Below are 55,905 nucleotides of genomic sequence, written 5' to 3'. Positions count from 1 at the left end.
TCACGCCGCTGGCCTCCGGCGAGGCGATGGCCGCGTGGGCGCTCACCGAACCCGGTTCGGGCAGCGACGCCAGCGACATGGATACGATGGCCGTGAAGGACGGTGACGAGTACGTCCTCAACGGCACGAAGCAGTTCATCACGAACGCCTCCGTCGCCGGCAGCGTCCTCGTGAAAGCCGTCACCGCCCCCGGCGAAGGCTACGACGGCATCTCGACGTTCATCGTCGACCCCGAGGCGGACGACGGGTTCGAGGTCACGACCGTCTGGGACAAGATGGGGCTGAACTGCTCGCCGACCTGCGAGATATCGCTCGACGACGTGCGAATCCCCGAGGACCGCCTGCTCGGCGAGGAGGGCGAAGGCTGGAAGCAGACGATGAAGACGCTCGACGGCGGGCGCATCTCCATCGCCGCGCTGTCGACGGGGCTCGCGCAGGGCGCGTACGAAGCCGCAAAACAGTACTCGGGCGAGCGCGAGCAGTTCGGCCAGCCCATCTCGAAGTTCGACGCCATCCGCGACAAAGTCGTCGACATGTACCGCAAAACCGAGCGCGCGCGGCTCCTGACGCACAAAGCCGCCGTCCGCTACGACGCGGGCGAGTCGGTGACGACGGAGTCGGCGCTGGCGAAACTCGACGCCAGCGAGGCCGCTCGCGAGGTCGCCGAGGACGCCGTGCAGGTGCTCGGCGGCTACGGTTACACCGAGGATTTCGCCCCCCAGCGGTTCTACCGCGACGCGAAACTGATGGAGATCGGCGAGGGAACGAGCGAGATTCAGCACCTCGTACTCGGCCGGCAACTCGGCCTCTGAAATCGGCGCTTTTCGTATCAGTACATTTTATACTCCGGTTCTTCGTCACGTAGCAGAGAGCGGGCTTCTCGACTCGCCGGACACAGATGGTCATCCACATCGTATCAATCACACTTCTGCTGTTCTCGGGGGTCGTGTGCGCCGCCGTCGCCGCCTCCGTTCTGAGCGGGACGGCCGCGTACTCGCGGTGGACGCGGTACCCCTTCGCGGCGCTGTCGCTCTCGGGTGCGGTCTGGGCCGTCGCGTACGCGGCGTTGCTGCTGGCACCGACGCGAGTCGAGATGCTCCCGTGGTTTCGGCTGATACTCGTCTCTGCGACGCTGTCGCCGGTGTTCTGGTTCGTGTTCGTAATCGCCTACAGCGGGTACAAACGACTGCTGTCGCGCGGCGCGTTCGCCGTCCTCGCGGCCGAACCGCTCGTCATGGTCGGCTTCGCGCTCACCGACAGCGTGCTTTTCATCGACGCGACGGCGGTCGATACGACGCTCGGATACACGACGCTCGTCGTCGCCCCGGGGCCGCTGTACGCCACGCACCTCGTCTACTCGTTCGGACTGAGCGTCGCCGCACTCGCGGTGCTCGTCCACCTCCTCCGCCAGTCGGAGCAGTTCTACCGCAAGCAGGTCGCCGTACTGATTCTGTCGGGTGTGGTGCCGCTCGTGGGCGCGCTCCCGCTCGCCCTCGGCGTCACCTCCCTCGACTTCGCGCCGATGACGTTCTGGGTGAACAACAGCCTCATTCTGTTAGCACTGCGCCGGTACCGGCTCTTGGACGTGGTTCCCGGTGCGCGCGCACACCTGTTCGAACGACTCGAGGACGGTATCGTCGTTCTCGACCCGAACCGGTGCGTCGCCGCGATGAACCCCGCCGCCTGCGAGACGTTCGGATTCGAACGGGCGCCCGTCGGTCGACCGGCAGCGACCGTAGTTCCGGACTCCGCGGAAATCCGGTCGCTGCTCGACGGAGACGACGACCACCTCGAGGTCACGGTATCCGACGACGGCGACAGTTCCATTCTCGACGTGACCGCGACCACCGACGGCCCGCGCGGGAGCGCGATACTCGTCTTTCGGGACATCACCGAGCGTAGACAGGTCGAACGACAGTTCCGCGCGCTCATCGAGAACTCGCACGACATCATCGTCGTCCTCGACGCGGCGGCGACGTACGCGTACGTCAGTCCGTCGATGGAGACGGTGATGGGCTACGACCCCGACGGACACGTCGGCGAGAGCCCGTTCGACTACATCCATCCCGACGACCGCGAGCAAGCGACGGCCGTGCTGCAAGACGCTATCGAATCCGGAACGCCCGAACGCGCCGAGTACCGATACCGCCACGCCGACGGCTCTTGGCGAACGTTCGAGGCCGTCGGCGTCAGCCTCCTCGACGACCCGGCGGTGGAAGGAATCGTCATCAGTGCGCGCGACGTGACGGAGCGTCGCCGGTACGAACAGCGGTTGCAGGTACTGAACCGCGTCCTCCGCCACGACCTGCGAAACGACATGAACGTCGTCCTCGGCTACGCGGACCTCGTGTACGACGACCCGCACTCTCCGGAGGTGCGAGAGTACGCGCGGATGATTCGGAACCGCGCCACCTCGCTGGTCGACGTGGCCGACCGAACCCGCTTCGTCGACCGGACGCTCGAACGGACGTCCGAGGAACTCGGCACCGTCGACCTGACGGCGCTCGTCGACGACGCGCTCACCGACGCTCGCCGGGGGTTCCCGGAAGCGACGTTCACCGCGTCCGTCTCGGGTCGGTATCAGGTCTACGGTGGCGAACGGATTCTCGTCGCCGTGGAGAACCTCCTCGAGAACGCCGTCGAACACCACGACCGGGAGTCGCCTACCGTTCGCGTCGCCGTCGACACCGCCACCGACGACGGCGGAACGTTCGTCGAACTGTCCGTCGCCGACGACGGGCCGGGTATCCCGGCCGAAGAGCAGCGCGTGGTCGAGTCGGGCGTCGAAACCCCGCTCGAACACGGCAGCGGTATCGGACTGTGGCTCGTCAACTGGATTCTCACCGAGGCCGACGGCGAACTCCGCTTCGACGAGAACGACCCCCGAGGGAGCGTCGTCACACTCCGTTTCCGCGAGGCTCCGTCGGCGTGTGACGAGAGCGACCGGAACGACATGCGCGACGAAGTCCACGGACACGACGAGCGCGACGAAGTTCACGGATACGACGAGCGCGACGAAGTTCTGGACGAAGCGCCGGAGTCGGGGCTCTAACCGCTCGATAGCGAATCGGATTCGCACTCACGCCGAGAGCGTGCCGTGGTCGCCTTCACGCGAACTCGCCTTCGAGCAGGCCGTAGTGAAGCAGGTCGCGGTACTCGCCGCCGACGTACGCCTCTTCTCTGTGGGTCCCTTCCAGCGTGAACCCCACCTTCTCCAGCACGCGCTGTGAACCGACGTTGTGGTCGTACGCCTCGGCGACGACTTTGTGCATCCGGCGCTCCTCGAACGCGTAGCGCGAGACGGTTCGAACGGCGTCGGTGCAGTAGCCGTTGCCCCACGCTTCCGGGGAGATCATGTAGCCGAGTTCGGCTGTACCCCACGTCTCGTTCGGAGTCACTCCGACGAGACCGACCGGGTCGCCGTCGTCGCAGACGAGAAACTGGTCGTCGGTGTCGTCGCCGATCGATTCGATCCACTCCATCTCCTGGGTGCGGTTCTTCGGTCGGTAGGAGCCCAGCGTCGGCCACACCGCCGGGTCGTCGACGAGTCGTTGGACGAACTCGACGTCGGCCTTCTCGACGGGTCTGAGTTCGACGCGCTCCCCTCGGAGGAACACCGGTCCGGGCATAGCTGACGCTCTCGGCGCGCGCTACTGAATCGTTCGGTGGTGTGCGAATCGTTCCCGTCGTCAGGGACGGACGAGAACCATCGGGTCGTCGTTCTCGTCGTTTTCGCCGCTTTCGCCGCTTTCGTCGCCGAGCGCCCCCGTCTCGGCACTGTCGCCGACGTCGGCGTCGACCCGGAGAGAGAGTCGCGCGTCATCGTTCGAACGGGAGGGAGAGGGGCGCGAAGAGCTTCGGATTCGGGGAACCACCTAACACGTTCGCGCACGGAGGGCCTGCTATGGACGCCCGCACCGGGTACGTCACCCAGATGAACATGGACCTCGACGCGGCTATCGAGGCGGCCGCCGAGTACGAGTTCGACTACGTGGAGGCGATGATGGACGGCGACACCGAGCGCCGTCGACTCGACGAGCGGGCCGACGAGGTTCGGCGGGCGCTCGACGACCGAGAGCTGGACCTGCTAGTCCACCTCCCCTTCGGCGGTATCGACCTGGGGTCGCCGTTCGAGCACGTCAGAGCGGGGTCGGTTGCCGAGCAGAAAGCCGCAATCGATACCGCCGCCGCGCTCGGCGCGGAGAAGGGCGTCCTCCACCCGACGACGGGCGCGTGGTCGCCCGCGTGGGACTCCTCGTCGCTGCGAGACAACGCGCTCAACTCGATACGCGAACTCGTCGCGCACGCGGACGAACACGAGTTCGAGGTCTGCGTCGAGAACATCCCCCGGAGCCTCTTCCGGACCCACGAGTTCTCCCAGTTGCTCGCCGAGACCGAGGCGTCGATGACGCTCGACACCGGCCACGCGCGGATGGACGGCCGCGACTCCGGCGGCATCGCCTCGTTCGTCGAGGAACACGGCGACCGTATCAGCCACGTCCACCTCAACGACACGCGGCAGGCCTCGGACGAACACCTGCCGTTCGGCGCGGGCAACCTCGACTTCGAGCGCATCCTGGGCGCGTTCCCCGACGACTGGACGGGGACGCTCTCGCTCGAAGTGTTCACGTTCGGCTTCGACTACATCGAGACGAGCAAGGTACATCTCGACGCGCTCCTCGACGAGCGCTGAGTACTGCCCGTCGACGACGTAGCCGACCTCTAGTCGAATCCTGACGGAATCGCCCGGATTGATGGTAGCCGCTCGCTTACCGTCGCGTATGACACGGATTCTCGTCGCCGGCGAGGCGCTCATCGACTTCATCCCCGACGCGTCGGGGAGCCTCGCGTCGGTCGAGTCGTTCTCCCGACGCGCGGGGGGCGCTCCGGCGAACGTCGCCGTCGCGCTCTCGCATCTCGACGCCTCCGTCTCCTTCTGGACGCGTCTCGGCACCGACCCCTTCGGCGACTACCTCGCCGAGTTTCTGGCCGACCACGGTCTCTCCGGCGAGTACGTCGAACGCGACCCGAACGGGAAGACGACGCTCGCGTTCGTCAGCCTCGGCGAGGACGCCGACCGGGAGTTCAGCTTCTACCGCGACGCGGCCGCCGACGCCCGACTCGAACCCGGCACCGTCGACGACGACGCCCTCGCCGAGTTCGGGTGGCTCCACGCCGACGTGCTCTCGCTCGATACCGAACCGTCCCGAACCGCCGTGCTCGACCTGCTCGAACGCGCCACCGAGACGGACGTGACGGTCTCGTTCGACCCGAACGCCCGACCCGAACGCTGGACGGAGTTCTCCTACCGCGAGTCGGTTCGTGAGGGGTTCGCGCTCGCCGACGTGGTGAAAGCCACGCCAGAGGACCTCCGCGAGGCTGGACTCACCGGCGACGCGGCGGAGTTGGCCCGCGAAATCTGTACGTTCGGGCCGCACACCGCGGTCATCACGCTCGGCGACGCGGGGGCGTACGCCTACGCGACGCCGGAGGCACCGTGGAGCGACGGCGGGGAGGTCGAGGCGACGCACGACGGCTACCGCGTCGACCCGGTCGATACGACCGGCGCGGGCGACGCGTTCACCGCGGGCGTCGTCGCGGCGTTGTCTGCGGGCGAGTCGCTCGCCGAAGCGCTCGCGTTCGCCAACGCCGTCGCCGCGGTGACGACGACCGAACCCGGCGCGATGACGGCGCTCCCCGACCGGAACGCCGTCGAGACGTTCAGAGCCGACGAGTAGCCGCCGGGTTTCCGTCGGCACGGGCGCGACGAAAGCGGACCGCATAAGTACCGAACGGCGATTTGTTTGCGCCAATGGTCGGGGCACCATGACGGGCAAACGGACGGAATCGGAGTTCGTAGAGTACGGTATCGAAGACAAGCCGCCATTGGGCGAGTCGCTGCTGCTCGGCCTGCAGCACTACCTGACGATGGTCGGCGCGAACATCGCCGTGCCGCTCATACTCGCGGCCGCACTCGGGATTCCGGACTCGCTCGTTCCGCGCTTCGTCGGGACGTTCTTCGTCGTCTCCGGCGTCGCCACGCTGGCGCAGACGACGTTCGGTAACCGCTACCCCATCGTGCAGGGCGCACCGTTCTCGATGCTCGCGCCCGCGCTGGCGGTCATCGCCGTCGCACAGACGGGGAACCCGCCGGGAGCGGACTGGCAGTACGCGCTGCTGCAGTTACAGGGAGCGATTATCGCCGCCTCGCTGGCCGAGATCGTCGTCGGCTATCTCGGCTTGTTCGGCCGTCTTCGGAGATTTGTCTCGCCGGTGGTCATCGCGCCCACCATCGCGCTCATCGGCCTCTCGCTGTTCGACACCCCGCAGATCACTGCAGTCACGAACGACTGGTGGCTGTTGGGACTGACGCTCGGTCTCATCGTCCTCTTCTCGCAGTATCTCGACACGTCCGCTCGCATCTTCAAGCTCTTCCCCGTCCTCCTCGGCGTCGTCACGGCGTACGCGCTCGCCGCCGCGTTGAGCGTCGTCGGCGTCTATCAGGCCGGGATGCCCGGTTACGTCCCGCTGGGCGAGGTGCTCGCCGCCCCCGCGTTCATGCCGATTCACCCCTTCCAGTGGGGGATGGCCGGCGGCGCGAACACCGTGGCGGTGACGGTTCCGGTCGTCGGGTGGCCGCTCGCGTTCGGCGTCCCGCAACTGACGCTCTCGTTCGTCGTCGGGATGCTCGCGGGCGTCGCCGCGTCGATGGTCGAGAGCTTCGGCGACTACCACGCCGTCGCCCGTCTCTCGGGTCTCGGCGCACCGAGCGAGAAGCGCATCAACCACGGCATCGGGATGGAGGGTATCATGAACGTGTTCGCGGGCGCGATGGGTGCCGGCGGGTCGACCTCCTACTCGGAGAACATCGGCGCTATCGGCATCACGGGGGTCGCCTCCCGTTACGTCGTTCAAGTCGGCGCGGCGCTGATGCTCGTCGTGGGCTTCGTCGGCTACTTCGGCCAACTCGTCGCGACGATTCCGGACCCCATCGTCGGCGGCCTCTTTCTGGCGATGTTCGGCCAAATCGTCGCCGTCGGCCTCTCGAACCTCGAATGCGTCGACCTCGACTCCTCTCGCAACGTGTTCATCGTCGGCTTCGCGCTCTTCGCCGGACTGGCGATTCCTGCCTACATGGGCAACGTCGCCGCCGCGAACCCGGACCTCAGCGGCGCGGAAGCGTTCCGTCAGGGCCTGCAGAACGTCGCGCTCGTCGGGCCAGTCCTTGGAACGAAGCTCGTCGGCGACGTGCTCTACGTCGTCGGTAGCACCGGGATGGCCGTCGGCGGTCTCGTCGCGTTCTTCCTCGACAACACCATCGAGGGGACGCGGGCCGAACGCGGTTTGGAGACGTGGGAGGAAGCGGCCGAATCCGACGAGGAGTTCGCCTCCGCCTACGACCGATTCGTCCGCGGCGACGAGACGAAAGCCGACTGAGGGCCGTCCGAACATCGGCCAACATCGTCCGAGACGCGCGTCTTCGACGCCCGCCCTCGACGCCCGCCTGCCGCCTCCCCTACCTCTTTTTGTACCGAACCCCTCGAATCGAGCATGACGCTCGACCTGCCGTCGATGGGCCTCGGAACCTCCGGTAACAAAGACCCCGAAGAGTGCGCGAGCACCGTCGCCGCGGCGCTCGATATCGGTTACCGCCACGTCGACACCGCGCAGATGTACGACAACGAAGAACCCGTCGGAGCGGGTCTCCGACAGAGCGACGTCGACCCGGATGACGTGATTCTCGCGACGAAAGTCCACCCGAAGAACCTCGCACCCGAGGACGTTCGGCGCACGACGGAGGAGAGTCTCGACCGACTCGGCGTCGACTCGGTCGACCTGCTGTACGTCCACTGGCCGACCCACGCTTACGACGCTGAGACGACGCTGCCGGTCTTCGACGAACTGCGCGAAGCGGGGCTGACCGACCACGTCGGCGTCAGCAACTTCACGCCGGAACTGTTGGACGAAGCGCGAGAGACTCTCGACTCGCCCATCGCAGCCCACCAGGTCGAGTGCCACCCGCTGCTCCCTCAGGAGGAACTGCGCGCCGACGCCCGCGAGCACGGCTACTCGCTTGTCGCGTACACCCCACTCGGGCGGGGCGAAATCTTCGACGAACCCGAACTCGTCGAGGTGGCCGAGAAACACGACGCGAGCGTCGCGCAGGTCTGCCTCGCGTGGTCGATGGCGCAGGACGTCATCGTCCCGATTCCGAAGTCGACGGGCGAACACGTCGCCGAGAACTTCGCCGCCCGAGAACTGGAGTTGGACGACGAGGACCTGGCGAAGATAGACGGCATCGACCGCGAGAAGCGCGTCATCGACCCCGACCACAGGCCGTGGAACTGAGTCGAGTCGAGCGGGACGCCTCTCGACCGTGAGTTAGCGAACAGGCGGCGCAAATCCGTGTCGCGGAGGAGCGCGCCGCACACCCGCCTCGACTCCCCCCGCGACCGCACGTTAGAGCACGGAGATGGGTGGTTCCATCCCCGTATTTGAAGTTTCGCGCCGCGTCCGGTCGCGGGTGACTACCGTTCGTCCCCGCTCACCAACCCCGCCCGTCCAAGCGCGACGAGAATCAGGTATCCGACGGTACCGACGGCGAAGATCAGAACCGGGACGACGAACGGGCCGAACGTCGAAATCAGCGCATCTACCGGACCGAGTTGGAGCGCGAACTCGGCGGGCGTTCGCCACTCGAAGGATGCGACGACGGGAGCCACGGTACCCGCGATACGTCGGCCACCGGGTTAACTCTCCGGTCAGTCGCCGAATCGTTGGAATTGCTAAATCGACGGAATCGCCGAATCAACGGAACCGCCGAAGCCGCTTCGTCGACCGAAAACGGACCGATTTTACGCCCGCGGTGAGATGCCGCGGTATGTTCCGAACGGGCCACTACGGCGTCTCGCTGCTCGTCTTCGCGCCCATCGGCTACACGCTCGTCAGCGCGGGGGCCGTCACCCCCGCGTTCGCCCTCGGCGCGACGATGCTCTGGCTGTCGATGCTGCCGGACGTGGACCACAAGCTACCCGGAGTTCGCCACCGCGGGCCGACGCACACGCTGTTGTTCGCGGGACTCGTCGGTGGTCTGTTCTGGGGCGTCGCCGCCGTCGTAACCGACGCGCTGGGGGCGTTTTCCGTCTCGCTCGGCGGCGCGAGCGTCGGCCTCGCCGTCTTCGCGTTCGTCGTCGGTTTCCTGACCGTCGTCGGTCACCTCGTCGGCGACGCGCTCACGCCGATGGGCGTCAACTTCCTCTGGCCGCTGTCGGGGAGAGGATACTCGCTGTCGCTGACGACGGCGGACAGCGCGGTCTGGAACTACGGACTGTTCGTCCTCGGCGTCTTCGTGACGGCGGCGTGGGTCAGCGCCGCCCTCGGCGTCATCTGAACGAGGTCTCGATTCGGACGTACGATTAAGTACGGTCTCACCGAATCCGCGGGTATGACGGACGACTCGACCCCCGCGCTGGACGACGACGCGATGCGCCGATTTCCCGTTCCCGACTTCAACGAACTGCCCGAGGACCTGCAGGAACGAATCACCGAGGAGACAGAACGCGCCGGGTTCACCCCGAACGTCTTCTCGGGTTTCGCGTACAAACCCTCGCACTTCCGAGCGTTCTTCGAGTACCACGACGCGCTCGTCGACGACGCGGCGCTCGACCGCGAGGAGATAGAGCTGATAATCGTCGCCGTCTCCGGCGTCAACCACTGCTACTACTGCAACGTCGCCCACGGCGCGCTCGTCCGCATCTACGCGAAAGACCCCCTGCTCGCGGACCAACTCGTCGCCAACTACCGAACGGCCGACGTGAGCGACGAGCGGATGGCGATGCTGGACGTGGCGGTGAAACTCACCGAAGCGCCCGCGAAAGTCGGCGAGGAGGACTTCGAGAAGTTACGCGACGCGGGCTACTCCGAGGAGGCCATCTGGGACATCGGCGCGGTCACGTCGATGTTCAACCTCTCGAACCGGATGGCGATGTTCGCGGACATGCGCCCGAACGATGAGTTCCACACGCTGGGGCGGCAGCCGAGAGAAGAGTAACAGGGAACGGTAGTCCGGGCTCTCTGTTCGGAGTTCGCTGCGAAACTGATGCGCTTCGGTCGGGGTGTCCAGATGCGAACGACGCAACCGAGATAAGGAGCAATCCGCTTTCGTTACGACTCGTCAGCGCCTAGTTGGAAAGAGCTGAAGCACCGGTAGCACCGATACACGGGCTGATAATCGGTTGCCTGCGGTGCGAAGGTACCTTCGGTCCGCATCTTTAGAACCAGTCTACTCTGGCAGTTCGTGCAGACCGGGCGGTTCAACACCATTCTGGTCACGGATACGACATTCCCGCATATAATTACATCGAGGCTACTGTTCGCAGCGAGACGGGCGGTACGTCACGTCTCGGTTCACAGGAGAAATCGCACAACTAGGGGCCTCTAGCTCGAGTTACGCCTTCGCCTCGTAGCCCGCGTCGTCGACGGCGACCACGAGGTCCAGTGGGTCGGCGTCGCCCTCGACGCTCGCGGTGTCCGACTCGTGGTCCGCGCTCGCGCTCTCGACGCCGTCGACGCCTTCGAGCGCCTCTACGACGCTTTTCTCGCAGCCATCACAGCTCATGCCTTCGACGATGAGTGTCGTCGTCATGTCCCGTCGTACTCGCTGTCGACTCTTTCACCTTTCCCTTTCGAACCGAGGCCGAAACCGCGATTTCACCTTTGGAATCGAAACCGGTCACCGAACTCACTTACCTCTTCACGTCGAAGTGCTTCCCATGCGAACCCTCGACGACACCGACCGACAGATTCTGCGTCTCCTCTTGGACGACGCCCGGCGACCGTACAGCGATCTCGCCGACCACGTCGGCCTCTCCGCGCCCGCCGTCTCCGACCGCGTGGACCGACTGCGCGAGATCGGCGTCATCAGACGGTTCACCGTCGACGTGGACCGGTCGTTGCTTCGGGAGGGAATGCCGATGCTCGTCGAACTCGACGTTCGGCCCGCCTCCGCGGAGGACATCGCCGAGGCGCTGACCGCGCACGAACGAACCGACCACGTCTTCCGGACCGCCGACGCCCGCGTCGTCTTCCGCGCGCCGATACGCGAGGGAGACGTGACGGCGTTCCTCGACAGCGTCGTCGACCTCGACGACGTCCGCGACATCGACGCGAACCTCGTCGTCGACGACGAGTGGACGCCCGGACTCGGCGACGCCGACCTGGCGCTCTCCTGCGTCGAGTGCGGCAACACCGTCACCAGCGAGGGCGAGTCCGCGCGCTTCGACGACGAACTGTACCACTTCTGTTGCGACTCCTGTCTGGCGAACTTCGGGGAACGGTACGACAGACTCCAAAGCGGCGTCTGAACTCAGTCCATTTTTCGAATCTCTATTTCGAAATTACCTTCGAATCGAAGGCACAAGTCGCATGAGTGCGGGGCACGTATATCGAATCAATGAGTGAACTGCAACGCGTCCGAATCGAAGTCAGGGGGATGAGCTGTGCGAACTGCTCGTCTACCGTCACGTCAGCCGTCGAGGAGCTCGACGGCGTCGGGGAGGTGAACGTCAACTACGCCACCGACGAGGGGACCGTCGAGTACGACCCCGACCGCGTGAGCCTCGCGGAGGTGTACGACGCCATCGAACGCTCGGGCTACGACCCGGTCGCCGAGGAGGTCAACGTCGGCATCACGGACATGACCTGCTCGAACTGCGTGCAGACGGTCGAGCGCGCCGTCGGCGACCTGCCGGGCGTCATCTCCGTCGACGCCAACTACGCCACCGACGAGGCGACCGTCCGGTACAACCCGGAAGCGGTGTCGCGCTCGGACGTCTACGACGCCATCGAAGACGCGGGCTACTCGCCGGTGCGTGAAGATACGGGCGACGGCGAGGAAGGCGAGAGCGAAGGTGACCGCCGCGAGAACGCCCGAAAAGCCGAACTCCGTCACCAGCGCAACCTGACGCTGTTCGGCGCATCGTTGGCGATTCCGCTCTCGGTCTTGATGATGGGTCACCTCGTCGGGATTCCGGTCCCGGAGTCCATCCTCGGCGTCGAGATGGGCTGGATCGCGCTCGTGCTCGCGACGCCCGTCCAGTACTTCCTCGGCAAGGAGTTCTACGTCAACTCCTACAAGGCGCTCGTCAAGAACCGCACGGCGAACATGGACGTGCTCATCGCGCTCGGGTCGACGACGGCGTACGTTTACAGCGTCGTCGTCCTCCTCGGCCTCTTGGACGTGGGTCAACTGTACTTCGAGAGCGCGGCGCTCATCTTGGTGTTCATCACGCTCGGTAACTATCTCGAAGCCCGCTCGAAGGGTCAGGCCGGCGAGGCGATTCGCCAGTTGCTCGAACTCGAAGCCGACGACGCCACCGTCGTCGACGAGGTGGAGTCGGAGACGAGCGACGACCCCGAGTTCGAGAACGAGCGCGAGGTCCCCCTCGACGAGGTCGAGGAGGGCGACGTGATGAAGGTCCGACCGGGCGAGAAAGTGCCAACCGACGGCGTCGTCGTCGAGGGCGAGAGCGCCGTCGACGAGTCGAACGTCACCGGCGAGTCCGTCCCCGTCGAGAAATCGCCCGGCGACGAAGTCGTCGGCTCGACTATCAACGAGAACGGCCTGCTGTACGTCCGCGCGACGAAAGTCGGCTCCGAGACGGCGCTCCAGCAGATCGTCCAGATGGTGCGCGACGCCCAGAGCCGCCAACCGGAGATTCAGAACCTCGCCGACCGCATCAGCGCGTACTTCGTCCCGGCGGTCATCGCCAACGCCGTCTTCTGGTCGGTCGTCTGGTATCTGTTCCCCGAGGCGCTCTCCGGGTTCGTCACGTCGCTGCCGCTGTGGGGTCTCGTCGGCGGCGGTCCCGCCGCGCTCTCCGCGTTCGAGTTCGCCGTCGTCGTCTTCGCGTCGGCCGTCCTCATCGCCTGCCCCTGCGCGCTCGGTCTGGCGACGCCCGCGGCGACGATGGTCGGGACGACCATCGGCGCGAAGCACGGCATCCTGTTCAAGGGCGGCGACGTGCTCGAACGCGTCCGCGACGTCGACACCGTCGTCTTCGACAAGACGGGGACGCTCACGAAGGGCGAGATGCATCTGACCGACGCCGTCGTCGTCTCGCCGACCGCAGACGGGAGCGGCGACTCGAACGGTCCCGGCGGCGACGTCCGCGCGACCGACGGTGACGTTCGCGCCGACGGTGCAGGAGCGAGCGCGGGGACGGCCGTCGAGTCCGAGACCGACGAGCGACTCCTCCTCGAAGTCGCCGCCGCCGCCGAAGCGGGCAGCGAACACCCCATCGCCGAGGCCGTCGTCGACGGCGCGAAGGAGCGAGGTGTCGAGGTCTCCGACCCCGCTGCGTTCCAGAACGTCGCCGGGAAGGGCGTCCGCGCCCGCATCGACCGCGGTACCGCCGTCGTCGGCAAACCCGACCTGCTGCGCGAGTACGACGTCGACCCCGAACCCGCGGCCGACGTCATGAGCGACCTCGAATCCGAGGGGAAGACGGCGATTCTCGTCGCCCTCGACGGGGAACTGCTCGGCGTGCTCGCCGTCGCCGACGAGGTGAAGCAGTCGGCGCAGGAAGCCGTCTCGACGCTCCGCGAGCGCGGCGTCTCGGTGTTCATGCTCACCGGCGACAACGAGCGCACCGCCCGCGCCGTCGCCGAGCGCGTCGGCATCGACCCCGAGAACGTCCGCGCGGGGGTGCTGCCCGACGAGAAGGCCGACGAGGTCGAGTCGATTCAGGCCGACGGCCGTCGCGTGATGATGGTCGGCGACGGCGTCAACGACGCGCCCGCGCTCGCGGCGGCGTTCGTCGGCACGGCGCTCGGCAGCGGCACCGACGTGGCCATCGAAGCCGCCGACGTGACGCTGATGCGCGACGACCCGGTGGACGTCGTTCGCGCGATGCGCGTCTCGGAGGGGACGCTCTCGAAGATAAAGCAGAACCTCTTCTGGGCGCTCGGCTACAACACGGCGATGATTCCGCTGGCCTCGCTCGGCCTGCTCCAGCCCGTCCTCGCGGCGGCGGCGATGGCCGTCTCCAGCGTCTCCGTGCTCACGAACAGCCTCCTGTTCCGGCGCTACGACCCCGACAGCGAGTACCGCCTCCTCGGCTTCCTGCGGTAACCGCCGTCGGGTTCGGCTCCGCCACCTCGGTTTCGACGCGCGTCGCAGCGACCACCTCTCACTCGCCGTGACCGACCGCGTCGAGTGACGCACGTAATCCTTATTGAGACCCTACGCGTCCATCAGTTTACGATGGCGACTGGAACGGTTGTGTTCTTCAACGACACCGGCGGCTACGGCTTCATAGAGACCGACGACTCCGAGGAGGACGTGTTCTTCCACATGGAGGACGTCGACGGTCCCGACCTCGAAGAGGGGCAGGAAGTGGAGTTCGAGATCGAGGCGGCGGAGAAAGGTCCGCGTGCGGTGAACCTCGAACGGCTGTAAGGAGCGAACCACCGCGTCGACCCCGTCGACAGCGATCGGACAGCCGCGGCTGTCGGAGAAGTACCGTTTTAAACCCCCGACCCGTGCTACCACCTGCCGCGTTCGACTGCGGCACATCACTCGACGAAATCAGTCGACGCCGACCGGCGTCTAGCACGCTGTTTCGAACTCGACTACCGGCCGTCGCGCCGCCTCCTAAAGCGGCGCGACCTGTCCCCGCGGTTCGACGAGTCACCGAGAGTGCTCCGATTCGGAACCGTTTCTCAGTACCGTACGTTCAGTTTCGTCGCCGCGATACGCGTCGGAACAGTTTTGGGAAGTCTCCGAGTCGACGCGAATATGTCGGAGACCCTCCAGACTGCACTCTTGGTTTACATCGCCGCGCTCCTGACCGTCGAGGCGCTCGAACTGAGCGTTCTACTTCCGGCTTTCGTGATCGCGGCACTCATCGGTTCACCCGTCGCTATCTTCAGGTATTTCGCAAACAGAGAACGAGCGACGCTGTCCAACGACTGAGTCGACTACTCCCCGAACAACTGTTCCTCGCGCTCTCTGAGTTCGATACGACGAATCTTCCCGCTCGACGTCTTCGGCAACTCGTCGACGAACTCCACCCGCCGTGGGTACTTGTAGGGGGCCGTCTCCTCCTTCATGAACTCCTGAATCTCCCCGACGAGTTCGTCGTCGCCGTCGTATCCCTCGGCGAGGATGACGTACGCCTTCACGACGTTTCCGCGCTCGGCGTGCGGACTGCCGACGGCGGCGGCCTCCGCGACCGCCGGGTGCGACACCAGCGCGTCCTCGACCTCGAAGGGACCGATGCGGTAGCCCGCCGAGAGGATGATGTCGTCGGCGCGGCCCTCGAAGAAGAAGTAGCCGTCCTCGTCGCGGGAGGCCAGGTCGCCGGTGCGGTAGTACTCGCCCGCGAAGGTCTTCTCGTCGAGGTGCGGTTTCTCGTAGTAGCCGTCGAAGATGCCCGGACAGTCGACGGGGACGGCGATCTCGCCGATTTCGTCGACGCCGAGTTCCTCGTCGTTCTCGTCGATGATGGTGGTGCCGAGGCCGGGCGTCGGTTTGCCCATCGCGCCGGGCTTCACCTCGATTCCCGGATAGTTCGTGACGAGCGCGACGGTTTCGGTCTGGCCGTAGCCGTCTCGCGGGGTGACGCCGAAGGCCTCCGTTATCATCTCGATGGGTTCGCGGTTCAGCGGTTCTCCCGCCGAGAGCGCCGCCTTCAGTTCCACGTCGTACTCGTCGAGGTCCGTCTGGGTGAACATCCGGTACTGCGTCGGGACGGCGCAGAGGCGGGTGACGCCCTCGTCGGCCATCAGTTCGAGGAACGTGTCGGGGTCGAACTCGCCGTCGTACAGCAGTTGCGTCGCGCCCGTCGTCACGCCGACGCCGACGGGACTCCAGAACCACTTCGCCCAGCCGGTGCCCGTGGTCGCCCACAGCAGTTCGTCGCTCATGTCCGAATCGGCGGTGACGCCCCACCAGTAGGGCGCGTTGACGAGTTCGAAGCAGCGCATCCACCGGTGTCTGTGGAGCACGGGCTTCGGCTGGCCCGTCGTCCCGGAGGTGTAGTTGATGGACATCGGGTCCTCGGCGGCGAGTTCGGGCCCGTCGTGCTCCGTCGACTCCTCGGAGACGAGCTCCGAGTAGGAGTGCCAGCCCTCGCGCTCCCCGCCGACGCAGACGAGGTTCGAGAGCGGCGAGTCGTCGACGACGGGGTCGACCATCTCGGCGAGGTCGGCGTGGGCGACGACGGTCGTCGCCTCGCAGTCGTTCGCGCGGAACTGGAGGTCTTTCGGCTTGAGCATCGACGAGCAGGGAACCAGGAGCGCGCCGCGTTTGAGCGCGCCCAACTGGACGGCGAACACGTCCGGGTGTCGCGGGAGGAGGTGCATCACCCGGTCGCCCTCGCCGACGCCGAGCGATTCGAGCGCGTTCGCGAAGCGGTTCATGTCGTCGCGGAGGTCGGCGTACGTCCGCTCCTCGCGCTCACTCTCGTTCAGAAAGTGGAGGGCGACTCGGTCGCCGAACTCGTCGGCGTGCGACTCGACGACCGCCGGGAGGTTGTAGTCGGCGGGGATATCCCACTCGAACGACGCGAGCTCGTCATCGTACGTGAGTGCCATGCACGCCACGTCGGAACCGTACCGGATAATCATTCGGGTCGTCGCAGTCGGCGGGTCGGGCGGTGCAGAGCCGGCGGCGGTCGGCACAGTACGACGAATCTGTGCGTCGACGGTCGAATCGATGGCCGACGCCGCGCTCCGACCGGTCGGCGCGATACGCTCCGAGAGACGCGGGAAAATCGCTGACGGACTGGACGAGTTCGTCGACGGTCGATACGATGTTCGTGGAGAGCGGCCGGGCACGTGGTTCGACTCGCGCCCGAAGGAGGAGTAGGATTCAGTACGGATAGCTCTTCAGGCAGACCGCACCCGTTCGCGTGGGTTTTTGTCCCCTCCGAGAGAGTGACTCGCATGGAGTACACCACCCTCGGCGACACGGGGATGACCGTCTCGCGAATCTGCCTCGGCTGTATGAGCTTCGGGACGAGCGACTGGCGCGAGTGGGTGTTGGACGAGGGGGCCGGACTGGAACTCGTCGACCGCGCCATCGACCTCGGTATCAACTTCTTCGACACCGCGAACATGTACTCGAACGGCGAGTCCGAGCGCATCCTCGGGAAGGCGCTGGAGGGCCGCCGCGACGAGGCCGTCGTCGCCACGAAGGGGTACTTCCGGATGGACGACGACGACCCGAACTCGGGCGGGCTGTCGCGCAAAGCCATCGAACAGCAGCTCGACGCCTCGCTCGACCGGTTGGGGATGGACACCATCGACCTCTACCAGACGCACCGATACGACTACGACACGCCCATCGACCAGACGCTCGCGGTGCTCGACGACGCGGTCAGACGAGGAAAAATTCGCTACTTCGGCGCGAGTTCGATGTGGGCCCACCAGTTCTCCGAGGCGCTGTACGCCAGCGACCTGCTCGGCTACGACCGCTTCGTGACGATGCAGAACCACTACAATCTGCTCTACAGGGAAGAAGAGCGCGAGATGCTCCCGCTCTGCAAGAAGGAGAACGTCGGCGTCATCCCATGGTCGCCGCTCGCCCGCGGATGGCTCGCCCGTCCGCACGAGGAGGCCCGCTCGACGAAGCGCGGCGAGACCGACAGCCTCGCGCACGGTCACCCGTATCTGGAGGGCGGCGGCCGAGAAGTCAACGAGCGCGTGCAGGAACTCGCCGACGAGAAGGGCGTGAAGATGGCCCAGATCGGCCTCGCGTGGCTGTTCCACAAGGACTGGGTCGACGCGCCCATCGTCGGGACGACGAGCATCGAACACCTCGAAGACGCCGTCGAGGCGCTCGACATCGACCTGAGTTCGAGCGAGATGGAGTATCTCGAAGAACCGTACCAGCCGGTACGCGTCTCGGGTCACGAGTAGCGACGGCCGTCCTCAGTCGTCGGCTTCGCTGACCCCCGGCACGGCCACGGACTCGCCCGTCGCCAACCGACGCACCGCCCGCGAGGCGACCAGCGCGATACCGATTTCGGTGAAGCCGACGACGACGAACGCCTCGAAGTAACCGAGCAGTTCGGCCGACGACCCGCCGAGGAGAAACCCGGTCAGGAAGCCGAGGCTGCCGAAGATGTTGAACCCGCCCATCGCCGCGCCTCGCTCGTCGGCGTCGGCGATGTCGGTGACGAGCGCCATCGTCGCCGGCGAGACCAGAGCACCGAAGACGCCGACGAGCACCATCGCTCCCGCCGCGAGCGCCAGCGACGGCGACGCGCCGACGACGACGATGGAGACGCCGTACAGTATCGACCCGACGACGACCGGGAGGAAGCGTCCGATTCGGTCCGAGAGCACCCCCATCGGATACTGCAGGAGCGCGAACGGGCCGAAGAACATCGCGAGCACGAGTCCCGCCCCGAACGCGTCGAGGCCGAACACGTCGCGGAAGTAGTAGATGCCGACGAGCGAGAAAAAGCCGGCCGTGAGGCGGTCGATGAAGCCGAAGGCGTACGGCACCCGCAGCGCCGGTCTGTCGACGACTTTCCGGAGAACCTCCCGCGCCCCGGCGCGTTCGTCGGTGCCGTCGGGGCCGTTGGTGCCGAGGTCGCCGCGGCTGTTGGTGCCGGCGGCGGGGCCGTCGCTCGCGCCGCTCCCGCTCCGTTCCGCGCCCGGCGAGCGGTCAGTCACCGTCGCCGTGAGGACCGCGACGAGGCCGAGTAACACCGCCGCGCCGTACACGGGCGCGAGCGGGTCGGCGGTCGAGAGTCGACCGCCGACGACCGACCCGACGGCCGCGCCGAGACCGATGGCGATGCCCGCCGCGCCCATGTTGCGGCCGTTGCCGCCGCCGAGGTCCATCAGCATCGTCATCGACAGCGAGAACGCGCCGATGGTGAACGCGCCCCCGACGACGCGAATCAGGAGGACGCCGCCGAAGCCGACGCCGAGCGAGGGGACGGCGCTCAAGAGGAGGTAGCAGGCGACGCCGCCGACTGCGCCGACGACGATGAGCGGGACGCGACGGCCGGTCGCGTCGCTGAGCGCGCCCCAGAGGCCGGCGAAGACGACGAACGCCGCGTACTCGGAGACGAGAAACCACATCCCCGCGTCGAGATCGCCGGCGCCGCCGAGCGCTCGCACGAGGTCGGAGACGCCCGGGTAGAGGAGCACCTGCGAGACCAACACCGCCCACACCGAGAGCGCGAGCGTGAGTCGTTCGCGTCGCGCCGAGTCGTTCATATCGGTCATTCGAATCGATGTCGGAAAGCGCTGTCTCTGTGCGTCCGCGAGTTCGAGTTCAGAACGTCATCGGCGGCATGTCGAGGAACGCCGTCTCGAAGCCCTCGTGACGCGCCGACTGCGGCGGCGTGTCGACGACGAGTTCGAGGTCGTCGTCCGTCGACAGCCCCTCGACGTTCGCGCCGTAGTGGAATCCGACTTCGGGGTCCAGCGCCGCTTCGAGCGCGACGTCCGTCCCGCCGACGGTCGCCGACAGCCCCATGCTCGGAATCACGAGCCCGTTTTGCGGCGTCCGCGGCGAGACGAGGAGGTAGGGACGGTCGCCGAAGCGACCGCCGGAGACGGCGCTGGCGGCGAAGACGGCGTCGCCGCTCGTCTGGGTACCGAACGACTCGCCCGGCAGCGCGTCGGGGGCGGGCGCTCTCCCGACGGGCATCGTCGCCCCGTTCGGCATCTCCATCTCCATCGCTTCGAGCGCGCCGGGGTTCCCCTGGCGGTCTTCGAGTATCGTGTACGGGATGTCGTTTCGCTCGCGTTCGCTGTACTCGAACTCCAGTTCGACGCTGGCGGGTTCGCCGAACTTCCCCTCGAACTCGCCGAACCGGCGGATGTTCGTCCCGCCGACGTCGACGCGGACGGTGTAGCTGCCGTCGCCCGGCAGCGGCCAGTTGTCGCCGTAGTGAAAGCCCATCCGCTGTGAGAGCATCTCGTAGACGACCTCCTCCTCGCGGTTCCCGTCGCCGTCGGTCGTCTCGACGGTGACGCCGCTGCTGGGGATGGTGACGCCCGACTCGGCGTCCCAGACGCTCACCATCAGGTGAATCGCGTCGTTGCGCCCGACGTCGACGCGTTCGGTCTGTCGGCCCTGAACGGTCCAGAAGCGGTGCGGCCAACTGTACATCACGCCGACGGTGAGATCTCCTGCGTTCGCCATCCCGACCATCTCCATCCCCTCCTGGTGAGTGGGGATGTAGGAGGCGGACGGGCGGTTCTCGACGACCGGCGGTTCGCGGCTCGCCGTCGTCTCGAACAGGTCCGTACAACCCGCCAGCGAGCCCGCGAAGCCGACACCGACCGCGCCGAGGAGGGTCCGTCGTCTCATGCGCGTGGCTAGGCGGGTGCGACGGTTACGGGTTCTGGTCCGCTTCTCGAAGCGGGTCCCCGAGTCGGCGGTCCCGCCTCAGGGTTCGAGTAGCCCGTCGACGAGTCGCGTGAATCGGTCGACGAACCGTTCGGGGAGCGACGGCGACACCGACGCGAGCAGGCGGGCGGTAGCTTCGGGCCGCGCCAGCGCGAGCGTCACCCGGCCGCGACTGTCGTAACGTTTCTCGACGACCGACTGCTCTTCGAGCCGTTTCGTGTGCCACGCGAGCGTGCTCCTGGCGATGCCGACTTCGTCGGCGACCTCGGCCGGGGTGGCTTCGTCGCGTTCGAGCAGCACGCCGAGCACGTCGCGGGCCGTCTCGCGTCGCACCAGCGCCAGCACGCCGCGTTCCCACTCGTCGAACGTCGACGGGTAGTAGTGGGTCTTGCCGTACAGGTGCGTCTCCGCGACCCGTTCGTCGCGGCCGAGTCGTCGAAGGTGGTACTGCACCTGACCGGGCGCGAGGTCGAGCGCCCGGACGAGTTCGTTGAAGTGGACGCCGGGGTTGTGGTGGACGTGCGCCGCGATACGGCTGCGCGTCGCGCTCACTATCGCTCACCCGTCGGTGACGCCCGCTCGATACTGCGTGCGTAGTACACCGCCGCGATGACGAGCGCGACCATCACGAAGTCCAGTGCGTGTTCGATGGCGTGGTGGGAGGGAAACGGGATGACGCCGCCGATAGTGAGGACGGCGACGCCGCTTCGGGCCAGAAGCGCCGCGAGTGCTAACACGACGAGCGTGTGCGACCGCGACTGCCGACGTAACAGCGCGATGAGTCCGACGGCGACGATGAGCGTCGAACTGAACCCCGCCAGCACGACGGCGGCCACCTCCGGGGCGCTCATCGTCGGCGCGGCGTGTGCTGAGAACGTGTGCATCTCTATCTGGTCGGGGTTACGCCTCGACGGTTATGGCTTGATTGGTGTGGTTCTCGAAAGCGAACGCTCTCGCTTCGGTGCTGTGGACGGTTCGACGGCCACACCAGAACCCCTATCCGCGAAACGGGCATAGAAACGACGATGAGTCCGGGGACCGACGAGTGGAGTCGAAGAGACGTGCTGAAAGCCGCCGTCGCCGTCGGCGGCGCGGGCGCGCTCTCGGCCTGTCTCGACCTGGCCGACGAACCCGTCCCGGAGGGCACCTCCGACCTTTCGACGCTGCCGGAGCGGCAGCACGCCTGGAACGACTTGCTCGCGCGCGACGGCGCGGAGAACGTCGAACTCCCGCGTCACCAGACGTTTCTGTATCTGACGCTCGACCGCGACGGGACGCCGACGACCGCCGACCGCCGCGCGGTCGAGAACGCGTTGACGACGCTGGACCGCGCCTACGAGCGGAGCAACGAGGGACTGATTCACTCGCTGGCGTTCTCCCCGGCGTACTTCTCGCGCTTCGACGACCCGCTTCCGGAGAACGTCGACCTGCCGGAGCCACGGGCGCTATCGCCGTTCGAAACCCCCGCGTTCGACCGACAGGACGCCCTCTTACATCTGGTCAGCGACCGCGCCGACGCGCTGCTGGAAGCCGAGGAGGCGCTGACCGGCGAGCGAGACACCGCCAACGGGGTGACGATGGAGACGCCGCTGTCGGCCGCGTTCTCCGTCGACTCCCGGCGGACGGGGTTCATCGGGAAGGGCATGCCCGCCGAGCGACAGGACGTGGGCGGCGTCCCCGACGGCAAACCGGTGCCCGAGGAGTCGCCGCTGTTCATGGGGTTCAAGGCCGGATTCGCCGGGAACCAGGCGACCGAGGAGTACGTCACCATCCCCGACGGCCCGTTCGCGGGCGCGACGACGAAACACGTCTCGAAGCTCCGTCAGCGCCTCGACGACTGGTACGTCGAGCAGGAGTTCGACGACCGAGTGGCCGAGATGTTCAGCCCCGAGCACGCCGCCGAGGGACTCGTCGAGGGCGTCGGCGACAACCTCGGCGACAGCAGCGGCGTCACGCCCGAGATAGTCGACCGCATCCGCGAGCACGCCCAGCAGTACGGCCGGGTCGGCCACGCCCAAAAGGCCGCCCGCGCCAACCGCGACGAGGAGGGGAACGTCCGCCTCCTCCGGCGGCACGTCGAGTCGACCGACGACGACGAGGCGAGCCTCCACTTCCCGGTGCTGCAGCGGCGCATCACCGACTTCGAGGAGGTGAGACGGGCGATGAACGGGACCGACCTCACCGACGAACCGGCCATCCGACAGCGGGTGAACAACGGGATTTTGGAGTACATCTTCGTGGAGAATCGCGGGAACTTCCTCGTCCCGCCGCGTCGCCTGCGCGCGCTGCCGACGCCGACCGGCGAGGTTCCGGGGCTGTAACGGGACACCTCAGACCGCGACCGGCCGCGAGATAATCTACAGCGATAACACCGCGTACCCGACCATCAGCGTCGAAAGCGGCGTGTGGGAGACGACCGCCGCGCTGCGTCGAGCGCGGAACACACAATCCAGTGGTAGATATCCGGTGATAGTTACTTGTTCACACGGCACGTAGCTCGACACATGCCTACCGTACAGTTCCGCGGACGCGACATCGACTGCGAGGAGGGAGCGGTGCTGCGCGACGTGTTGCTGGCGGCCGGACTGTCGCCGCACAACGGGCGCGCACAGCAGTTGAACTGTCGCGGTCACGCGACGTGTGGAACGTGCGCCGTCGAGGTGGAAGGCGGCGTGAGCGAGATGGGGAGGCGGGAACGGCGTCGGCTTTCGCTCCCGCCGCACAGCCTCGACTCGGGACTTCGACTCTCCTGTCAGACCCGCGTCGAAGGCGACGTGCGGGTGACGAAACACGAGGGGTTCTGGGGTCAGCACGTCGACGGTGAACGCGTCGTCTCGGAGGAACACGACGACGCGGCTAACCGCGTCTGAACGCGCTCAGTACTCGTAGAAGCCCTTGCCGGTCTTCTTGCCGAGGTCGCCCGCGTCGACCTTCCGCTTCAGCAGGTAGGCGGGTTTGTAGCGGTCGCCGAGTTCCTCGAACAGCGTCTCGCTGGCGTCGAGACAGATGTCGAGACCGATGTGGTCGGCGAGTTGGAGGGGGCCCATCGGGACGTTCGTGCCGAGTTTCATCCCCTTGTCGATGTCCTCCTTGGAGGCGACGCCCTCGTCGTAGGCGCGGATACCCTCGTTGAGCCACGGCATCAGGATGCGGTTGGTGACGAACCCCGGTTTGTCGTCGGACTCCCACGTCTCCTTGCCGAGCTCCTCGGAGAACTTGTGGGCGAAGTCGACGACGTCCGAGTCGGTCTTCTCGCCGCGGACGACTTCGACGCCCGTCATGATGGGGACGGGGTTCATGAAGTGCAGGCCGACGACGAGCCCCGGTCGCTCGGTGGCGCTGGCGATGGTCGTGATTGAGAGCGTGGAGGTGTTCGTCGCCAGCACCACGTCGTCGGGGACGACCTCGTCGAGGTCCGCGAAGATGTCCTGTTTGATGTCCATGTTCTCCACCGCGGCCTCGATTACGAGGTCGCAGTCGGCGAGGTCGGAGAGTTCGGTCGTCCCCTCGATTCGGCTCTGAACCGCCTCGGCCTCGTCCGCGTCCATCTTCTCCTTCGAGACGAACCGCGAGAGACTGTCGTCGATGGCCGAGAAGCCGCGGTCGAGGAACTCCTGTTTCAGGTCGCGCATCACCACGTCGTAGCTGGCAGTGGCGGCGACTTGGGCGATGCCGTTACCCATCGTTCCCGCGCCGACGACGCCGACGGTCCGAATGTCATCGATATTCCGCATAGTTCCGTCTGCTTCGGGGAGTCACCTAAGCGTAGCGGAGCGTCGTCGCGAACGCCCGTGGACGGGACGCGCGAGTCCCTCCGCGCCTCGTTTCGTTCCACTGGACCGACACCTACAGAAACGTTGAAGTGACGGTACCGAAAGAGATAGTTGATTGCCGTGGCAGACTGTCCCGAATCAAGTAACGTTCGAGACCTGCTCGCGCTCCACCACGTCGGGCCCAAGACGGCGCACGCGTTGGACGCTGCCGACGTGACCGACGACGACGTCCGCCGCAAGCGCGTCTCTTACACCGAGTTGGTCGACGCGGGCGTCAACCCCGGTGTCGCCGCGCGTATCCGCCGCGCGCACTCGCTGTCGTGGTCGTTCGAGTCGAGCGGACAGGACCTCGAACGCCGGTCGGCGCAGGTTCGGGGTCTCGGCGACGCAGAACGGGCGTGGGTCGCCGCGAGTTCGGGGGACTGGGAGTCCCACGAGGTTACCGCGGACGATTCGGACGACGAGTGGCCTCGGAGCGAGCCGCCGACGTTCGACGTCGCCGAGACCGACGGCAGCGGCGAGTCGGCGGCCGCCGAGGCCGCGTGGCGCGCGCAGAGTCGTCCGACGCCGCTGACCGTCCTCGACTCCGTCGACGACGAGGACGCGGCGCTGCTCGCGGAGGCCGGGATCGTCTCGGTTCGGAGCCTCACGACCGCGAACCCCGAACACGTCGCCGACGTGCTCGAACTCGACGCGACGACCGTCCGTCGGTGGCACGCCGCCGCCTGCCGGCACCGCCGGTGACTATTTACTCATAGAGTAGTAAGTTTTGAAATCGGTGAACTCCGCTCTCGTCCGCTTTCAGCGCCTATCGGGGCGACGTCTCCGGTTTCGCTTCTGGCGGTTTCGGACCGAGGATTTATATAGCAGTTCACCGGATTTTGAACCGATGATTCCATCGGCAGATGCGGCCATCACCCGGGACGACAAAGCGTTGATCCTCGCGTACGACCACGGCTTAGAGCACGGTCCGGTGGACTTCGAGGACGTACCGGAGACGACCGACCCGGAGACGGTGTTCGACATCGCGACGCACGACGCCGTCACGGCGTTGGCGGTCCAGAAAGGCATCGCCGAGGGTTACTACCCCTCCTACGAGGACGACGTGAACCTGCTGTTGAAGCTCAACGGCACGTCGAACCTCTGGATGGGCGAACCGAACAGCGCGGTGAACTGCAGCGTCGACTACGCCGCCGAACTCGGCGCGAAAGCCATCGGATTCACCGTCTACGGCGGCTCGAACAACGAAATCGAGATGGTCGAGGAGTTCCGCGAGGCCCACGAGGCCGCCCGCGAACACGACATGTCGGTCGTCATGTGGTCGTACCCCCGCGGTCAGGGGTTGAAGAACGACACCTCCGCGGACACTATCGCGTACGCGTCGCGGATGGGCCTCGAACTCGGCGCGGACATCACGAAGGTGAAGTATCCGGGCTCCGCGGAGGCGATGCAGTGGGCCTGTGAGTCCGCCGCCGGGTCGAAAGTCGTGATGAGCGGCGGGTCGAAGACGTCGGACCGAGCGTTCCTCTCGACGGTGGAGACGGCGATGCGCGCCGGCGGCTCCGGACTCGCCGTCGGTCGCAACGTGTTCCAGCGCGAGAACCCGAAGGAGCTACTCGACGCGCTCGAAGCGGTCATCTTCGACGAGAAGACCGCCGACGAGGCGCTCGGACTCATGCCCTCCTCGAACGGCAACCGCGCGACCGCCTCCGACGACTGATGGGACGCTCCGCAGACACGGGGTCGAACGGGCCGACGGATCGGACGGACCGGACGGTCCGCGAGATACTCGAAACTATCGCCGAACTGGCGCCGACCGTCCGCGACTCGCTACCCGGTCGCCGCCAGAAGAGCGAGACGAAAAACCCCAGCGGCGAGACGCCGATGGCCGCCGACGTGTACGCCGACGAACTGTTCGAGGAGGGCCTCGGCGGCCTCGACAACGTCGGCGAGTACGCGAGCGAGGAGCGCGAGTCGGTCGTCGAGACGGGCGAGGGACTCTCCGTCGCCGTCGACCCGCTCGACGGGTCCTCGAACCTGAAGTCGAACAACACGATGGGCACCATCGTCGGCGTCTACGACGCGTCGTTGCCCGCGCGCGGCGAGAACCTCGTCGCCGCGGCATACGTGCTCTACGGACCCATCACGACGCTCGTCGCCGCCGTCGAGGGAACGGTGACGGAGTACGTCGTCGACGACGGCGAACTCGAAGCGGTCCGCGAGAACGTTCGGTTGCCCGAGGACCCCGGCGTCTACGGGTTCGGCGGTCGGGTCCCCGACTGGCCCGACGACTTCGAGGCGTACGCGCGCGAGGTCGAGTCCGACGAGTCGCTGAAACTGCGCTACGGCGGCGCGATGATCGGTGACATCAACCAGGTGCTCACCTACGGCGGCGTGTTCGCGTATCCCGCGTTGAACTCCGCGCCGAACGGAAAACTTCGCCTCCAGTTCGAGGGGACGCCCATCGGCTACATCGTGGAGAGCGCCGGCGGCGCGTCGACCGACGGCGCCCGGTCGCTGATGACGGTCGAACCGACCGACCTCCACCAGCGCGTCCCGGTGTACGTCGGTAACCAGTCGCTCGTCGACCGACTGGAGTCGGCGCTCTCCTCGTAAGCATCGGCTCGGAGACGACGCGCGCGGCGGCGTCGACTGGGCCGTAGCGTCGGCCGCGGCCGCGACGCTGACTGCGGCCGCGACGTCGACGATTCGGACAGTCGACCGGGACCTGTAACTCTTCGTGATAAAACCGTCCGTAACGTATTAATGTCGCTGCTGCACAGTCCGCGGCATGAGTGAGACCCGTCCGTCGCGCGTGCTCTGCGTCGACGACGACGCGAGCCTTCGCGCGCTGACGACGGCGCACCTCGAACGACAGGGGCTCTCGGTCGTCACCGCCCCGGACGGGCCGTCCGCGCTCGACACGCTCGCCGAAGCGGAGTTCGACGGAATCGTCAGCGACTTCGAGATGCCGGAGATGGACGGTCTCGAACTGCTCGAGGCGGTGCGAGCGCGATACGACGCGCTGCCGTTCGTCCTCTTCACCGCGAGAGGCAGCGAGGACCTGGCGAGCAGGGCGATTTCGGCCGGCGTCACCGACTACATCAGAAAGAACGGCGGGGCCGACCAGTTCGAGTTGCTCGCCAACCGCGCGGCCAACTACGTCTCGCAGTACCGCGCCGAGCGGGCGCTCGACCGGAGCGAGGAGCGATACCGACGACTCGTCGAGACGTCGCCGTCGCCGATCGGCATCTACACCGAGGACGGCCGCCTCGCGTACGTCAACGAAGCGGCGGTCGGCTACTTCGGCGCCGAGGACACGGACGACCTCGTCGGGCGGTCGATATTCGAACTGGTCGACGACTCGGACTTCGACCTGGCTCGACGACGAAGCCGGCGCGTCTTCGAAGAACGCGCGGTGGCCGCACCGACCGAGCTCCACCTCCGCGGCCTCGACGGACGACCGCTACACGCCGTGTTGGCGACCGCGCCGATCACGTTCGAGGGTGCCGACGCCGCTCAGATAGTCCTGAACGACGTCACGGAGTTCAAGCGGACGCAGCGGGCGTTCGAGCGCGAAAAGCAGTTCACCGAAGCCGCGCTGGACGCCCTCGACGACGTGTTCTTCGTGGTGGACACCGACGGCCGCCTCACCCGCTGGAACGGGCAGTTGAACGAGGTGACCGGCTACGACGACGCCGAACTCGAAGGGATGCCGGCGAGTGCTTTTTTCCCGGCCGACGACGCCTGCGTAGAGCAGTCCGTCGAGGCGCTGTTCGTGGAAGGGACCGTGACGTTCGACGGCGAATTGCTGACGAAGTCGGGTGAACTCGTCCCGTTCGAGGTGCGCGCGGTTCGCATGACCGACGAAGCGGATGGCCTCATCGGTGCCTGCGGCATCGCCCGCGACGTGACCGAGCGACGCGCACGCGAGAAGGAACTCGAACAGTATCGCACGGTCGTCGAGACGATTCCGGACGCGACGTACGTGTTAGACGCCGATGGTTACATCCAGATGGTAAACGACGCTCACACCGAGGGGACCGGCGACTCGCTGAACGACCCCGTCGGCGTGCACGTCAGCCAGTACCTGAGCGAGGAGGGAATCGCCCGCGGTCGTCGGGTGATAGAGTCGTTGCTCGCCGACGAGAGCCGATTCTCGGGGCGCTTCGAGTTCGAAATCGAGAACGCCGACGGAGAGCGACGCCGATACGAGGACCACATCTCGGTGCTCACCGACGAAGACGGACGGTTCGACGGCTCCGTCGGCATCGTCCGCGACATCACGGAACGCATCGAGCGCGAGCGAGCGCTCAGCAGACAGAACGAACGACTCGACAAGTTCGCGAGCGTCGTCAGCCACGACCTCCGGAACCCGCTGAGCGTCGTCGACGGCTATCTCGAACTCGCTCGGGAGACGGGCGAAGAGGACCACTTCGACGCGATGGAACGCGCCGTCGACCGGATGGAGAACCTCGTAGACGGCTTGCTGTCGCTGGCGCGCAACGGCCGAGTCGTCGACGAACGCGAATCGGTCGAGTTGCGAAGCGCCGCCGAACGCGCCTGGGGGTACGTTCCGACGAACGGGGCGACGCTCGTAGTCGACGGCAGCCACACCGTCGACGCCGACGAAGCTAGACTGCGCGAACTGTTCGAGAACCTCTTTCGGAACTCGGTCGAACACGGCTCGCCGCGCGGTCGGGCGAAAGCTGACGACGCGGACGGCGGCTCCGCGGGCAGCCGAGCGGAGTCCGACGGCGAGCGCGGCGAGCGCGACGGGACGGTGACCGTCCGCGTCGGTGCGTCCTCGGACGGTTTCTACGTCGCCGACGACGGTCCGGGCATCCCCGAAGACGAACGCGACGCGGTGTTGGAGTACGGCTACTCGACGAACGAGTCGGGTACGGGTTTCGGTCTCACCATCGTCGCCGAGATAGCCGAGGCTCACGGGTGGGAGGTCACCGTCTCCGAGAGCGACAGCGGCGGTGCGCGGTTCGACTTCCGCACCTGAGCCGTCGTCTCCGCACCTGAGCCGTCGTCTTCGCGCCTGAACCGCCGTCTCCGTACCTGAACCGTGGTTCGGCCTCCGAACCGCGACCCAACTCTCGGTTCGGTGAGCGATTCTACATGGAAAACAATTTGCGACCACCTTACGCAGTCGAGCGTATGAAAGTCCGCATCGGCGAGGGCGCGAGCGACGACGAAGCGAACGCTATCGCCCGAGCGCTGGCGACGCACCTCCGAACCGACGTGTCGGTCCACGTCGGCGACGGCGACGACCCGGTCGCGGAAGCGACGACCCCGGCCGACGCGTACCCCATCGAGGACGACCTCGAACCCGGCGAACGCGAGGCGGCGCTCCGTGCCGAAATCGAGGACATCCTCGGCGGCGGTCCCGAGAAGTACAAGGAGCGCTTGCCCGAGCAGGGGAAACTGTTCGTCCGCGACCGACTCGACCTCTGGTTCGGCGACGACGAGAGCGAACTGAAGTTCGAGGACGGCAAGTTCGCCGCCTTCGACGAGTGGCACCCCGACAGCCCCGAGTTCGAGGACGAGGACCCCGGCAACCGCCTGCCCGGCGACGGCCTGCTCACGGGCGCGGCCGAGTTCGAGGGCCGCGACCTCCACTTCATGGCGAACGACTTCACCGTCAAGGCGGGGAGCATGGCCCGCCTCGGCGTCGAGAAGTTCCTCCGGATGCAGCAGCGCGCGCTCAAGAGCGGCAGACCCGTCCTCTACCTGATGGACTCCTCTGGCGGTCGAATCGACCAGCAGTCGGGCTTCTTCGCCAACCGCGAGGGCATCGGAAAGTACTACTACAACCACTCGATGCTCTCCGGGTACGTACCCCAGATCTGCGTGCTCTACGGACCCTGCATCGCCGGGGCGGCGTACACGCCCGTCTTCGCCGACTTCACCATCATGGTCGAGGAGATGTCGGCGATGGCCATCGCGTCGCCGCGGATGGTGAAGATGGTCACCGGCGAGGAGATCTCGATGCAGGACCTCGGCGGTCCGGAGGTCCACGCCGAGCACTCCGGAAGCGCCGACCTCGTCGCCCGCGACGAGGAACACGCCCGCGAACTCGTCTCCGACCTCCTGACGTACCTGCCGAACAAGGCGGGCGAGAAACCGCCGCGGAGCGAACCCAAACCCCCAAAATTCAGTCCCGAGGGTATCGACGAACTCATCCCCGAATCGCCGAACCGCGCGTACGACGTGCTCGACCTGATAGAGCGCATCGCCGACGCGGAGTCGGTGTTCGAGATAAAGTCGGCGTACGGCTCCGAAATCGTCACGGCGTTCGTCCGCATCGACGGCCGACCGGTGGGCGTCGTCGCCAACCAGCCCACGGAGCGCTCGGGGGCCATCTTCCCGGACGCCGCCGAGAAAGCCGCGGAGTTCATCTGGACCTGCGACGCCTACGAGATTCCACTCCTGTACCTCTGCGACACGCCGGGCTTCATGGCCGGGTCGCAGGTCGAGAAGGATGCGATTCTGGAGAAGGGCAAGAAGTTCATCTACGCGACGTCGTCGGCGACGGTCCCGAAACAGACCGTCGTCGTCCGGAAGGCGTACGGCGCGGGCATCTACGCGATGGGCGGCCCCGCCTACGACCCCGAGAGCGTCATCGGTCTGCCGTCCGGCGAAATCGGCATCATGGGTCCCGAAGCCGCCATCAACGCGGTCTATCGGAACAAACTCGACGCCATCGAGGACCCCGAGGAACGGAAGAAGCGAACCGAGGAACTCCGCGAGGAGTACCGCCGCGACATCGACATCCACCGCATGGCGAGCGAAGTCGTCGTCGACGAGATCGTGCCGCCGAGCGACCTCCGCCGGGAACTCGTGAACCGCTTCGAGTTCTACGCCGACGTGCAGAAAGAGCTCCCGGACAAGAAGCACGGCACGGTGCTGTAATCTCGGCTTACCGCCGAACAACGCCGCGTAGGCGGTGCGTTCTGCGTTTTCGACAATAGCCAGTGACCGGTAGCGACTCGTTGTCGACGAGTACGCTGCGGATTACCAAGGCTCATTCCCGCGTCTTCGGTGGTAATGAGCAGAGAGGACGTGAGCGGCTTCGGGGCCGCCGGAGCGAACGGGACCGTCGCGGCGTACTCACCGATAACGACACTCGCGCGGTTCGAGCCGCACCTCTGGGCGTTCGCGCTGCTCGGGTTCGCCCTCGACGTGGGACTCACCGCCTACGGTCTCTCGCTGGGGCTCGCGGAGATGAACCCGCTCGCGCGGACGCTCATGGAGACGGTCGGCGTCGTCGAGGCGATGCTGCTGCTCAAAACGTTCTCGCTGGCCGTCGCCCTCGTCGGCTGGAAGATTCTCCCGGCGTTGTATCGGTTCGTCGTCCCCGCCGGGCTCTCGCTGCCGACGTGGATCGCCGTCGGAATCAACAGTTCCCTCATCGTCTCGCTGCTGTAGCCGGTCACCTCTCCCTCTCTCAGCTCGTTCTCCCCGTATCTTTTTGAGTGACAACGAGGCCATGCCCGCCCGTGACCTGACCGTCACCGCGGTTCGGACGAGGCGGGTGTGCGGCCATCCGACCGCGGACGATGTAGCGCGGCCGCCTGCTCGCCACTACTCCCCGATAGCTCGTTCCTACCTGTCGGACTCGGGCCGCTTCAGCGACAGCACCGTTCGGTCGAACTCGCAGACCAGCTCCTCGTCTCGCTCCTCGTCGCCGACGACGAACGCCTCGACGTGCATCGTCACGACGCCGCGCTCGCCGTCGCTCGTCTCGCGTTTCTCCGTCACCGTCGACTGCGCTCGGATGGTGTCACCGTGGAACACCGGCGCGGGATGAGAGACGTCGTCGTACGAGAGGTTGGCGACGATAGTGCCGTCGGTGGTCTCGGGAATCGAGACGCCGACGGCGAGACTCATCGTGTAGAGACCGTTGACGAGGCGCTCGCCGAACTGCGTGTCGGCCGCGAACGCCGCGTCGAGGTGCAGCGGTTGCTGGTTCATCGTCATGTCGCAGAAGCGCTGGTTGTCTCCCTCGCTCACGGTCCGGCGCGTCGCGTGCTCGATGGTCTCGCCGACCTCGAACTCCTCGTAGTAGCGTCCGGTCATGCTCGCCGCGTCGGCCGGTCGGCGCAAAATCTTACCGGTCGATGCTGAGGTTCTCCCCCGACCGCCTCCGCAATATCTGACCGGACCAAAAGACATTAACAACAATTATGTTGTTCGGAACGGAAGCGCAGACGAATGCTCCGGAGATGCCCTTCGCCGGCGGACGCTCCGGTCCTGTCGCACCGGAAGCGTGCGACTGCGAATCACAGACACGAGAGAGTCATCTATGGCAGCTAAAGGTACATCGAAGGTCGAAGAAGAATCGGAGTCGGCGGTCCAAACCGCCCGGCGACAGTTAGAACGAGCGGCGGCACAGGTCGATGTCGACCAGGGAATCATCGAGCGGTTGTCGTACCCGGACAAGGTCCACCAGGTGTCGATTCCACTCCGTCGCGACGACGGGTCGCTGGAGGTGTTCACCGGCTATCGAGCCCAGCACGACAGCGTCCGCGGGCCGTTCAAGGGCGGTCTGCGCTACCACCCCGACGTGAGCGCCGAGGAGTGCGTCGGCCTCTCGATGTGGATGACCTGGAAGTGCGCCGTGATGGACATCCCCTTCGGCGGCGGCAAGGGCGGCGTCGTCGTCGACCCGAAGACGCTCAGCGAGGGCGAGAAGGAGCGACTCACGCGTCGCCTCGCCGAGGAACTCCGCGACATCATCGGTCCGATGCACGACATTCCCGCCCCCGACATGGGGACGGGCCCGCAGACGATGGCGTGGTTCATGGACGCCTACTCGATGCAGGAGGGCGAGACGACACCCGGCGTCGTCACCGGCAAACCGCCGGTCATCGGGGGCAGCCACGGCCGCGAGGAGTCGCCGGGCCGCAGCGTCGGCATCATCGCCCGCGAGGCGATCGACTACTACGGCTGGGAGCCCGCGGAGACGACCGTCGCCGTCCAGGGCTTCGGCAGCGTCGGTGCGAACGCGGCGCGCTTCTTAGACGACCTCGGCGCGAAGGTCGTCGCCGTCAGCGACGTCGACGGCGCCATCTACGACCCCGACGGCCTCGACACGAAGGACGTGGAAGGTCACGACGAGCAACCCGGCATGGTGTCCGGCTACGACGCGCCGGAGACGCTCAGCAACGAAGAACTGCTGGAACTCGACGTAGACGTACTCATCCCGGCGGCCGTCGGCAACGTCCTCACCGCCGACAACGCGAACAACGTGCGGGCGGAGATGATCGTCGAGGGCGCGAACGGACCGACGACGTCCGCCGCGGACACCATCTTCGAGGAGCGCGGCGTCCCCGTGATTCCGGACATCCTCGCGAACGCCGGCGGCGTCACCGTGAGCTACTTCGAGTGGCTTCAGGACATCAATCGCCGCGCGTGGCCGCTCGAACGCGTCAACGACGAACTCGAGACGGAGATGCTGAAGGCGTGGAACGCCGTCCGAGCAGAGGTCGACGAGCGGGGCGTCACGTGGCGCGACGCCGCCTACATCGTCGCGCTCTCTCGCGTCGCCGAGGCCCACGAGGTTCGCGGACTCTGGCCGTAGCGCGTTCGCCCGCCGTATCGTCGCCGAACCGATTCGAGTCGACCCGGACCGGCGGAACTTAAACCGTCGCTCCACATCGTTCGGGGTATGTCCCGACGTAGCGTACTCTTCTCGCCGGGTGACCGCCCGGAACTCATGCGGAAAGCCCCGACGAGCGACGCCGACACCATCGTCTTCGACCTCGAAGACGCCGTCTCGCCCGAGCGAAAGGCCGACGCCCGCGAGGCGATTCGAGACGTACTCTCGGACTCCGAGTTCGACCCCGACGCCGAGGTCTGCGTCCGCCTCAGCGGAGTCGACCTCGGCGCGGACCTCGACCGAATTCTCGCCGACGACGCTCGGCTCGACGCCGTGATGCTCCCGAAGGTCGCGTCGGCGGCGGACGTCGAGCGAGCGGCCGACCTTCTCGACGAGCGCGGCCGAACGCTCCCGGTGCTCGCGCTCGTCGAGAGCGCCGCGGGCGTCCTCGCGGCGGAAGACATCGCTGCCGTCGATGCGACCGACGCGTTGGCGTTCGGGGCCGAGGACCTCGCCGCCGATATCGGCGCGACGCGGACCGAGGAGGCGACGGAGGTGCTCTACGCCCGCCAGCACGTCGTTCTCGCGGCGAGTGCAGCCGGCGTCGACGCCCTCGACATGGTGTACACCGATTTCCAGAACCCGGAGGGGTTAGCCGAGGAGACGTCGTTCGGGCTCACCCTCGGCTACGACGGGAAGCTCGCCATCCATCCCGCGCAGGTACCGGTGATAAACGACGCGTTCACGCCGAGCGACGGCCGAATCGAGTGGGCACGGAAGGTCGTCGCGGCCAAGGAGAGAGCCGACGACGAGGGCCGCGGCGTCTTCCAGGTCGACGGTGAGATGATAGACGGGCCGCTGGTCGCGCAGGCGGAACGCATCTTGGCGCGGGCGAAGGCGGCGGGGAAGCTGTAAACACGAGTACCGGTGGCGATTGCTGTTGCTTCGGCAAGCTTTAATCGTTCTCCGAGTCCTCTCTCAGAGCATATGTCTGAGGAGGCCAACCCGTTCGAGAGTTTACAGGAGCAGGTGGACGACGCGGCCGCGTATCTGGACGTCTCGCCCGACGTACTCGAACGCCTGAAGAACCCCGAACGCGTCCTGGAAGCGAACCTCTCCGTCGAGATGGACGACGGACGGCTCGAAGTGTTCCGCGCGTATCGCTCGCAGTTCAACGGCGACCGCGGCCCCTACAAGGGCGGTATCCGCTACCACCCGAACGTCTCGCGCGACGAGGTGAAGGCGCTGTCGGGGTGGATGGTGTACAAGACCGCCGTCGTCGACATCCCCTACGGCGGCGGGAAGGGCGGCATCGTCATCGACCCCAACGAGTACAGCGAGAGCGAACTCGAACGCATCACCCGGTCGTTCGCCACGGAGCTCCGCCCGATAATCGGCGAGGACAGGGACGTTCCCGCACCCGACGTCAACACCGGCCAGCGGGAGATGAACTGGATCAAAGACACCTACGAGAAACTGGAGAACACGACCGCACCGGGCGTCATCACCGGCAAAGCCATCGACTCCGGCGGCAGCGAGGGCCGCGTCGAAGCGACCGGTCGCTCGACGATGTTCACGGCGCGCGAGGCGTTCGACTACCTCGACAAGGAGATGGAAGGCGCGACGGTCGCGGTGCAGGGCTACGGCAACGCCGGGTCTATCGCGGCGTACCTCATCGAGGACCTCGGCGCGAACGTCGTCGCCGCCTCCGACTCCAGCGGCGCCGTCTACAACGCCGACGGCTTCGACGCGCGGGAGGCCAAGGAGTTCAAAGCCGAGACGGGCAGCCTCAGCGGCTTCGACGGTGCGACCGAGGAGATGAGCAACGAGGACTTGCTGACGCTCAACGTCGACCTCCTCGTCCCCGCCGCGCTCGAGAACGCCATCGACGGTGACCTCGCCCACGACGTGCAGGCGGACGTCGTCGTCGAAGCGGCGAACGGACCTCTGACGCCGGAGGCCGACGACGTGCTCACCGACCGCGACGTGGCCGTCCTCCCCGACATCCTCGCCAACGCCGGCGGCGTCACCGTCTCGTACTTCGAGTGGGTCCAGAACCGCCAGCGCTTCCACTGGTCGGAGGAGCGCGTCAACGACGAACTGGAGACGGTCATCGTCGACGCGTTCGAGGACCTCGTCGAGGCCTACGAGTCCAACGACGTGCCGAACTTCCGCACCGCCGCGTACGTCGTCGCCATCCAGCGCGTCGTCGACGCCTACGAACAGGGCGGTAACTGGCCGTAGACGCTCGCCGTCTCCTCCTCTCGTCCCCACCCGCTACCCACTCCGTCTCTCTCCTTCGTCCTCTCGCCCCACCCACCACTCACTCCGTCTCTCCCCTCCACCTCTCGCCCCACCCACCACTCACTCCGTCTCTCTCCTTCGTCCTCTCGCCCCACCCACCACTCACTCCGTCTCTCCCCTCCACCTCTCGTCTCCCATCCCCGGTCGTAGCGTACTCCAGCGACCCCGGTCTACGCGAATCCGTGTCCGGTTCTCCCGACTGGTTCCGACGTCACAGCCTCGCTTCTCGCCTCAGGAACCACTGACGGTCGTCACCGGTTCGAATTTCGAAACTGGCCCCGACTGAATCCGCACGATGCTGTATAGTTCTCAGAACCACGTTCCCGATTGATTCAAGTCGCTGCACTACCCGCCTGTACGTAATGCGTCAGGACCACCTCATCTCCGCGGCGAACCTGTCACGGGAGAGCATCGAGGCGGTGCTCGACCGGGCGGCGGCCATCGACGCCGACCCGGCCGCGTACCGTCAGCGACACGCGGGGGCGGTGCTCGCGCTCTGTTTCTTCGAACCGAGCACGCGCACCAAGATGAGTTTCGACACCGCGATGAAACGCCTGGGAGGGACGACCGTCGACATGGGCACCGTCGAGTCGTCGTCGGTCAAGAAAGGCGAGACGCTCGCCGACACCGTCCGCGTCGTCGAGGGGTACGCCGACGCCATCGTCCTGCGACACCCCTCCGAGGGCGCGGCGAAGATGGCCTCCGAGTTCGTCGACGTCCCGCTCGTAAACGCGGGCGACGGCGCGGGTCAGCACCCGAGTCAGACGCTCCTCGACCTCTACACCATCCGCGAACGAGCGGGGTTGGACGACCTCTCGGTGGGTATCATGGGCGACCTCAAGTACGGTCGGACGGTCCACTCGCTCGCGCACGCGCTGACGAACTTCGACGTCCGCCAGCACTTCATCAGCCCCGAGAGCCTCCGCCTGCCGCGAAACGTCCGCTTCGACCTGCACGAGGCGGGAGCGCACGTCCGCGAGCACACCGACCTCGAGGCGGTGCTCCCCGAACTCGACGTGCTGTACGTCACGCGCATCCAGCGCGAACGCTTCCCCGACGAGAACGAGTACCGCGCCGTCGCCGGACAGTACCGAATCGACGAGGAGACGCTGGAGGCCGCCCGCGACGACCTGAGCGTGATGCACCCGCTGCCGCGGGTCGACGAGATCGCACCCGAGGTGGACGAGACCGAGTACGCGACGTACTTCGAGCAGGCGCACAACGGGATTCCGGTCCGGATGGCGCTGCTTGACGGGCTGCTGACGCGGGCCAAGGAGGGCGGCCGATGAGCGACCACGAACTCCGCGTCTCGAAGATTCGCAACGGGACCGTCATCGACCACGTCGCCGCCGGACAGGCGTTGAACGTCCTCGCCATCCTCGGCATCGACGGCTCCGAGGGCGAAGGGGTCAGCATCGGCATGAACGTCCCGAGCGACCGTCTCGGTCGCAAGGACGTGGTGAAAGTCGAGGACAGAGAGCTGAGTCAGTCGGAGGTCGAGGTGTTGTCGCTCATCGCGCCGGAGGCGAGCATCAACATCATCCGCGACTACGACGTCGTCGAGAAGAGTCGGGTCGACCGTCCCGAGACCGTCACCGGCCTGCTCTCCTGTCCGAACCGCAACTGCATCACCAACGACGACGAACCCATCGCCTCGAAGTTCACCGTCGTCGCAGACGGGGTGCGCTGCGCCTACTGCGGAGAGATCGTCCGCGACGACATCGCCGCCCATCTCGACGTGCAGACGTAGCGCGGCGACGACCGCCGCTCGAACGCGGTTCTCCGAGCCCGGCAAACCCGCAGATAGGGACGCGATATCCGGGGGTTTGGTCACAATACCTTTGTACCACCCGACTGTATCCGTGGCCATGTCTGGAAAGGCAAAACTCGTGCTCGTACTGGCGATGATGACGCTCGTCTACGTCTTCGCCTCCGGCGGAGCCGAACCCGTCGAGGTCGAAGTCGAAGCGTAACCCGCGAGTTTCGGTCCCCGACTCTTCGAATCGCCGAGGGGTGAGCCGACGCTCTCCTCGACTCGGGTGCGCTCGACTACCCCGCGACCGGGTCGACACCGAGTTGCCGCAGCATATCGAGCAAGTCCCAACACGCGTACGTCTCGGCGATCTTCCCGTCTTCGAGGCGGTGGATGACGATGCCGCCGATCTCGAACTCGTTGCCGGTAGGCTCGATGCCCATAAACTCGCCGTCGTGGGTTCCCCGCTCCGTCGCTCTGACGACGACGTAGTCGTCGACGACGAGGAGTTCGTCGATATCGACGCGAGCGTCGCCGAACGCGTCTTTGAACCCATCGACGAACTCGACAAACGCCTCACGGCCCGTCATATCCGGATTCGGTCCCAGCTCGTGGCGGACGTAGTTCTCGGTCAACACCTCGTCGGCGACACCGTAGTCACCGCCGCCGACCAGCTCGTCGAAGAAGCGTCTGACCGTCCGTTCGTTTCGTTCCCGTTTTTCGGGTTTCAGTACCATCTTCCTCACCTCGTTCGCAGGGTGTCAGTAGGTCGCACGCGAAGATTAGTATTCTCGCTAATACATCGGACAGTTCGACGGGCCAGTGTTCTCGCGGAGTGGGTACGCCGTCTCCGTCAGAACGAACGACTTAGGGACGGTCACCGCCAACCGGCGGGTATGTACGGGGTCGTCACGCGCAACGCAGAGGAAGTCGAGTGGCCGGACTTCGACGCCGGGTTCTACGAGGTCAAAGACGTCACCGGTCGCGCAGCCGCGCCGCTTCCGAACGCGGTCAACATGGTCTCGTGTTTCGGCGACAACGCCGCCGCCGACGAGAATCCCGAGCTCGTTCCCGTGAACCGAGAGGGCGAACTCGCCACCCGCGACCGGACGTACTTCGACTGGGCGTACATCTGCCCGACGAACGAGAAGTACCGCGAGGGGCTGCTCGAAATCATCGAGGACTGCGCCGCCGAGAACGGCGACGTGCGCCTCGACGACGTGGGGTTCCCGCGCGAGGGGTACTGTCACTGCGAGCGCTGCGAGCGGCAGTACGCGGAGTGGACGGAACAGCGTTCCGCCGAAGAACCGAGCGGGTCTCGTCCGCGGGATGACGAGGGCGACGACTGGTTCGCCTGGCGCGCGTCGGTCATCACCGAGTTCGTCGCCGAGGCCACGGAGCGCATCCCCGGGAAGACGTATCTCACCCTCTACCCCGACCCGTATCCGGGGCATCTCTACACGCGCGCCGGTCTCGACATCGAGGCCTTGGCGGAGCACGTCGACGAGTTCGTCGTCCCCCTGTACGACATCCACTACGCGACGACGTACTGGCTCGAATCCATCGCCAAGGGCTTTCAGAGCCGGCTGAACTGGACGCCGGACGGGTCGACGCCGCCCTCCGGCGGAGGCGACGGCACGGGTACGCCCTTCTCCATCGAACTCTACGCCGTCAACGTCGACGTCGACGACCTCGTCCACGCGACGGAAGTCGCCGAGGCCTACGCGAACGACGTGTTCTTCGGCTACGACGCGAGCAACGCCGCCGCCGCCGTGCGCCGCAAACGTGCCGACGCCCGCGAGGGTGTCACCTACGGCGACGAGTAACCTCGACGACCGGCCGGGTCTCCCTTCCGGGCGGTCACGGCGGTCCGTAGCTTGTCGCCCAGACGACGGCGATTCCGAGAAGCGTCACGAACACCGCGAGCGCGACGAGTGTCAGTAGCGTGCGACCGCCCGTTTCTCTCGGCTCTGCCACGTCTCCGCTCGGGAACCGACGGAGGTGGTTCGCTCGCCCGTCGACCTCGGGCCGAGTTCGGCGGAACGGTTTTCCCCGACCGTGATGCAAGGTAACACGAGTTATGGCATCCAAACAGAGTGCGCGTTCACGGTGTCTCAACTGCGGCTTCGAGGCGCCGTCCGGCGGAGACGAGTGGAACCACGTCGAGGTACCGCGATTAGGCGAGATGACGCGCTGTCCGGGGTGCGGGTCGACCAACGTCATGAGCGGACGATAGGTGGGAGGGTCCGGCGGGCGCCGCATCCGCCCCCGTTGGCCGGGCTGCTCCCGCTTTCGCGGTCCGAGCCGCTCCCGTCGTCCGCTCCCGCCGTCCGCTCCCGCCGTCCGCTCCCGCCGTCCCGTCCGCCCCAGTCGTCCCGAGCAACACCGCACCACGGGTTCGGCGGGACGAGTAGATTGTAGTCTGTCACTACCGATATCGTCGTCCGGGTCAGGTTCCTCAGCGCGACAGCCGGACAGAACGAACCCCGTACAGACATCTGTGCTCGGCGATTTTGTCCCCCGATGCGGAGATGGTGTTAGGCAGATAAACTCTACTGAAATAGGGCATATACTCGGATTGAATAACCGCTTTACCGATAGTTCGGCCATGAGCACCCCCGGGCCGGGAGCCGAGTCGATAGTGATTCCGGCGATAAGTGCACCGAGCAGTGTCAGTTTCGTCAGGTCGCTGGGCCGCCGCGACGTTCGTCCGATAACCGTCTCCGAACGGAAGACCGCCTCCGGCTTCTCGTCCCGCTACAGCGCCGAGAGCCACGTCGTCCCCGGACCCGGCGAGGACCTTCAGGGGTACGAGGATGCGCTCCTCTCGCTGGCCGAACGCTCCGACGTTCGGACGCTGGTGCCGATGCGCGAGGCGGACGTGTTCGTCTTGGCCCGCCGCCGAGCGCAGTTCGCCGACCACGTCTCGACGCTGTGGCCGTCGTTCGAGCAACTCCGGACCGTCCACGACCGCCTAAGGCTCGTGGAAGTCGCCGCCGACGCGGGCGTGAGTGCACCCGAGACGCAACTGCTGAGCGAAGTCGACGACTGGGACCGAAACCGCATCGTGAAAGGTCGGTACTCGGTGCTGACCCACGAGTACGAAGCCTCGGTGCCGCCGCGGAAACTGCTCGACCCAGGCTCTACGAGCTATCTCGAAGCGGGAACCGAGCCCGACGTGGCGTCGATCCGCGGCGAGATGCGACACGACCCCATCGCACAGGAGTTCGTCGACGGCGACGAGTACGCGCTGTGGGCGCTGTACGACGACGGCGAACCGGTCGCCACGTGTCAGAAACACCAACTTCGCGGCTGGAACTACGCCGGCGGCACGAGCGTCTACCGCCGTACGGTCCGACTTCCCGAGTTGGAAGCGGCCGGGCGCGCGCTGTTGGACGAACTCGACTGGCACGGGTTCGCCTCCGTGCAGTTCAAGCGCGAGCCGGAGTCCGGCGAGTTCACGCTGATGGAGATAAACCCGCGCGTCTGGGTGTCGCTTCCCTGTTCGGTTCGCGCCGGAGCCGACTTCCCGCTGTACTACTGGCAGACGGCCACCGGTCGACCGGTCGACATCGACCCGGAGAACCCCTACGAGGTCGACGTCGCCACCCACCTGCTCCGCGGCGAAGCGGCACACCTCACGAGCATCCTCACGAACGAGGAGTCGTTCGTCGACCCGCCGACGCTCGCCTCGACCGCCGTCGGGATGGCCAAGTCGATGTACCGGCCGAAACACCGCGGTATCGACTACCTGAGCGCCGACGACCCGCTCCCGTTCGTCCGCGGCGCGCTCAACGTCTCGCTCGGGCAGATGAAGAACGCGCTGTGAGCGCGTCGGCGTCGTTCGTGTCCGCCTCCGCTACTCGCCGCGGAAGTCGGGCGAGCGCTTACCCATAAACGACTCGACGCCCTCGGTGTGGTCCGTCGTCTCGAACACCGCCGACTGCGCGCCCGCCTCGTTGGCGATAGCCGACGAGAGCGACAGTTCCCACCCCTGGTCGAGCAGTCGCTTCGAGGTCCGGAGCGCGACGGTCGGTCCCTCGGCGATTTTCTCGACGAACGCGTCGACCCGCTCGTCGAACTCCTCGTCGGAGTACACGTGGTTGACGAGACCGAGGTCGAGCGCTCGCTCCGCGTCGAGCAACTCGCCGGTGAAGACGAGTTCCTTCGCCACGTTGTCGCCGACGAGCCGCGGGAGGAGATAGGAGGTGCCGGAGTCGACGGCGAGGCCGACCTGCCGGAACCCGAAGCCCATCCGGGCCTCCTCGCTCATCAGTTGCACGTCGCAGGCGATGGCGACGTTCGCACCGGCCCCGACGGCGACGCCCTCGATTTTCGCCACCGTGGGGAACTCGCACTCGGCGAGTCGCTGGACGCATCTCCCCGTGTTCTGGATAATGTGCCGCACGGCTTCGTCGAGCGACCAGCTCCCCGACTGCAGTTCCATCATCGCGTTCACGTCGCCGCCCGCCGAGAACGACCCCTCGGAACCAGTGACGACGACACAGCGAGTGTCCGACCCCTCCAGCTCGTCGAGCGCGTCGATGAGACCGTCGGCGACGTCGACGGTGAGCGCGTTGCGCAGACCGGGGTTGTTCAGCGTGATGGTGGCGACGCCCGTCTCCGCGTCTCTGTCGAGGAGCACGGCGTCGGTACCGCCGTCCGTGCCGATTTCGGATTCCGTAGAGTCGTCGTCGCCGTCGGAGTCGTCCTCAGTCATCCGACGCCTCGGCCTCGCCGACGAGTTCGAACTTCTGGACCTTCCCGGTCGTCGTCCGCGGCAGTTCGTCGACGAACTCGACCTCGCGGGGGTGTTTGTACTCCGCGAGGTTGGTGAGGCAGTACTCGCGGACGTCGTCGGCGCTCACGTCTGCATCCGGCGCGCGGACGACGAACGCTTTCACCGTCTCGCCGCGGCGGTCGTCCGGGATGCCGACGACGGCGACGTCGGCGACGGCCTCGTGCTCGAACAGCAGCTCCTCGACCTCGCGCGGGTAGACGTTGTAGCCCGCGGTGTTTATCATGTGCTTGGCGCGGTCGACGACGTAGAAGAAGCCGTCCTCGTCGTGGTAGCCGAGGTCGCCGGTGTGGAACCAGCGCTTGCCGTCGTGCTCGGTGAACACCTCGGCGTTCGCGTCGGGGAGGTTGTAGTAGCCCTTCATCACGTTCGGCCCGCTGATGACGAGTTCGCCCGTGATTTCGTCCAAATCCACCTCGTCTTCGTCGACCGGACCCTCCGAGACCGGGCCGATCTCCTCGAACTCCTCGGTGACGATGCGCGCGTCGATGCCGGGCAGCGCCTTCCCGATGCTGCCGACGCGGCGGCCGTCCTTGGGGCTGTTGAAGTGGGTGACGGGGCTGGTCTCGGTGAGGCCGTAGCCCTCGTAGACTTCGACCGGGTAGAGCTCCTCGAACTTTCTGAGAACCTCGACCGGGATGCCCGCACCGCCGACGCCGCAGAGCCGAAGCGAGGAGAGCTCGAACTCCTCGGCGTTCGGTTGGTTGATGACGTCGTTGTACATCGCGGGGACGCCGTGCATCAGCGTGAGCCCCTCGTCGGCGACGAGCGACATCGCCTCCTGGGCGTCCCACGACGGTAACGGGTAGTACGCGCCGCCGCCGAACAGCGTCGCGTTCATCACGACGGTCATGCCGTAGATGTGGAACAGCGGCAGTACCCCGAGCTGTTTGTCGTCGGCGCGGATGCCGTCGGGGACGATGGCGATGGACTGCTCTGCGTTCGACGCGAGGTTGTGGTGCGTCAGGAGGACGCCCTTCGGTTGGCCGGTCGTTCCGGACGTGTACGGCTGGACGGCCTCGTCGTCGTCGTCTCGGTCGACCGTCTCGAACTCCGGGTCGCCGCAGAAGGCCTCGAACGACGTCGCGCCCGCGGACTCGCCGCCGACGCCGACGACGTGTTCGACGTCCGTCTCGTCCTGTACCTCCTCGACGAACGGCACGAGGTCCGAGAGCGCGACGACGACTTTCGCGCCGCTGTCGGCCAACAGGTGGCCGATTTCGCGGGCTTTGTACTGCGGGTTCATCGGGACGACGACGCCGCCGGCTCGGAGCGTCCCGTGGAACGCGACGACGAACTGCGGGAGATTGGGCAGGTAGATGGCGACGCGGTCGCCCTCGCCGACGCCGGCCTCGGCGAGACCGGAGGCGAACGCGCCGGTCTGTCCCCAGAACTCCCGATAGTTCACGTCGTTGCCCTTGAAGCTCAGCGCGAGGTTCTCGGGGTGTTCCTCCACCGTCGAGGCGATGTTTGTGACTAAATTTGTCATGTGCCATCTCACCACATGTCCGCCGTCGCTAAAAGGTTTGTTTCGAACAACGCTCGTAAACCGACGACGGGTGTCGATTTCCCCGTCGCCTCGCACTTCGTCGCGCTCCGTTGCACCTCGTCGAACTCCGTCGCAGTCACCGCGCTCCGTCGAACTCTGTTGCACTCGCCGCGCCCCGTCGAACTCCGTCACACCTCGTCGCACTTCGTCGAACTCGTCGCGCTTCGCTCGGCAGTGACGGGACCCGTTCAGTATCGCAACAGAGAGTCGAACGTTACGCCCGCGATACCCGGTCCCTCGGGGACCGAACTCTCCCCGTCTATCACCGGAACCGGGTCGTCGACGAGGTCCTCGGCGAGCAGGTCGCCGGTAGCGAGACCGCACGGCGGAACTTCTGGAAGCGCGGCGGCGACGTGGACGGCGGCGGCTCGGGCGACGGCGGCGTCGACGGTGGTCGTGACGACCGGTTCGACGTCGCATCGGCGGAGATACCGCGCCAGCGACAGCGTCGGTCCCGGGCCGCCCAGCGCCATCGGTTTCAGAACCAGCACGTCGGCGTGGTCGCGGATGTTCAGCGGCAGCGACACGGACGAGTCGTACAGCGTCTCGTCGAGGGCGACGCCGACGCCGCGACCTCTCAACTTTGCGTGCCCGTCGAGGTCGGCGGCGGGGAGCGGTTGTTCGACGTACGAGAAGTCGAGGTCGGCGAGCAGGTCGACCGCCCGCTCGGCCGTCCCGCGGTCCCACGCGCCGTTGGCGTCGGCTCTGAGAACGACGTCGTCGCCGACGGCGTCGCGCACCGCTCGAAGCCGCTTCTCGTCGGCCTCGAACGGTCGCGCGCCGACTTTCAGTTTGAGACAGTCGAAGCCGCCTTCCACCGCGATTTCGGCCGCGGAGACGGTTTCGTCGAGCGCCCCGTCGCCGACGGTGGCGTTGACCGGGACGGTCGCCGGTCGAGCGGCTCCGCCGCGCCGCGTCCCGAACTGCTCGGCGAGCCAGTCGTGCAGTGCCACCTCCCGTGCGCGAGCCTCGACGTCCATCCGCGCGAGGTTCACCGCGTGACGGGCCGCCGGCCCGAGCGTCGCGGCGTCGAACTCGTAGCCCCTGTCTGCGGCGTCCTGCAACTCCTCCAACCGGGCGCGACACTCGACGTACGACTCGGTCCACCCCGGGAGCGGCGTCGCCTCGCCGACGCCCCGGACGCCGTCGTCGGTCTCGACGCCGACGAGGAAACCGCGGCGTTCTCGTATCTCGCCGTTCGCCGTGCCGAGCGGCTTCCGGAGACGAAGCGAGAACGGTTCGACTCTCACACCCCGCATATCACATCACAGACCCGACGGCCACCCCGGCGGCGAACAACACCGCGTACGCCGCCAGCAGTTTCCCGGTCCGTTCGAGCGCGGGGTTCAGTTTCTCGCCTTTCGTCTCGGTGACGACGATGCGGGTCAGCCGAATCGCGAGCGGCAGCGTGAAAAACGGCAGGAGCACCGTCCACGCGTAGTCCGCCGCCAACCAGAAGTAGGCGGGAACGGCGTAGGCCAGCGCGAACATGGCGACGTATTCCGCCCGCGCAAAGCCGTACCCGTAGCGGACCGCGAGCGTCCGTTTGCCCGTCGTCGCGTCTTCCTCCCTGTCTCGGACGTTGTTGACGACGAGGATGTTCGTCGAGATGGCCGCGACGGGCAGCGAGGCGATAATCACTTCGAGGGGAACGGTTCCGGCCGGAACGCCCACCGCGAGGGGGTCGGCGAGAATCGAGGCGGCCTGGACGTAGTAGGTGCCCGTGACCGCGACGAGGCCGAAGAAGACGAAGACGAACACGTCGCCCAACCCGTGGTAGCCGAGCGGGTACGGGCCGCCGGTGTAGGCGATGCCGCTGGCGACCGAGAGGAGACCGATGACGAGGATAGGGACGCCGCCGACGTAGACGAGGTACGTACCCAGCAAGATAGCGACGGCGAAGGTGAGATACATCGCCCGCTTCACCTCCTCGGGGTCGATGAGACCGCCCGCGGTTACCCGAGTAAAGCCCTCGCGCGCTTCGGTGTCCGCGCCCTGCATCGCGTCGTAGTAGTCGTTGGCGAAGTTCGTCCCGATCTGGATGAGCGCCGCGCCGACGAGCGCGGCGACGGCGGGCCAGAAGGCGAAGACAGAGTCGTGGAACGCGAGACCGACGCCGACGACGACCGGCGCGGCGGCGGCCGGGAGCGTCTGCGGCCGCGCCGCGATGACCCACGCCCTCCGGCGCGAGATGTTCTGCGTACTCATTGGCTCCGTCTCCGTGCTAGGGAGTCGTCAAATTTGGCATGTCGGGTCGGCACCTCGACTCGGAAGTCGGCACCGACCTCGGCGTCGCCGACGAGAACATCGAGCGAGCGGCGTGGTTCGAGGAACTGCCCGAGGAGACGTTCGACCGGAAGTTCGCGGAGGCAGTGTTGAGCAAGGCCGAGAGTAAAAAGCTGAGCAAATCAACGGTGTAGCATCCGCGCGAACGACAGAGTCGTGAGCGCGGTTCACCGGTCGCGCCGTGCGCGACCGGTCTTTTTTGGTCCAGATTTTTTGGCGGGGTTCGAGCGCCGCGAAGCGGCGTGAGGACCCCGTTAAAAAAGGTGGGTTAGTAGTGCCACGGGTATTTCGAGAATTCCGGCTCCCGCTTCTCCAAGAACGCGTCCCGGCCCTCCTTCGCCTCGTCGGTCATGTAACCCAGACGGGTCGCCTCGCCCGCGAACACCTGCTGGCCGACCATCCCGTCGTCGATGGCGTTGAACGCGAACTTCAGCATCCGAATCGCCGTCGGGCTCTTGCTCGTGATCTCCTCTGCCCACTCGAACGCCACGTCCTCCAGTTCGTCGTGCGGAATCGCCTCGTTCGCCATCCCCATGTCGACGGCCTCCTCGGCGGAGTACGTCTTCCCGCGGAAGAAAATCTCGCGAGCTTTTTTCTGGCCGACCTGCCGGGCCAAATAGGCCGACCCGAATCCGCCGTCGAAAGAGGCGACGTCGGGGTCGGTCTGGAGGAATTTCGCGTGTTCCTCGGAGGCGAGCGTCAGGTCGCAGACGACGTGTAAGGAGTGGCCGCCGCCGACGGCCCAACCGGGGACGACGGCGATGACCGGCTTGGGCATGAAGCGGATGAGTCGCTGCACTTCGAGGATGTGCAGACGGCCCGCCTTCGCCGTCTTGACGGCGGGGTCGTCGTCCTCGGCGGCTTCGTCGTCGCCGCGGTACTCGTAGCCCGAGCCGCCGCGGACCGACTGGTCGCCGCCGGAGCAGAACGCCCACCCGCCGTCCTTCTCGGAGGGGCCGTTTCCGGTCAGGAGCACGCAGCCCACGTCGGCCTGCTTGCGGGCGTGGTCGAGCGCGGCGTGGAGTTCGTCGACGGTGCCCGGGCGGAACGCGTTGCGCACTTCGGGGCGGTCGAAGGCGATGCGGACGACGGGCGCGTCGACGGCGCGGTGGTAGGTGATGTCCGAGAAATCCGTCGAGACGACCTCCCAGCGGTCGGGGTCGAAGAGCTCCGAGACCATACGAAAGGCGGGTCCGGAGCCGCGAAAAAGGTTGCCGTCGGGCGGCCGCGCGTTCGCCTCGGTGCATCCGCCGCTGGTTCACGCACTCGCCGTTCTAAACTCGTATATGGCGTGACACGCCCGAAGCAGCGCCGCGACTGCCAGCGGCGGAACGGCGACGGCGACGACGACGCCGACGAAGTCACCGGAAACGGCGCCGACGCCGATGCGCGGGCCGGCGGGAAGCCCCGGGAGGAGCGCGAGGCTGGTCGCCGCCCACAGGGCGACGTTGTAGCCGACGGTGCGGAGGCCGGCCAGCGCGTACGACCGCGGCGGCCACGCCGGACCGACGCCGACCCAGTCGCCGCGGAACGCGCTTACCGAGACGGCGAGCGAGACGAAGGCGACGCCGAAGACGAAGACGACGTCGGCGGCGGCGAAGAGGCTTCGGCCCGCCGTCACCGAGAGCAGCCAGAGCGTGGCGGGTATCGTCAGGACGGCCACCGAACCGCCGCCGGAGAAGAGGTCTTCCAGGACGCGGCCGAGTCCGTCCGGTTCCTCGCGCGGGCGAAGCTGCCGTTGCTCGGTTGACGGGTCCGTGCCGCGGCGCGGTGAGGACATGCGTTAGGCGTTCGTCGGGAAGTACGTAAATCTCTGCTCGGCGGGTGTCGGGCGACGGTGGCCGGTCGTCGGAAACGCAGACTCTCCGTCAGTGGAGGTCGGCGACGCGTTCGACGACCTGCTCGTGTAGCGCCTCCCGCGTTCGGTGGCTCTCCTCGGCGTCGGTTCGAACCTCGATGACCTGCGTGCCGGCGCTCGCGACGGATTCGGCGTACGCCTCGCGGAACTCCTCTCGTGCTTCGACGCGCTCGAAGTCGAGGTCGTAGAGGTCGCCCGTCGCCTCGAAGTCGAGGCCGTGCGGCGTCTTGAACTGCGAGGTGAAGGGCGGGTCAAACTCCTCGATGGGGAGCATGTGGAAGATGCCGCCGCCGTCGTTGTTGACGAGGACGACCGTGGCGTCCACCTCACACCGCCCGAGCGCCAACAGACCGTTCATGTCGTGGTAGTACGCGAGGTCGCCGAGGACGAGCGTCAGCGGGTCGGTCGTCGCGCTGCCCGCGCCGAGCGCCGTCGAGACGATGCCGTCGATGCCCGACGCGCCGCGGTTACCGAGCGCGGTGACGTTCTTGTCGGAGGGGCGGGCGAACCGGTCGAGGTCGCGGACCGGCATGCTGTTGGAGACGAACAGCGTCGACGGGTCCGGCGCGAGGTCGGCCACGTCTTCCAGAACCTTCCCCTCGAACAGCTCGTCAGCTCGGTCGACCGTCTCCCAGTGCTCGCGGTCGGCCGCGAGCCACCAGTCTCGCCACGTAGAGCTGTCGGGACCGGCGACGAGCCGGGCGACGTGGGCGGCGAGGCGGGAGGGGTCGGCGACGACGAGATCCGACGCCGCGAACTCGGCTTCTCGCCACTCGGCGGCGGGGTCGACGACCAACTGCCGGGCGCCGGTCCGCGCGAGGTACTTCCTGAGCGGCTTCGAGGTGGGCGACGCGCCGATCCGAAGCACGACCTCGGGGTCGGGCCAGTCGGCGACGGCCTCGGCCGCGAGGAAGTCGTCGTAGCCGCCGACGACGGGCGTCGTCCGGACGTGGCCGCCGAACCGGAGACCGGAGAGCGGGTCGGCCAGAATCGGGAACCCGGTGCCGTGCGCCAGAACCGCCACCGCCTCCGGGTCGACGCCCGGCGGGTCGGCGGGTCCGGCGACGACGAGGCCGCGCTCGGCCGAGAGCAGTTCGGCTATCTGCTGGAGCTCCCGGTCGTCCAACTGCGGCACGCCGCGGGTCGTCCGGACGTACGCGCCGTCGCGGTCGCCGCTACCCCCCTCGCGGCCGTGAGCGGCCAGCGGCGGGAGGTCGGCGGGCACGTCACCGTCGACCGGTACGGGTTCCAGCGGCTTGCGGAACGGGACGTTCAGGTGAACCGGACCCGAGGGCGTGCCGGTCGCCTGCGCCAGCGCGCGGTGCGCCGTCGTCCGGAGCCCGCGGAGTTTTCGGTCCGTGGCCTCGGGCTCGGGGAGGTCTTTGTACCAGCGGACGGAGTCGCCGTAGAGCTTCTCCTGGTCGATAGTCTGGTTCGCCCCCGAGTCGCGGAGCTCCGGCGGGCGGTCGGCGGTCAACACGAGCATCGGGACGCGCGCCTGCGAGGCCTCGACGACCGCCGGATGGAAGTTCGCAGCAGCGGTGCCCGACGTGCAGACGAGCGGCGTCACGTCGCCGGTTCGCCGCGCCCGGCCGAGCGCGAAGTACGCCGCCGAGCGTTCGTCGAGATGCGAGAAGACGTGGATGTCGTCGTGGCGGTCGAACGCGGCGGTCAACGGCGTCGAACGACTGCCGGGAGCGATGCAGACCGCCGACACGCCCGCCTCGGCGAGTTCGTCGACGAGCACGCGCGCCCACAGCGTGTTTCGGTTCGGCGCAATCATCGTTCAGACCTTGGCGCGCGCCGTCAAATAGGCGGCGCGATAGCCTCGTACCGCTCCTCGCTTCGCAAGGGTCGTCGCCGCTCGCTCAAGAGACCTATAACGGACCGCGCCAACGGGCGACCGTGAACGACGAACACGCCCTCGTCGAACAGCACGACATCGATTCGGAAGACCAGTTAGACCGCGAGATTCTCCACCTCGTCCGTCGGCTTCGCCGCGAGGGGTACACGCTGCGGGAGCTCGTCCCTCGACTGCGGCGGAAGGCGGACTACTACGCCGAGTTCGCCGAGGAGTACGACAAGTGGGACTACACGCCCTCGGAGTCCGGTCGAGCGGCCGTCGACGACGAGTGACGAACGGCGGGAGAAGAACGGGTAACGGGTCGCCTCGCAGACTACCGCTCCAACTCGTCCAGAATCGGCCGAACTTTCGGCTGGAGCTCCTCCCACTCCGCCTCCGGGTCGCTGTCGCCGACGATGCCGTTGCCCGCGAACAGCGTCGCCCGCGTCCCGCCCGCGACTCCGGAGCGAATCCCGACGGCGAACTCGCCGTCGCCTTCGGCGTCGAACCAACCGACGGGCGAGGCGTACCAGCCGCGGTCGAACGACTCGGTCTGTCGAATCGTCTCCAGTGCCGCCTCCAGCGGCAGGCCGCCGACGGCGGGCGTCGGGTGCAGCGCCTCGACGAGCGACAGCACGTGCGTGTCGTCGTCGAGCGTCGCCGAAATGGGTGTCCAGAGGTGCTGGATGTTGCTCAGTTTGCGAATGCGTTTGTCGTGGGCGGTCACGTCGCCGAATCTCTCTAACTGCTCGCAGACGGTGTCGGCGACGAGTTGCTGTTCGTGCTGGAGTTTCTCGCTCTCCAGCAGCGACGCGGCGAAGTCGGCGTCGTCCTCGGGCGTCTCGCCGCGCGGCATCGACCCCGCCAGCGCCTCGGTCTCGACGGTTCGGCCGTCGCGCTTGACGAGGCGCTCCGGCGGCGGACCGAAGAAGGCGGCCTCGTCGGTCGGTTGGACGAGGAAGCGATAACACTCGGGGTACGTCCGGCGCAGCCGTTCGAGCACGTCCGGGATGTCGACTCGCTCGGCGAGTTCGAGGTCCAGCGCCGTCGCCAACACGACTTTCAGCAGGTCGCCCGACCGGATGCGCTCGGTGACCTGTTCGACCTGCGCGACCCACTCGTCTCTGGGCGTCCGCCAGCGTCTGTCAACGACGCCGGGCGACCCGCCGCTGGGTCGCATCATCGGCAGTTCCGAGAGCGAATCGCGCGCGGCGTCGAGCGCCGAGTCGGCCGTTTCGGGCGTCGCGTCCGGCCCGTACTCGACGACAGTGAGCCACGTCGCGTCGTCGCCGCGGGTCAACTGCACGCGCGGGAGGACGAACGTCGCCGCCGCGAAGCCGGTCCACGGCGGCGTCTCCTCGTGACCGGCGTCGAACGAGAGGCCGCCGAGCATCCGCGGCCGCGTCGCCGCCGGCCCTTCGTGGTCGACGTCGTCGAAGACGGCGGCCGCCTCGTCGCGGAGGTGGTCGAACCGCTCCGGTCCCGACGCGCTGAGGTGCGCCGCCGCCCCGCCGCCGACGAGTTCGAGGCCGTCGGGCGACGCCCAGTGGACTCGGGGGGCGGTCTGGTCGGCGAGGAAGGCCCGAAACGAAACGTCCGGAATCTCGCAGGACCGACTCACGAGCGTCGACTCGGCGTGCGACGCCGTCGTCTGCTGGTTGCGCTGCGCCGGGTTCATCTAAGGGGGGTTAGGACGCGGGGCTTTTCAACCCCACCTTTTGCGCTGCGGGCGCGCTTCGCGCGCCCTCGGCAAAAGCTGGACCAAAAGCACTCGTCACTCACTTCGGCGGCTTCGCCGCCTCCGTTCGTTCCTCGGCCCGCTCGCTCGGCTTCGCCTCGCTCGCGGAGAACAGCTTTCAATCGGAAAAACAGCACATAGCGCCTCTTTAGTTCCCCCTCTCGTAGTATTCGTTCATAAGAGTGCGTCGATTCAACCACTTTTGGAATTCTTCTCGGTTTGATTGGCAGATGAAGATGAAATTCACCTTGCAGTCCGCTTGCTCAAGAACTTGGTAATCAATCTCATCGCTGATGATTTGATTTTCAATGTCTCTAAGCTGTATAATTCCCTCAAGCGGGTACGGAATGTCATTTCGAATAGCAAATAGTGTGTCACTCAATGAACTCCAGTTATCGAGAGACGTGATGCCTTCAAATGAAAAATCGCCTTCTCGTCCAATAACTTCAACCAAGTTGGCTCCCTCTGGTGAGTCATCTGCGGGGAGTAACTGGCATTCACAAGAAAAACGATACAATGTTGAAATATTGTCTATATCTAGTTCTTTGATTCGTGGTATCGTGTTGTCATCAAGAAGGTCATTCACTACACGTTTTGTTTGAATATAATCCTCGCTGTGGTTCACCGTCTTCATAACACTCTCTCTAGTCTGCTTTTCTCCTTGGACATTCCCGGGTAAAAACGCACTCAGTCCAGCCCGAAGTTTGCTTCTTTCTTCCTCTTCTCTGACCACTTTCGAGGTATCATCAATTCGATCGAAGAACAACTGTTGAATGTGTGAGGGCGAATAATAGAGAATGTGTTGATACGATATACTGTCCATTTACAATGGGTGTTGTAGTATCGGATTATAGTATTTTCTAGCGTCCATCGTTTGGGCTAACAAGTCCAAAACATAGGGCATTCGTGGAACATCAGCTCCCTATCTAGTGCAAATTCGTCAGGTAGCTACTGCCGTGGAATTCGACGAAACTACGTTATCAGGGCCCTGTTGAAACCCTCATCCGATGACAGATGTGGCGTGCTGAATACAGAGGGATGTATTCAGCAAGCCATTGATGTTTGTTTCACTCAGCCAGTAATGAAACAGCCCTCAGGTAGTGTGCATTTACCGCTTCAATCTCGCACCGCTGTCTGCTCCGGAGGATATAGGTCGCATCACAGACATACAGTAGACAGTTCAATATGCACGACGCTATAACCGAGACACTTCCGGGGTGGGCCACCTATCTTGCGGTGGTTTTCACCGTCGTCCTTGGTTTTCTTGTGGGCGATTTCTTTGGACTCGGTATTCTAAGTCGGGTTGTAGTAACTCTAGCTATGTATGTGATATTTAGTAAGACACTCAGCCTCATTTTGAACTAAAGAAGTATATACAGTTGCTTTTATTGAATCTGAGAACTACCTGTATTTAACACCAAGACTAGCGGGGGTCGAGTGACCGACTCGCGCCCTGTATTCAGCACGAATCCTGAAATCTATCACCGCTTGAGGGTTTCAACAGAGCCGTTATCAGCTATATCGCTCCTCGTTCCACGGGTTAGCAGTATTGGAATACCCGCGTTTCTCCCAGTAGCCGCGCTCGGCTTCGGTGAGGAACTCAACGCCCTCGACCCATTTGGCCCCTTTGTAGGCGTACTTGTGCGGGGTGACGACGCGGAGGGGGCCGCCGTGGTCCGCCGGGAGCGGTTCGCCGTCGTACTCGTAGACGAACAGCACCTCGTCGCGCATGCACTCTTCGAGCGAGAGGTTCGTCGTGTAGCCGTCGAGGGCGTGGAACATCACGTGGACCGCGTCGTCGTCGACGCCGGCCATCTCCGCGAGCGTCGGGAACGTCACGCCCGCGAACTCGCAGTCGAACTTGCTCCACCCGGTGACGCAGTGAAAGTCCTGAATCTGGGTTTCTGCGGGCAGGTCTTTGAACTCCTCGTAGGAGAACTGCAACCGCTCGTCGACCGCGCCCCACACGTCGAACTGCCACGACGCCGGGTCCCACGACGGCGTCCCGCTCTTCGAGAGCACCGGGAACCGCTCGGTCTTGCGCTGGCCGGGCGGGAGTCTATCCCCGCCGAACTCCTCGTAGAGACCGGTGACGTTCTTGCTCATACCGCATCGTTCGTCGCCACTCACCTATCGTTGTCGACTCTCTCCGTGAATTTGTACAGGGCCGCTGGTGGATGCGCGAAAACGAAACCGACGTTTGCGGCTCCACGACCGTCATCGTGATAGCTCGTACCGTAGGGCGCCTGCGAACGTTTCACTCGGCGTCAACTTTAAATACGGCGTATCCAAACCCACGTTCGATAAATGCCCAAAGTAAAGATGAACATCCCCGAGCACATCGAGATGCAGATCGCCCAACTCGTCGAACAGGGCGAGTTCGTCAACCGCGAGGAGGCGGTCGAAGAACTGCTCTCGACCGGTATGAAGGCTTACAAGACCAGCGGACCGATGGACAACGACGAACCGGGCTTCGAAGACGACGGGATGATGGGCCACGAAGACGAGTACGTCTTCTGAGCCACTCGTGTCGGTGTGGCAGAACGCCGCAATAACCCTTAAAACGAAAACAGACCTACCGATTTCTATGCACAAGGACGACCTGCTCGAACTACACGAACAGATGGTGATTATCATGGAGTACTTCCGCTCCCAGGAGGGCGTCGACTCGTCGCTGTTCGACCCCTACGACGAACTGAGCGTCGAGCCCTCGCACGTCCACAAGTCCAAGAGTGAGCACAAACACGCCGTCTTCGTCCTCGGCAACGCGCTGGCGAGCGCGATGAGCGACGACGAGTTCTCCAACGCGGGCCGCGTCGGCAAGCGGATGGAAGAACTGGCCAACGACGCCGAATCGAAGATATAACCCGTTTTCGACGCGCCCGTCGTTCCGCCACGCTAACGACTATCGTCCTCCCCCGTGAGCGTCCGCCATGGACCAGACGCTCATCGCCGGGAAAGTCGAGCAGGCCCGCGCCGCCGTCGCCTCCGACGACACCGACTGCTGGATCACCTTCTGCCGCGAAACCGACGAGGTCGACGAACCGTGTCTCCCCTACATCCTGGGTTTCGACGTCGTCTGGCCCACCGCCGTCGTCGTCGGTCCCGAGGCGTCGGCCGTCGTTCTCGGCCGCCACGACGCACCCAACGCCGAGCGGCTCGGCGTCCACGACGTCTACCCCTACGACGAATCGTTCGTCCCCGCGCTCCGGGAGGCGCTCGACTCCGTCGCCGCCGACGCCGAGACGGTCGCCGTCAACTTCGACCGCGACGACAACGTCGCCGACGGCCTCACGCACGGTCTCTACCTCCAACTGCGGGACGCCATCGGCGACGAGTACGAGTTCGCGAGCGCGGGCGACGTCGTCCGCGAGGTCCGCGGGCTGAAGTCCGCGACCGAGCGGGAACGCATCTACGCCGCCGCCGAGACGACCGAGGAGCTGCTCGCCGCGATGGTCGAGGCGTGGGACCCCTCGTGGACCGAAGCCGAAATCGTCGACTGGCTCCACGCGCGGATGACCGAGCGCGACCTCGGCAGCGCGTGGAGCTGGGAGTACTGCCCGACGGTCCACGCCGGCGGGGCGAGCGAAGTCGGCCACACGCTACCCGGCGACCGCAGCGTCCCGAGAAACGAGCTCCTGCACGTCGACTTCGGCGTCCGTCAGGACGGCTACTCGGCGGATATCCAGCGGCTGTACGTCCGCGGCGACGTGCCCGACGGCCTCCGGTCGGCGTTCGAGGACGTTCGCGCGGCCATCGACGCCGGCCACGGGGTGCTCGAAGCAGGAGTGGAAGGACACGAAGTCGACACCGCGGCGCGGGAGGCGCTGACCGACGCTGGGTGGCCCGCTTTCGAGCACGCCTTCGGCCACCAGGTCGGCCGCGCCGCCCACGACGGCGGGACGTTGCTCGGTCCGCTCTGGGACCGCTACGGCGACGCTCCGAACGGCGAGGTTCGCGTCGGCGAGATCTACACGATGGAGCTCGGCGTCGACACCGAGTGGGGCTACGTCGGC

At 66.3% G+C, this 55,905-nt stretch carries 55 protein-coding genes (2 of these 55 running past the window's edge); 34 read left to right on the top strand and 21 right to left on the bottom strand.

Annotated elements, in window-relative coordinates; translation table 11 throughout:
- Together FCF25_RS13780 and FCF25_RS13775 are read left to right on the top strand one after the other, a co-directional pair.
- Nucleotides 1–812 carry the 3' portion of an acyl-CoA dehydrogenase family protein gene (locus FCF25_RS13780; protein WP_137049091.1) on the top strand. 331 nt of this gene lie to the left of the window's left edge, so the window shows 812 of its 1,143 coding nt (coding positions 332–1,143); its start codon lies off the left edge, out of view; its stop codon occupies nt 810–812.
- 86 nt (nt 813–898) lie between these two features.
- Nucleotides 899–3,052 (top strand): histidine kinase N-terminal 7TM domain-containing protein, encoded by a 2,154-nt coding sequence (locus FCF25_RS13775; protein ID WP_137049090.1) that lies wholly within the window; start codon nt 899–901, stop codon nt 3,050–3,052.
- A 55-nt stretch (nt 3,053–3,107) separates the two neighbouring features.
- On the opposite strand, the gene FCF25_RS13770 is transcribed toward FCF25_RS13775, so the two are convergent.
- Complete coding sequence (locus FCF25_RS13770; RefSeq protein ID WP_137049089.1) at nt 3,108–3,629, bottom strand: GNAT family N-acetyltransferase; 522 nt, start codon at nt 3,627–3,629, stop codon at nt 3,108–3,110.
- A 275-nt stretch (nt 3,630–3,904) separates the two neighbouring features.
- On the opposite strand from FCF25_RS13770, the gene FCF25_RS13765 reads away from it, so the two are divergent.
- The 4 genes from FCF25_RS13765 (at nt 3,905) to FCF25_RS13750 (ending at nt 8,349) form a co-directional block, all read left to right on the top strand.
- A complete protein-coding gene (locus FCF25_RS13765) occupies nt 3,905–4,693 on the top strand; it encodes a sugar phosphate isomerase/epimerase (RefSeq protein WP_137049088.1) in 789 nt (262 codons plus the stop codon).
- Nucleotides 4,694–4,781: 88 nt separating this feature from the next.
- Complete coding sequence (locus FCF25_RS13760; RefSeq protein ID WP_137049087.1) at nt 4,782–5,738, top strand: carbohydrate kinase family protein; 957 nt, start codon at nt 4,782–4,784, stop codon at nt 5,736–5,738.
- 88 nt (nt 5,739–5,826) lie between these two features.
- The gene (locus FCF25_RS13755; RefSeq protein ID WP_137049086.1) at nt 5,827–7,437 is read left to right on the top strand and encodes a uracil-xanthine permease family protein; all 1,611 of its coding nucleotides are present in this window, start codon (nt 5,827–5,829) and stop codon (nt 7,435–7,437) included.
- 114 nt (nt 7,438–7,551) lie between these two features.
- Nucleotides 7,552–8,349, top strand: coding sequence for an aldo/keto reductase (locus FCF25_RS13750; RefSeq protein ID WP_137049085.1), 798 nt, complete (start codon nt 7,552–7,554; stop codon nt 8,347–8,349).
- A gap of 179 nt (nt 8,350–8,528) precedes the next feature.
- Here the strand turns inward: FCF25_RS13750 and FCF25_RS13745 are convergent, their stop codons facing one another.
- Nucleotides 8,529–8,723, bottom strand: a complete 195-nt coding sequence (locus tag FCF25_RS13745; RefSeq protein WP_137049084.1) for a hypothetical protein — start codon at nt 8,721–8,723, stop codon at nt 8,529–8,531.
- Nucleotides 8,724–8,881: 158 nt separating this feature from the next.
- On the opposite strand from FCF25_RS13745, the gene FCF25_RS13740 reads away from it, so the two are divergent.
- Both FCF25_RS13740 and FCF25_RS13735 read left to right on the top strand, forming a co-directional pair.
- Nucleotides 8,882–9,391, top strand: a complete 510-nt coding sequence (locus FCF25_RS13740; protein ID WP_137049083.1) for a metal-dependent hydrolase — start codon at nt 8,882–8,884, stop codon at nt 9,389–9,391.
- Between the two features lie 78 nt (nt 9,392–9,469).
- The gene (locus FCF25_RS13735) at nt 9,470–10,051 is read left to right on the top strand and encodes a peroxidase-related enzyme (RefSeq protein WP_174786398.1); all 582 of its coding nucleotides are present in this window, start codon (nt 9,470–9,472) and stop codon (nt 10,049–10,051) included.
- Nucleotides 10,052–10,447: 396 nt separating this feature from the next.
- Here FCF25_RS13735 and FCF25_RS13730 read toward each other — a convergent pair whose 3' ends face one another.
- Nucleotides 10,448–10,645, bottom strand: coding sequence for a heavy-metal-associated domain-containing protein (locus FCF25_RS13730; protein WP_137049081.1), 198 nt, complete (start codon nt 10,643–10,645; stop codon nt 10,448–10,450).
- A gap of 127 nt (nt 10,646–10,772) precedes the next feature.
- Between FCF25_RS13730 and FCF25_RS13725 the strand changes: the two genes are divergently transcribed.
- From FCF25_RS13725 to FCF25_RS15730, 4 genes are all read left to right on the top strand, one after another.
- Nucleotides 10,773–11,363 carry an AsnC family transcriptional regulator gene (locus tag FCF25_RS13725; protein WP_117591292.1) on the top strand — a complete coding sequence of 197 codons (591 nt, stop codon included), beginning with the start codon at nt 10,773–10,775 and terminating at the stop codon, nt 11,361–11,363.
- Between the two features lie 89 nt (nt 11,364–11,452).
- Nucleotides 11,453–14,131 (top strand): HAD-IC family P-type ATPase, encoded by a 2,679-nt coding sequence (locus FCF25_RS13720; protein WP_137049080.1) that lies wholly within the window; start codon nt 11,453–11,455, stop codon nt 14,129–14,131.
- A 132-nt stretch (nt 14,132–14,263) separates the two neighbouring features.
- Nucleotides 14,264–14,458 (top strand): cold-shock protein, encoded by a 195-nt coding sequence (locus FCF25_RS13715; protein WP_117591294.1) that lies wholly within the window; start codon nt 14,264–14,266, stop codon nt 14,456–14,458.
- A 339-nt stretch (nt 14,459–14,797) separates the two neighbouring features.
- A complete protein-coding gene (locus tag FCF25_RS15730) occupies nt 14,798–14,974 on the top strand; it encodes a hypothetical protein (RefSeq protein WP_168191263.1) in 177 nt (58 codons plus the stop codon).
- Between the two features lie 5 nt (nt 14,975–14,979).
- Here the strand turns inward: FCF25_RS15730 and FCF25_RS13710 are convergent, their stop codons facing one another.
- Nucleotides 14,980–16,596, bottom strand: a complete 1,617-nt coding sequence (locus tag FCF25_RS13710; protein WP_137049079.1) for an acyl-CoA synthetase — start codon at nt 16,594–16,596, stop codon at nt 14,980–14,982.
- On the opposite strand from FCF25_RS13710, the gene FCF25_RS13705 reads away from it, so the two are divergent.
- Both FCF25_RS13705 and FCF25_RS13700 read left to right on the top strand, forming a co-directional pair.
- On the top strand, nt 16,595–16,870 hold the full coding sequence (locus FCF25_RS13705) for a hypothetical protein (protein WP_117591296.1): 276 nt from the start codon (nt 16,595–16,597) through the stop codon (nt 16,868–16,870). The genes FCF25_RS13710 and FCF25_RS13705 overlap by 2 nt on opposite strands.
- 77 nt (nt 16,871–16,947) lie before the next feature.
- Nucleotides 16,948–17,922 (top strand): aldo/keto reductase, encoded by a 975-nt coding sequence (locus FCF25_RS13700; RefSeq protein WP_137049078.1) that lies wholly within the window; start codon nt 16,948–16,950, stop codon nt 17,920–17,922.
- A gap of 12 nt (nt 17,923–17,934) precedes the next feature.
- Here the strand turns inward: FCF25_RS13700 and FCF25_RS13695 are convergent, their stop codons facing one another.
- The 4 genes from FCF25_RS13695 to FCF25_RS13680 form a co-directional block, all read right to left on the bottom strand.
- Nucleotides 17,935–19,236, bottom strand: a complete 1,302-nt coding sequence (locus tag FCF25_RS13695) for an MFS transporter (protein WP_137049077.1) — start codon at nt 19,234–19,236, stop codon at nt 17,935–17,937.
- A gap of 58 nt (nt 19,237–19,294) precedes the next feature.
- Complete coding sequence (locus tag FCF25_RS13690) at nt 19,295–20,338, bottom strand: Tat pathway signal protein (protein WP_137049076.1); 1,044 nt, start codon at nt 20,336–20,338, stop codon at nt 19,295–19,297.
- 78 nt (nt 20,339–20,416) lie between these two features.
- Nucleotides 20,417–20,929, bottom strand: a complete 513-nt coding sequence (locus FCF25_RS13685; RefSeq protein ID WP_117591299.1) for a winged helix-turn-helix transcriptional regulator — start codon at nt 20,927–20,929, stop codon at nt 20,417–20,419.
- Nucleotides 20,929–21,261: a hypothetical protein gene (locus FCF25_RS13680; protein WP_117591300.1), complete on the bottom strand. Its 333-nt coding sequence runs from the start codon at nt 21,259–21,261 to the stop codon at nt 20,929–20,931. Before FCF25_RS13680 ends, FCF25_RS13685 begins: the two co-directional genes overlap by 1 nt.
- 141 nt (nt 21,262–21,402) lie before the next feature.
- On the opposite strand from FCF25_RS13680, the gene FCF25_RS13675 reads away from it, so the two are divergent.
- Nucleotides 21,403–22,698 carry a twin-arginine translocation signal domain-containing protein gene (locus FCF25_RS13675; RefSeq protein ID WP_137049075.1) on the top strand — a complete coding sequence of 432 codons (1,296 nt, stop codon included), beginning with the start codon at nt 21,403–21,405 and terminating at the stop codon, nt 22,696–22,698.
- A gap of 183 nt (nt 22,699–22,881) precedes the next feature.
- On the top strand, nt 22,882–23,247 hold the full coding sequence (locus tag FCF25_RS13670) for a 2Fe-2S iron-sulfur cluster-binding protein (protein ID WP_137049074.1): 366 nt from the start codon (nt 22,882–22,884) through the stop codon (nt 23,245–23,247).
- 6 nt (nt 23,248–23,253) lie between these two features.
- On the opposite strand, the gene FCF25_RS13665 is transcribed toward FCF25_RS13670, so the two are convergent.
- The gene (locus tag FCF25_RS13665; protein WP_137049073.1) at nt 23,254–24,111 is read right to left on the bottom strand and encodes a 3-hydroxyacyl-CoA dehydrogenase family protein; all 858 of its coding nucleotides are present in this window, start codon (nt 24,109–24,111) and stop codon (nt 23,254–23,256) included.
- A 159-nt stretch (nt 24,112–24,270) separates the two neighbouring features.
- Between FCF25_RS13665 and FCF25_RS13660 the strand changes: the two genes are divergently transcribed.
- The 6 genes from FCF25_RS13660 (at nt 24,271) to FCF25_RS13635 (ending at nt 31,587) form a co-directional block, all read left to right on the top strand.
- Nucleotides 24,271–24,894, top strand: coding sequence for a hypothetical protein (locus FCF25_RS13660; protein WP_137049072.1), 624 nt, complete (start codon nt 24,271–24,273; stop codon nt 24,892–24,894).
- Between the two features lie 145 nt (nt 24,895–25,039).
- Nucleotides 25,040–25,870, top strand: a complete 831-nt coding sequence (locus FCF25_RS13655; protein ID WP_117591305.1) for a class I fructose-bisphosphate aldolase — start codon at nt 25,040–25,042, stop codon at nt 25,868–25,870.
- Nucleotides 25,870–26,766 (top strand): class 1 fructose-bisphosphatase, encoded by an 897-nt coding sequence (locus FCF25_RS13650; RefSeq protein ID WP_137049071.1) that lies wholly within the window; start codon nt 25,870–25,872, stop codon nt 26,764–26,766. Before FCF25_RS13655 ends, FCF25_RS13650 begins: the two co-directional genes overlap by 1 nt.
- Before the next feature lie 175 nt (nt 26,767–26,941).
- Nucleotides 26,942–29,161 (top strand): PAS domain S-box protein, encoded by a 2,220-nt coding sequence (locus FCF25_RS13645; protein ID WP_137049070.1) that lies wholly within the window; start codon nt 26,942–26,944, stop codon nt 29,159–29,161.
- Between the two features lie 155 nt (nt 29,162–29,316).
- Nucleotides 29,317–31,071 carry an acyl-CoA carboxylase subunit beta gene (locus FCF25_RS13640; protein ID WP_137049069.1) on the top strand — a complete coding sequence of 585 codons (1,755 nt, stop codon included), beginning with the start codon at nt 29,317–29,319 and terminating at the stop codon, nt 31,069–31,071.
- A gap of 135 nt (nt 31,072–31,206) precedes the next feature.
- On the top strand, nt 31,207–31,587 hold the full coding sequence (locus FCF25_RS13635; protein ID WP_117591309.1) for a DUF5658 family protein: 381 nt from the start codon (nt 31,207–31,209) through the stop codon (nt 31,585–31,587).
- Between the two features lie 177 nt (nt 31,588–31,764).
- Here FCF25_RS13635 and FCF25_RS13630 read toward each other — a convergent pair whose 3' ends face one another.
- Entirely contained in the window at nt 31,765–32,238 is a 474-nt protein-coding gene (locus FCF25_RS13630; RefSeq protein WP_137049068.1) for a MaoC family dehydratase, read from the bottom strand.
- A gap of 226 nt (nt 32,239–32,464) precedes the next feature.
- On the opposite strand from FCF25_RS13630, the gene gdhB reads away from it, so the two are divergent.
- From gdhB to pyrI, 5 genes are all read left to right on the top strand, one after another.
- Entirely contained in the window at nt 32,465–33,742 is a 1,278-nt protein-coding gene (gene gdhB / locus FCF25_RS13625; protein WP_117591311.1) for a glutamate dehydrogenase GdhB, read from the top strand.
- A gap of 87 nt (nt 33,743–33,829) precedes the next feature.
- Complete coding sequence (locus FCF25_RS13620; protein ID WP_137049067.1) at nt 33,830–34,675, top strand: CoA ester lyase; 846 nt, start codon at nt 33,830–33,832, stop codon at nt 34,673–34,675.
- 72 nt (nt 34,676–34,747) lie between these two features.
- Nucleotides 34,748–36,004: a Glu/Leu/Phe/Val dehydrogenase gene (locus tag FCF25_RS13615; protein WP_137049066.1), complete on the top strand. Its 1,257-nt coding sequence runs from the start codon at nt 34,748–34,750 to the stop codon at nt 36,002–36,004.
- 422 nt (nt 36,005–36,426) lie between these two features.
- Nucleotides 36,427–37,353, top strand: coding sequence for an aspartate carbamoyltransferase (gene pyrB, locus FCF25_RS13610; protein ID WP_137049065.1), 927 nt, complete (start codon nt 36,427–36,429; stop codon nt 37,351–37,353).
- The gene (gene pyrI, locus FCF25_RS13605; RefSeq protein ID WP_137049064.1) at nt 37,350–37,814 is read left to right on the top strand and encodes an aspartate carbamoyltransferase regulatory subunit; all 465 of its coding nucleotides are present in this window, start codon (nt 37,350–37,352) and stop codon (nt 37,812–37,814) included. Before pyrB ends, pyrI begins: the two co-directional genes overlap by 4 nt.
- A 299-nt stretch (nt 37,815–38,113) precedes the next feature.
- Here the strand turns inward: pyrI and FCF25_RS13600 are convergent, their stop codons facing one another.
- The gene (locus FCF25_RS13600; protein WP_137049063.1) at nt 38,114–38,554 is read right to left on the bottom strand and encodes an ester cyclase; all 441 of its coding nucleotides are present in this window, start codon (nt 38,552–38,554) and stop codon (nt 38,114–38,116) included.
- Between the two features lie 159 nt (nt 38,555–38,713).
- Between FCF25_RS13600 and FCF25_RS13595 the strand changes: the two genes are divergently transcribed.
- Nucleotides 38,714–39,643 (top strand): hypothetical protein, encoded by a 930-nt coding sequence (locus FCF25_RS13595; RefSeq protein ID WP_137049062.1) that lies wholly within the window; start codon nt 38,714–38,716, stop codon nt 39,641–39,643.
- Nucleotides 39,644–40,425: 782 nt separating this feature from the next.
- Nucleotides 40,426–41,646, top strand: a complete 1,221-nt coding sequence (locus tag FCF25_RS13590) for an ATP-grasp domain-containing protein (protein ID WP_137049061.1) — start codon at nt 40,426–40,428, stop codon at nt 41,644–41,646.
- 30 nt (nt 41,647–41,676) lie between these two features.
- On the opposite strand, the gene FCF25_RS13585 is transcribed toward FCF25_RS13590, so the two are convergent.
- From FCF25_RS13585 to FCF25_RS13570, 4 genes are all read right to left on the bottom strand, one after another.
- Nucleotides 41,677–42,537, bottom strand: a complete 861-nt coding sequence (locus FCF25_RS13585; protein ID WP_137049060.1) for an enoyl-CoA hydratase/isomerase family protein — start codon at nt 42,535–42,537, stop codon at nt 41,677–41,679.
- On the bottom strand, nt 42,530–44,104 hold the full coding sequence (locus FCF25_RS13580; protein ID WP_137049059.1) for a long-chain fatty acid--CoA ligase: 1,575 nt from the start codon (nt 44,102–44,104) through the stop codon (nt 42,530–42,532). The genes FCF25_RS13585 and FCF25_RS13580 overlap by 8 nt, the downstream gene beginning before the upstream one ends.
- A 248-nt stretch (nt 44,105–44,352) precedes the next feature.
- Nucleotides 44,353–45,423, bottom strand: coding sequence for a mandelate racemase/muconate lactonizing enzyme family protein (locus FCF25_RS13575; RefSeq protein ID WP_174786383.1), 1,071 nt, complete (start codon nt 45,421–45,423; stop codon nt 44,353–44,355).
- 1 nt (nt 45,424) lies between these two features.
- On the bottom strand, nt 45,425–46,333 hold the full coding sequence (locus FCF25_RS13570; protein ID WP_394347887.1) for a 1,4-dihydroxy-2-naphthoate polyprenyltransferase: 909 nt from the start codon (nt 46,331–46,333) through the stop codon (nt 45,425–45,427).
- Between the two features lie 77 nt (nt 46,334–46,410).
- On the opposite strand from FCF25_RS13570, the gene FCF25_RS15725 reads away from it, so the two are divergent.
- Complete coding sequence (locus FCF25_RS15725; protein ID WP_157972623.1) at nt 46,411–46,584, top strand: hypothetical protein; 174 nt, start codon at nt 46,411–46,413, stop codon at nt 46,582–46,584.
- A 134-nt stretch (nt 46,585–46,718) separates the two neighbouring features.
- Here FCF25_RS15725 and FCF25_RS13565 read toward each other — a convergent pair whose 3' ends face one another.
- The 3 genes from FCF25_RS13565 to menD form a co-directional block, all read right to left on the bottom strand.
- Entirely contained in the window at nt 46,719–47,630 is a 912-nt protein-coding gene (locus FCF25_RS13565; RefSeq protein ID WP_137049057.1) for a 1,4-dihydroxy-2-naphthoyl-CoA synthase, read from the bottom strand.
- 78 nt (nt 47,631–47,708) lie between these two features.
- Complete coding sequence (locus FCF25_RS13560; protein ID WP_137049056.1) at nt 47,709–48,230, bottom strand: hypothetical protein; 522 nt, start codon at nt 48,228–48,230, stop codon at nt 47,709–47,711.
- An 88-nt stretch (nt 48,231–48,318) separates the two neighbouring features.
- The gene (menD, locus tag FCF25_RS13555; protein ID WP_137049055.1) at nt 48,319–50,091 is read right to left on the bottom strand and encodes a 2-succinyl-5-enolpyruvyl-6-hydroxy-3-cyclohexene-1-carboxylic-acid synthase; all 1,773 of its coding nucleotides are present in this window, start codon (nt 50,089–50,091) and stop codon (nt 48,319–48,321) included.
- Nucleotides 50,092–50,213: 122 nt separating this feature from the next.
- Here menD and FCF25_RS13550 point away from each other — a divergent pair, with 122 nt between their 5' ends.
- The gene (locus FCF25_RS13550) at nt 50,214–50,444 is read left to right on the top strand and encodes a hypothetical protein (RefSeq protein WP_117591326.1); all 231 of its coding nucleotides are present in this window, start codon (nt 50,214–50,216) and stop codon (nt 50,442–50,444) included.
- Between the two features lie 41 nt (nt 50,445–50,485).
- On the opposite strand, the gene FCF25_RS13545 is transcribed toward FCF25_RS13550, so the two are convergent.
- From FCF25_RS13545 to FCF25_RS13535, 3 genes are all read right to left on the bottom strand, one after another.
- Complete coding sequence (locus FCF25_RS13545; RefSeq protein WP_137049054.1) at nt 50,486–51,829, bottom strand: isochorismate synthase MenF; 1,344 nt, start codon at nt 51,827–51,829, stop codon at nt 50,486–50,488.
- Between the two features lie 208 nt (nt 51,830–52,037).
- Complete coding sequence (locus tag FCF25_RS13540; protein WP_137049053.1) at nt 52,038–52,712, bottom strand: hypothetical protein; 675 nt, start codon at nt 52,710–52,712, stop codon at nt 52,038–52,040.
- A 689-nt stretch (nt 52,713–53,401) separates the two neighbouring features.
- Nucleotides 53,402–53,995, bottom strand: a complete 594-nt coding sequence (locus FCF25_RS13535; RefSeq protein WP_137049052.1) for a sulfite oxidase-like oxidoreductase — start codon at nt 53,993–53,995, stop codon at nt 53,402–53,404.
- 201 nt (nt 53,996–54,196) lie between these two features.
- Between FCF25_RS13535 and FCF25_RS13530 the strand changes: the two genes are divergently transcribed.
- The 3 genes from FCF25_RS13530 to FCF25_RS13520 form a co-directional block, all read left to right on the top strand.
- Nucleotides 54,197–54,409: a cell surface protein gene (locus FCF25_RS13530; protein WP_117591330.1), complete on the top strand. Its 213-nt coding sequence runs from the start codon at nt 54,197–54,199 to the stop codon at nt 54,407–54,409.
- Between the two features lie 67 nt (nt 54,410–54,476).
- Nucleotides 54,477–54,755, top strand: a complete 279-nt coding sequence (locus tag FCF25_RS13525) for a UPF0058 family protein (RefSeq protein WP_117591331.1) — start codon at nt 54,477–54,479, stop codon at nt 54,753–54,755.
- 67 nt (nt 54,756–54,822) lie between these two features.
- Nucleotides 54,823–55,905, top strand: partial view of a Xaa-Pro peptidase family protein gene (locus tag FCF25_RS13520; protein WP_137049051.1) — the 5' portion only. The gene runs 78 nt beyond the window's last position; 1,083 of the gene's 1,161 nt are visible here — the first part of the coding sequence; it begins with the start codon at nt 54,823–54,825; the stop codon falls past the right edge of the window.

It is taken from the genome of Haloprofundus sp. MHR1, assembly GCF_005155585.1.
Lineage (GTDB): Archaea > Halobacteriota > Halobacteria > Halobacteriales > Haloferacaceae > Haloprofundus > Haloprofundus halophilus.
Note: the sequence above shows the minus strand (reverse complement) of the source record. Positions and strands in the feature narration are given on the sequence as shown.

Bases quoted from the DNA above. Each gene is read 5' to 3' on its own strand.
- FCF25_RS13695 (WP_137049077.1), bottom strand. From the start codon at position 19,236: ATGAACGACTCGGCGCGACGCGAACGACTCACGCTCGCGCTCTCGGTG.
- FCF25_RS13640 (WP_137049069.1), top strand. From the start codon at position 29,317: ATGAAAGTCCGCATCGGCGAGGGCGCGAGCGACGACGAAGCGAACGCT.
- FCF25_RS13655 (WP_117591305.1), top strand. From the start codon at position 25,040: ATGATTCCATCGGCAGATGCGGCCATCACCCGGGACGACAAAGCGTTG.
- FCF25_RS13565 (WP_137049057.1), bottom strand. From the start codon at position 47,630: ATGGTCTCGGAGCTCTTCGACCCCGACCGCTGGGAGGTCGTCTCGACG.
- FCF25_RS13750 (WP_137049085.1), top strand. From the start codon at position 7,552: ATGACGCTCGACCTGCCGTCGATGGGCCTCGGAACCTCCGGTAACAAA.
- FCF25_RS15730 (WP_168191263.1), top strand. From the start codon at position 14,798: ATGTCGGAGACCCTCCAGACTGCACTCTTGGTTTACATCGCCGCGCTC.
- FCF25_RS13620 (WP_137049067.1), top strand. From the start codon at position 33,830: ATGTCCCGACGTAGCGTACTCTTCTCGCCGGGTGACCGCCCGGAACTC.
- FCF25_RS13730 (WP_137049081.1), bottom strand. From the start codon at position 10,645: ATGACGACGACACTCATCGTCGAAGGCATGAGCTGTGATGGCTGCGAG.
- FCF25_RS13705 (WP_117591296.1), top strand. From the start codon at position 16,595: ATGCACGCCACGTCGGAACCGTACCGGATAATCATTCGGGTCGTCGCA.
- FCF25_RS13575 (WP_174786383.1), bottom strand. From the start codon at position 45,423: ATGCGGGGTGTGAGAGTCGAACCGTTCTCGCTTCGTCTCCGGAAGCCG.
- FCF25_RS13700 (WP_137049078.1), top strand. From the start codon at position 16,948: ATGGAGTACACCACCCTCGGCGACACGGGGATGACCGTCTCGCGAATC.
- FCF25_RS13650 (WP_137049071.1), top strand. From the start codon at position 25,870: ATGGGACGCTCCGCAGACACGGGGTCGAACGGGCCGACGGATCGGACG.
- pyrI (WP_137049064.1), top strand. From the start codon at position 37,350: ATGAGCGACCACGAACTCCGCGTCTCGAAGATTCGCAACGGGACCGTC.
- FCF25_RS13740 (WP_137049083.1), top strand. From the start codon at position 8,882: ATGTTCCGAACGGGCCACTACGGCGTCTCGCTGCTCGTCTTCGCGCCC.
- menD (WP_137049055.1), bottom strand. From the start codon at position 50,091: ATGATTGCGCCGAACCGAAACACGCTGTGGGCGCGCGTGCTCGTCGAC.
- FCF25_RS13690 (WP_137049076.1), bottom strand. From the start codon at position 20,338: ATGAGACGACGGACCCTCCTCGGCGCGGTCGGTGTCGGCTTCGCGGGC.
- FCF25_RS13765 (WP_137049088.1), top strand. From the start codon at position 3,905: ATGGACGCCCGCACCGGGTACGTCACCCAGATGAACATGGACCTCGAC.
- FCF25_RS13635 (WP_117591309.1), top strand. From the start codon at position 31,207: ATGAGCAGAGAGGACGTGAGCGGCTTCGGGGCCGCCGGAGCGAACGGG.
- FCF25_RS13760 (WP_137049087.1), top strand. From the start codon at position 4,782: ATGACACGGATTCTCGTCGCCGGCGAGGCGCTCATCGACTTCATCCCC.
- FCF25_RS13755 (WP_137049086.1), top strand. From the start codon at position 5,827: ATGACGGGCAAACGGACGGAATCGGAGTTCGTAGAGTACGGTATCGAA.
- FCF25_RS13530 (WP_117591330.1), top strand. From the start codon at position 54,197: ATGCCCAAAGTAAAGATGAACATCCCCGAGCACATCGAGATGCAGATC.
- FCF25_RS13775 (WP_137049090.1), top strand. From the start codon at position 899: ATGGTCATCCACATCGTATCAATCACACTTCTGCTGTTCTCGGGGGTC.
- FCF25_RS13580 (WP_137049059.1), bottom strand. From the start codon at position 44,104: ATGACAAATTTAGTCACAAACATCGCCTCGACGGTGGAGGAACACCCC.
- FCF25_RS13645 (WP_137049070.1), top strand. From the start codon at position 26,942: ATGAGTGAGACCCGTCCGTCGCGCGTGCTCTGCGTCGACGACGACGCG.
- FCF25_RS13665 (WP_137049073.1), bottom strand. From the start codon at position 24,111: ATGCGGAATATCGATGACATTCGGACCGTCGGCGTCGTCGGCGCGGGA.
- FCF25_RS13540 (WP_137049053.1), bottom strand. From the start codon at position 52,712: ATGGACAGTATATCGTATCAACACATTCTCTATTATTCGCCCTCACAC.
- FCF25_RS13630 (WP_137049068.1), bottom strand. From the start codon at position 32,238: ATGACCGGACGCTACTACGAGGAGTTCGAGGTCGGCGAGACCATCGAG.
- FCF25_RS13680 (WP_117591300.1), bottom strand. From the start codon at position 21,261: ATGCACACGTTCTCAGCACACGCCGCGCCGACGATGAGCGCCCCGGAG.
- FCF25_RS13710 (WP_137049079.1), bottom strand. From the start codon at position 16,596: ATGGCACTCACGTACGATGACGAGCTCGCGTCGTTCGAGTGGGATATC.
- gdhB (WP_117591311.1), top strand. From the start codon at position 32,465: ATGGCAGCTAAAGGTACATCGAAGGTCGAAGAAGAATCGGAGTCGGCG.
- FCF25_RS13560 (WP_137049056.1), bottom strand. From the start codon at position 48,230: ATGTCCTCACCGCGCCGCGGCACGGACCCGTCAACCGAGCAACGGCAG.
- FCF25_RS13525 (WP_117591331.1), top strand. From the start codon at position 54,477: ATGCACAAGGACGACCTGCTCGAACTACACGAACAGATGGTGATTATC.
- FCF25_RS13615 (WP_137049066.1), top strand. From the start codon at position 34,748: ATGTCTGAGGAGGCCAACCCGTTCGAGAGTTTACAGGAGCAGGTGGAC.
- FCF25_RS13675 (WP_137049075.1), top strand. From the start codon at position 21,403: ATGAGTCCGGGGACCGACGAGTGGAGTCGAAGAGACGTGCTGAAAGCC.
- FCF25_RS13720 (WP_137049080.1), top strand. From the start codon at position 11,453: ATGAGTGAACTGCAACGCGTCCGAATCGAAGTCAGGGGGATGAGCTGT.
- FCF25_RS13595 (WP_137049062.1), top strand. From the start codon at position 38,714: ATGTACGGGGTCGTCACGCGCAACGCAGAGGAAGTCGAGTGGCCGGAC.
- FCF25_RS15725 (WP_157972623.1), top strand. From the start codon at position 46,411: ATGTCGGGTCGGCACCTCGACTCGGAAGTCGGCACCGACCTCGGCGTC.
- FCF25_RS13590 (WP_137049061.1), top strand. From the start codon at position 40,426: ATGAGCACCCCCGGGCCGGGAGCCGAGTCGATAGTGATTCCGGCGATA.
- FCF25_RS13600 (WP_137049063.1), bottom strand. From the start codon at position 38,554: ATGGTACTGAAACCCGAAAAACGGGAACGAAACGAACGGACGGTCAGA.
- FCF25_RS13725 (WP_117591292.1), top strand. From the start codon at position 10,773: ATGCGAACCCTCGACGACACCGACCGACAGATTCTGCGTCTCCTCTTG.
- FCF25_RS13545 (WP_137049054.1), bottom strand. From the start codon at position 51,829: ATGAACCCGGCGCAGCGCAACCAGCAGACGACGGCGTCGCACGCCGAG.
- FCF25_RS13670 (WP_137049074.1), top strand. From the start codon at position 22,882: ATGCCTACCGTACAGTTCCGCGGACGCGACATCGACTGCGAGGAGGGA.
- pyrB (WP_137049065.1), top strand. From the start codon at position 36,427: ATGCGTCAGGACCACCTCATCTCCGCGGCGAACCTGTCACGGGAGAGC.
- FCF25_RS13535 (WP_137049052.1), bottom strand. From the start codon at position 53,995: ATGAGCAAGAACGTCACCGGTCTCTACGAGGAGTTCGGCGGGGATAGA.
- FCF25_RS13585 (WP_137049060.1), bottom strand. From the start codon at position 42,537: ATGACTGAGGACGACTCCGACGGCGACGACGACTCTACGGAATCCGAA.
- FCF25_RS13770 (WP_137049089.1), bottom strand. From the start codon at position 3,629: ATGCCCGGACCGGTGTTCCTCCGAGGGGAGCGCGTCGAACTCAGACCC.
- FCF25_RS13715 (WP_117591294.1), top strand. From the start codon at position 14,264: ATGGCGACTGGAACGGTTGTGTTCTTCAACGACACCGGCGGCTACGGC.